Here is a 56428-nt window from a genome sequence, read left to right as displayed (position 1 = left end):
CCAGTCGAGCAATCTCTCGATAGTGGTGTCAATGATGTGCCATGCTTTAAACATTGGGGATCCTTTTGTAGTTCTTCGATGATTCGGATGGCTTGACCTACGCTCAGGCCGTTAAGAGAAGGGAGTATTCTTTCAAACTTCATTTTGTCTCCTTTTTTTAAGCTCTCTACGTGACCCAGTGAACCGCAAAGGGAACCTGTGCCTCGTAGAAAGCTCTTGCGCAAATTGGGCCTTATTTATTCAGCTACAATCATGGGTCGGGTGTCAATTTATCTTTGGGGAAAGGGGGTGATATCATGGCAACAAATACAGGAAAAGACTATCGGATCGGAAGCGTTAAAGATCGAACACAGGCCTACAACCCCCAAAACGATACATATGTTAAAAGAGGACCTGACGGTCGTTTTATGGACGTAAAATCTGATGGTTCACCTTTTAAAGGTGTAGCAAAAGAACCGGACGGGCGTCGCTAATGGTTTAGTGATACCGTTTTATAATCCCAAAGGGCACCTGACCCCAAAATAATGGTTTTTTCCAAGCTGAACCGCTTTGCTATAATGTTAGTTCTCACACAAACAAACTAAAGGGCTTCATGATGGAACTCAATAACGAACAATTCGGATTTGTATTAGCAATGCTAAAGGATATGATGCAGCGTATTTCTTTTGAATCAGCGAAAGCAACACTCGAAGCCGCTGGGCATAAGCTGACAGATGATCAGCTTAATACGCTTGGGCAAACAATAGAGTCAAAGTCTAATGAGGTTTTTGACAAGGTGACTAAAGAGGCTGCTTTAATTGCTTACAGTAAAGCTCATTAGTTTGAGGTGCTGATAGAAGCGCTTTAGCAAGGCGCTTCCATGCTTTTTTGTTTTTGCATTTCATAATATCTCCATTGAGTGTTTTGTAAACCACCTCGAAAGATGATTTATTAAGCACTCGCTTCGTCCCTGACTTCGTTTTACACGGGGACTATCGGAAAGAGGTGATTGCCGTAGCTTCACCACTCGCCGCCTGCTGATCGATCGCACAGCCTCCACACCAACTCGGCGTTTCCTCAGAGATAAATCTCCGTTTTGTAGCTCGTTTTTTAACTCGCTTGAAGAATATTACTAATATAGTAATTAAATGAAGCTTAATAAGTTTCTATTTTAGTAATATTTGATATGATTTGAAATGAAATGAATATTGGCATGAGGTTTAATATATGATTATTGGGTGGTATAATAGAATGAAAAATAACTATTTTGGATGGTTTGATATGAATGATTTACGTATCGATATACGGTTTAAACATGATAAACCTGTAGATTTGGTAGATATGGCGAATTCATTGATCGCTCTGAATAATCTGGCCAGAACACGTATCGCAAAAGAACATGGGTTGCAAGATACCAAGATCATGCTCAAAGGTGTAAAAGAGGGGAGCGATCTATATCAGCTTGTATTTGCATTTGGGTCAGTGCTTCCAATAATGGAAAATTTTAATACTGTTGCATCATTTACCGGATATATAAAAAAGTACATCGAACTCGGCAACGTGACAATCGACGATATCAGCTCAGACAACTCTCTGACACCTGAATCAGCTAAATTAATGACAACCCTGATTAATCCTATCGAGATTGGGAATGATAAATCTTCTATGAGTATCGAAGTAAAAGGTGATAATAATCACGTTAATATTTTCAATATTACGGCTAAAGATGCCGAAGAGATCATTAAAAATGCTGAAGTAGTGCAGCGGATCAAAAGCTCATCCAGTGATGAGAAAACTCAAAATAAGTCACATTATGAAAAAGTGCTGATCAGTATGCATAAAACGACAAATAGTGATAAAGTAGTAAAAGACCGTGCATACTGTGATGATATTGTCAAAGATAAATCGATTGCTACAATCGTCGAAAACATCGAGGATAGAAAAGTAATTTTGAATGATCCGTACAATAATTATTTTTTAGTGGATATTGAAGTGAATAGGGCAGGGGATGATGTGAAGCTCTATCGGGTTACTCGGCTGCATAAAGTGATACCAATTGAATAATTAGAATAGGAGAAAAAATGAATAATCCAGATCCATGGTACAAAATTTTACAATCTGTTGCCACATCATTATCTTTGATATTAATTCCAATCATAATAGCAATAATTGCCAACTCATATCAATCTGAAATGACGCAACAAAAAATTAATAGCGATTATATAGGTATTGCAATAGGGATTTTAAAAGAAGAGCCATCAGCGAAAAATAAAGAAATTCGTACATGGGCTGTTGATATTATCAATCATTATTCTGAAGTAAAAATTGGGCAGAAAGCTCAAAATTCATTAATAAAAGATACAACTTTACAAGTTGGAGATTTACTTTTTTATAGATCAAGTAAAAATGATCCATCCCATATAGCTATATATGCCGGAGATGGCCAGATTATACATGCATCATATAAGAATAATGGCATAAGTCATGAAGATTTAAATAGATCAAAAATTCTAAAACAGATCTATGAATATAATAGGAGATGAAATAAGCTCTATGGGATCATATGTTTAAACAATGTGGTCCAAATAGAGTAGGGTGTAATAATTATAGAACTTTATTATGGCCGCCATATGTATTATCCATGTGGCGGTCTACAGCTAGAGCAGCATTATCACCATATTCTGTCGGGGATAGAAGTCTGTTATTTTCATCAAATACAAAATATATCGATGCTTCTACTCTTGTAACAATCCCGCCATCGCCTTGTTTCAAAGCTACGGCACGTTCCCCATAAATAATATCCATATTATTTTCATGTATTCTTTTGGTTTCAAACTGTTTTGTAGCGATCTCGCCTTTTTCTTCACGTTGAATGCTTTGGGCGATACTATTGATTAAGAAATCAAAGTGTACTTTATCACTCTCATGTAACTGTACAAGTTCAGCTGGTGTCATAGTATGCCCCCTTTGAATAAAGTGTGAAGAATCCCATCCATCTTAGCAGATAGATCGTGAAAGTATACAATACTATCATCTTCCATTAGTATACCGTGATCAAATAGTATTCTAATAGTATCACTTGTCGCATAAGTTGCAGATAATGTATCGAGCGTTTTATCCTCTTGATTGCTCTCTTTTAATACAGCATGGGTATCGCGTACATTTTGAACGATATATTTTAAATCCTGCTCGCTTGCTTTATAGTCTTTATAATAATCAAGTATTGGTAGCAGATATTTATCGTTTCCGATAATTTCTTTATATGTCATTTCTTTTTTCGTATAAAATCTTAGATAGAAAATTTTAGCGACTCCTCTTTCGATAACAACAAGATGTTTTTTGCAGGAATGATTTATCGTTTTTATATTTTTATCACAATAGAATTTCATCTGTTTTCTCCACAAACTATTTTATTAAAATCCGGTAGCCTTCCTGCATGCCTGAATTCGTTATAGTGTAGTAAAAAGCACCGTTTTACTTTTGTACCAGTTTCTATATCAAACTCCAATTCAATATTCATATCAAAATCATTCCCTATGTTTTCAGCTGTTTGAAGAGAAATATATGTGATATTATCAGAAGTATATGTGTCAATAATTACCATATTATTTGAAAGAACAGCAACATTTATTCCATCAACTTCATTGGATGTATTTTTAATATTGATTTCAATGAAATCATCTATACGATTAAACTCAAACTTATCGAGTTTAAATTTTGGGAAGTATTTATCCATAATTAGCAAATCAATCTGTTGCTTCATGCTTGATGCTTGGTCAACTTGTGCGGCAACTGAGCTTTTAAGTTCCTCATGTTGTAATCTCAACATTTCATTATTGATAGATAACTCTTCTCCCTGCTGTTTATACCCAAGGACAAGCCATAAAAAAGCAATAGGTGCAGCAACACCTGAAAGATAATCTCCTATATTATTAAGTGGAATATCTTTGATATCACTCATACTTTTATCATTTAGCCAAAAAAATAATCCTGGTACTAGCAATAGCCAAAGGATTAGCCATGCGAAAGATATGACTTCAGGAGAGCTACTTTTTTTTATTTTTGCGATGCATAGATCAAAATAGTCATTATGATTATTATTTGCAGTAGTTACATTCTCTTCTTCGGTTGTCACATATTCTCTTGTAGATATACCCATTGTGTTACGATCTACCGATCAGCTTCAGACGTGCCGATTTATTGTTAAATTTGAGTTTATTTACCGCTACCACTTTTATGATCTTAAGCTCTGCGGCTTCTTCATCATCCAACCGAATTGTACGTGTTTTAAACGTATCAGATGAGTTATACGGTACGAATTGAGCGATATGGGCATCATTATCAACGACATAGACTTTTACTGCACTCTCCCCGTGGATCATATAGTGAACTAGATCTCCATGTGTCGGCTGAACTCTCGGATCACATACGATCTCATCACCATCTTCGATCTCCGGAGCCATACTATCACCGGATGCAATAACACAGTAGAGATCAGGGTGAAAGAAGTCGCCCCGATAGTAGCAGGTACGTCCAGCGTCTTGGAAAGATGATCCGATTGCTTCTCCACATGATGTTTCTCCAATAACCGGTACAGTCATAACTGGCTTTAGACTATCATCAAGTAGTGATCCTCTCGGTTTTCCAAAAAAATCTTCTATCGCTACCAAGTATTCAGTTTGTATTTTATATGCGGGGTCATTAACCCATTTATTTACTGCAACGGTGGTTGTATTTAAAAATTTGGCGAGTTTGGTTTGAGTTCCTCTACCACCATCTTCTACCCATTGCTTCAATCTATCTTCTGGTTTCATCATAAATTACCTAAACGATTTTATTACTAATATAGTAACTGTTATTAATTACTAAATTAGAAATATTTTAAGCTTTAAATTATTTCTATAATAGTAATATTGTCTCATGAAAACTATTGAAAACAAGTCAAACATTGAAATAGCTACAGAAATTGGGCTGCATCCTGCTGAAATTAGCCTTGCTCTTAACGGTAAAAGGCTTTTAAATCGAAATAAACTCATCAAGATTGATAAAGCAGGATATGACATTAAACCCTTTGTGTTTGGTAAATCATATGTAAGTATGACAGATGAAACCGTGCACGTTCAAGAAGAATCCGAAAATCAATTACACCAAAAGGAGAGTGCGTGAAACATAATGCCGTATTAGATGAAATCTTCGGGGGTGATCCGCTCCCGTTTCGTACCGTTTATGAATCGGCTCAATTGGTCGTTCGTGATTGGATGGATGCAAATAACTGCAAGATCGGGAAAGTTGCTGAACTGCTCGGAACGACGGATGGGCATTTATACAGCGTACTCGATCCGAAGCAGACGCATAAACCGCTATCCGTTGACCGTGTTATTGAACTGACTGCTCTCACCGGAGATCACCGTATCATCGATGCAATCCGAGAAGCGTCAAAAGTATCGGATGGAGATCGAGAATATAGCGTAACCGAAATCATGATGGCAACGCTCAAAATCCAAGCGCATACCGGATCGCTTAGCGAGACTCTTTTTGATGCTGTTTCAGACGGTGAAGTCGATGAAAAAGAGCGTGAGCGTATCCGACGTATGGCGATGGATGAGATTAGTGCGCTTTATACGATCATCGGTTTAACGAAGTAGGGGGATGAGATGGCGACGATAACCTTTAAACCAAACTCAACACCGTATACGCTTCATGTGCATTTTATGAGTGGCGGATCGTTGACTTATGACGAAGCATACGCAAAAGGGATTCGTCATCTTACCCAGCGGATATCCGACCTGAAAGCCAAGTTCGAGGATGCGAATGCACTAAGTCCTCTGATGGTGATCTATGAGCCGAATGATCGAGGCGGAACTCATGCACGATATTTCTATCGTGACACCGGATGCGAGTATCAGCATCGAGAGGGCGCGAAAGCGTATTAGGTTATGTCATGCAAGTCCAATTCAACCGCATTGATAAGTATCAGCTGCGTCAGTTCGATATCGCTTTCACCTGCATAATGCGCTTATCCAGCGTATACGATCACAAAAGAGAGATTGATATGTTTTCCATACGCTCAGGGGATGAAGCATTACCTAGTGTTTATGGGAGGCTTATCGCTACGTTGGGCGGGTTAGGCAATGTCGTGGCTAAGTTCTGCCCGCTTTATCGTAAAGAGGCCACTGAGTGGCTTATACGGTGGTGCTATGACAATAAGGTTCCACCTCACGCATTTGCATTGCCAGGCACGCTCGGAATAGGGCAAAAAAGAGCATATACGGTTCACTATGAAGTTAAAGATAAGGATGTTGCATGAGCATAAAACTGATTCAACAGGCGTGGGAATCGGATCTAAAAGGTAATGATTTGTTGGTTTTGATAGCACTTGCCGACAATGCATCTGATGAAGGGTATTGCTGGCCGTCGTGGAAATCGATTATTTCAAAAACAAAAGTATCAAGAGGAACACTTTCGAGCGTTTTAAACCGATTGGAAGAGGGTGGATATATTGCTAGAGAATCACGAAAAAGAGATTCAGGAAGTGATGCATCAAATGGATATTTCATTCTCCAAAACAAGCAGAGTTCAAGATTTGAACACCATCAAAATAATGGGCGGAGTTCAGAAATTGAACACCATAGCGAAGAGGGGCGGAGTTCAGAAATTGAACTGGGCGGAGTTCAGAATTTGAACCCCCAAAGTTCAGAATCTGAACACCTATATGAACCGTCATGTAACCGTCAGTTAGAACCGTCATTTAAGACCCCTATATCCCCCGTTGAAAAAAGCGACACAAATCGATACTCAGAAATTATCTCATATCTGAACGAACAGACCGGATCAAACTATCGTGTATCCACTCCGAAAACCAAACAACTCATCGATGCTCGGATGAAAGAGGGATTCAGTGTCGATGATTTTAAAACGGTGATCGATAAGAAAACAGCAGTGTGGAAGAACGATACGAAGATGGTCGGGTTCTTGAGACCTGAGACGTTATTTGGGACTAAATTCGAGGGGTATCTAAACGAACATGTCAGCATGGTTCGTGCAATGGCAGCGAGTGGTTCGATCAGCGACACGACGGCGCACAATATCCAAGTAGCTCAACGATGGGAGCCGAAACATGCTTAACCCCGATTTATTCAGAGCACACATAACCATGCTCGGTGAAATGTATGACCGCAAAGTGAGTGAAGCATTGTTCGATGGGTATTGGATGGTGCTCTGTGATATGAGCGACGATGAGTTTGTAGGATCAATCAAGGCGATCCTATCAGGTCGGAAGTTTGCATCGTTCCCGAAGCCTGCTGAGATCCTCGACTTTGCCAAGCCTGACATTGAATCAATAGCGACACTCGCGTGGGGTGACGTTGAGCGTGCGATCTATAAAGCTGGTAAGTATGCATCCCTAACTTTCCAAGATCCAGTCGTTAACTCTGTAATCGATGCGCTCGGTGGTTGGGTATGGCTATGTTCTCAGGATGTAAGCGAAATGAAATGGGTACGCAAAGAGTTCCCGAAATTGTATGGAATACATTCAAAGCTCGAAACACACCCGACGCACTTGATCGGGTTATCTGAGCGTGAGAATGGATACACAAAAGAGATAGCCCAAGTCCGTGCCTCGTATGTGCTTCAAACTCATATCACAGTACCGGCACTCAACCCATCTCCTGCACGATCAGTGAATGAGATGATGATCGGATTATCAAAGCAAGTGAGGGTGTCATGAACGAAAATAGAATGATCGATATCGTGGAAAGAATTAAAGATGTGATTAGTCACGACTATCCAGACAAGAAGATCAAAGACAAACATGTTGCCTTTGTTTTAGAGATGAGACCTGATTGTCTTAAGAGTATAAAGTCTCGCGGGTTGATTCCATATGAGACAGTGATGATGTTCTGTATCAAGCGTCGAGTAAGCGCCAACTGGATGTTGTTCGGTATTGGAAGTATGAGGTTGGATGATGCCGTCAAAAGTTTGTAATCAAGCGGGGTGTCATGTATTGGTTCCAATGAGTGAACGATACTGTGAAGCACATCGCCGTGATATGATCAAGCATAAAAACGAAGTGTACGATCATAACCATCGCAATCGAGAACATGATCGGTTCTATCACTCGAAAGAATGGAAGTCAGTACGCGATCAGGTGATGAAAGATCACGGAGGATTGTGTGTGCAGTGTGACATGATGGGGATTGTGAATAAGGCTGACGTAGTGGACCATATCATCCCTATCGAAGTAGATTATACAAAACGTCTCGATATTACCAACCTCCAACCACTTTGCCATCAACATCACGCGGTAAAAACTGCCGATGATCTCAGACGAAACCGCAGGGGGTAGGGGGGTGAAATCTCTACAGACCGACCGGCGCTACACCGCCCGTTCTCTCATCTTTTTACAAAAACTGAATCTCAGGGGGTAGGGTTTGGCAACTAGAACTATTGATTGGGATAACATCAAAATAGACTGGCTCGGTAGGAAGTTTGCCTCTGTAAGCGCACTCGCTTCACACTATGGATTGAGCCGTCAAGCGATCTCAAAAAAAGCCAAAAAAGAAGAATGGGGCGATTTCGTGCCTCTATCGAAAAAAGCTCCAGTTGCAACTACGCCAGACAGTGTAACCGACCCACACGATAAGATTTTAGGGCCAATAGCCATGCGGAAGATTGAAGAGCTGAAAAAGGAACTTGGTGAAAATTACAGCCACGTCGATGAGCCTCTGATTGTATGTTATGCAAAGGCATACGAGCGATACATTGACTTGGAAGTACAGATGTCAACTCAGAATGTTGTATCCACGAGTACCAAGGGGGGAAAATATCTTAACCCTCTTTTCAATGCGATTCAAATGACTCAGAAAACACTTGTCACGATAGGTGGACAACTTGGGCTTTCGATTTATAGCCGTAAAAAAATGGGGATTAAACTCGGCGAAGAGACAGAGAAGGGCGGGGGATTGTTTGATTTTGCCGATGACATTAACAAACTGGTCGGGACGGTAAATGCTTAAAAAGCCGTATTACGAGAAGACATTCGACAGACATGAACGTGATTTGGCTGATGTCGCATCCGGTAAGCGCGATGATATCCGTTTCGTCAAAGAGCTAGGGCTTGCCTATGTTGTTATCATCGAGCGGCTTCACCATTTCGAGGGGGAGCTTGCAGGGCAAAAAATCGTTTTAGAGGATTGGCAGCGCAGAGCATTGACGATCTGTTTCGGTTGGCAGCGGAAGCGGTTAGGTGCTGATGGTAAACCGATGATGCGCGACGGTAACCCTGTATGGGTTCGCCGGTTTAATACTGCACTTTGGTATCTCGCTCGTAAAAACGGGAAATCGATCTTGGCCTCCGGTGTGGCTCTCGCAGAATCGATACTCACAGTCGAAAAAGGGAATCAAATCGTAACATTCGCAACCAAACGGGACCAGGCAAAAATCGTATGGAGCGGATGCGAGAAAATGATCGGGTATAACAAAGATTTGAGAGATAATGCCTCGGTAGCATACTCTACGATCACCGTCAATAAAACCGATACGACGATACGGCCGCTTGGGCGTGACAGCAAAACAGAGGACGGTCTTAATATTGGGTTCGGGGTAGGTGACGAGATCCACGCTCACCCTGATAGATCACTCATTGAGGTCGTTCAATCATCTCAGGGGTCAAGGGTTCAGCCGATGATGTTCTATATCACTACCGCTGGGTTTAACCTGGCATCGCCCGGATATGATGAATACGAGTATGCCAAAAAGGTGATGGACGGTGTTATCGATGACGATGGGTATTTTGCATTCATCGCAGAGCTCGATAAAGACGATGATCCGTTCGATGAGTCGGTATGGTACAAAGCAAACCCGAATCTCGGGATATCAAAGACGTATGATCATATGAGGAATATGGCTAATAGTGCCAAAGAGCGACCGAGTGCGCTGAACAACTTCCTCGTCAAAGAGTTGAACCGATGGGTTAACGCAGTCGAGAACTTCATCCCATTCGCAAAATGGAAAGAGTGTGCCGCTCCGGAAACCGATGTAAGTGAAGCATATGGGATACTTTTAGGCGTTGACCTGTCACGTACTGACGATTTCACCGCAAAAGCAAAGACGTATCTACTCCCAAATGGCAAAAAGCACATAAAAACGCACTTTTATATCCCTGCAGACACTGTAAAAGAGCGCGAAAGAGAGCTTAGAGCACCGCTTACCACATGGATTTTACAAGGATTCATCACTGCAACACCAGGGAATACGATCGATTTGGAATACATCGAGCGCGATATACTCAATGATATTGAGCAAAACGGGGTAAATGAAATATGTTATGACCCGTATCGTGCGGCCACTTTGGTCTCAAATATCGAAAAAAATATCGGATTTGAGGGGTGTGTACAGATCCGGCAGGGATTTTTGACTATTTCGGAGCCTACATCAAATTTTAAAGACGATATCAAAAAGGGGACCGTAACACACGATGGTAATCCGGTAATGAACTGGATGGTATCGAATCTCACCGTACTCACCGATGCAAGCGGGAATATCAAACCCGATAAATCGCACCAAACGCGCAAAATTGATGGATGTGCGGCCGTGATCAATACGTATGCTCGTGCTATCGTTTTTGAACCACCTGAAATCAGCGTGTATGAAAGCCGTGGATTGAGGAGTTTGTGATGTAAAGAAAAAAGCACCCTTAAATTTTTACAGTTTCGATAAAATAACACTATTAAAGGAAAACATGATGAGTAATAAAATTTATAAAGGTATCAAAACTAATGAGATTAAGCCTACCGTTACATGCAACGGTGAGCTGTTAGACCCGCATTATGAGATCGAAGGTAAGAGTTGGCCCGGAACATTCGAATGGGGGTACGGCGGAGGCGGACCGCGTAGATTGGCAATCGCTATTTTGTTTGATGCAACAGGCAATGAAAACACGGCTATCAATTATGCTCAACCATTTGTCGAAGATGTTATTTCAAAGTTAGGCAATGAATGGGAACTTTCCGATTTTGATGTCATGCTATGGCATGATAATCGTACTATGAATATCGTCAAAAGAGTATGCAAAGAGCTTGGGATCACCCAAAAGGAGCTTGGTGATATGCTTGATGTGCAACAGAGTACATTATCTGGATGGGCTACAAATAAAATTCCAAAGATGGCCCAATTAGCTTTAGAACTTTTGCTTGAAAATAAATCATTAAAATCTGACATAGAAATCATCAAGAAAGCCCATGAAATCCTGCATCGTTAATGTGCCCAAATTATGGGCACATCTATTTTTAGAAAAATATAGTTAAATTTGTTCGTAAAATAGATATAAAGTATTGACAATAATCTAAAATATGAATAAAATGTCCTCGTTAATTCGTAAATACGAATTTTTTAATACGGGGAGAACTATGAAATCCATCACCTTCCAAAATATTAATCTCAATGTTGTCGAATCGACAGAACACACTTTTCTGATGTCGTCACGTGATGTGGCTGCTGGATATGGTATTGAAGAAAAAACGATTCGTAACCATAAACGAATACAATCAGACGAACTAATCGAGGGTAAGCACTTCATCATGACCCGAACAGCGAATAATGCTGCGAAAACCATGTGGACGCTCGAAGGGGTTCATATGCTTGGGTTCTTCATCAAGAGTGAACGGGCAAAAGAGTTCCGTAAATGGACGGCAAAACTGCTTACTGAAATTCGGAAGGGTAATGCAACTGTTATCGGACAAGAGCAGTATGATTTATTGCAAGATACCGTATTTCGTCAAAATGCACAAATTGTACAGCTCAATAAAGAACTTGATAACAGATCTAAACGACTACCAGTTAAGCCAACCGATGAAAATCTAAAACGGGTACTGATCAGAGTACATGACGGATATCACCGCATACTTACTACATGCAGTCCCCTAGATATGATCGACGAACTGCGAAGAATGACGAATCTATTTCAGTGTATCGGAAGTATCAAGAAGAATGGAAATAATCTCAACACCGATACCGTTGCGGGGCATTTGTATTGGATATAAATTAAAAAAGTCTATAAAAAAACTTATTTAGGGTTCTCTGTTCTAACTATCAATTTCCATTTGATATGACCTTGGATAGCTAGATGTTGATGATGATTCTGTGGAGGGAATGGATCACCTTTATTTGATGCAATTTCATCTCCACATCCTAAACATTTGTAGATTCCAGATATTGGAACCTTTGTCCCTGGGCTATATGTGTTTTGCCACCATTCTTTTGTGCCTTCAACTTTACGTATATTAGAAGAATCTGTGTATGCTGCCATTTTGTATCCTTAATTTTTAATATTAATGATTATAGGCATTAAAAAAATATAATGCAAATTGTCAGTTTAGAATATTATTGGAACTTAATTTGCATATAGGTCAGTTAACAGTTACTGTCGTAGTAGTCAATAGCTGTTATAAAAGTTTAAGGGGATTTCCCCTAATATGTTTACGTTAAAAATTTCCTGAAAGGTGGGTGTTTGAATATGCACATCATCGTACAAGGTGAAGGCGGTATCTAACCGCTTTCTTATTCAGTTTCAAGCTTTGAGGCTTTTGGATTCAAAAGCCTCCATTTCTCTCCAGTATAGAATATATTGTCTATATCGATTCCTTCAATCTCTCTACCTGCTTGTTTAATTACAGGAAGATACTTATGACTATTATGCCTTTGTTTATCTACTTTTGAAGTGAATTCAAAAATACCATATATCGGTTCTATGTTTAAACCATCATAAGTATTGTTTCTATCAAATTCTCTTGGTACTGTAATACAAACAAAAAATTCAAATGATTGGAAGCGTTTTAATTTTGGATATTTGATATAGTAATCCAATCTTTTTTCTGTTTTCTTTATGATGTCGGCAACAAATTTAGATCCTCTATAGTGCCCATCAATCAAAGATGCAACGATAAGGTGCTCTTTGAATCTATTTTCTTTTACATTATGATCAAGTTTTTCATAAACTTGTTGGTATTGGCTCATATCAACTTTTCTTTTGCCGTCTTTTTCTTCTTCGTCATTGTCACTGATATAGTATTTTTCAGTATAAAATGTACCATTATCAAGCATAGTAATCGAGTATCTGGTAAAAGTTATTAACGTTCCATCTTGCAATATTGTATGATCAGTATTCCTTTTATTTACGACAAAGTTTTGTGACTTATTTTTTTTGATGTAATACTCTTTTACCCAATAGAGTGTATTCATTGATGTAGCACATGTTTCTTGTGGATGTGCTGCACATTTTACGATACCTTTTATCGTTTTCCATACTAACATTAATGGAATATGGATATCCGCCAATTTATTTCCTTTTTTTATTTTAATTATAGCACTTGTGACGGCACTTCCATATTAGAAAACAAAAAATCAATATCCGTAACTTTTTTTTCTGCTTGTTTACAGTTTATATTTCAAGTGGAATAAAAAAAAGTTTTCTACCAAAAAGGTTGTTAATCCGCAACCTTTTTGAGGGTGTGATTTTTTTCATGTTTTAATAGCGACATGGAAAAAGTTACACCAATCATATTTGTTTATCTCTTATCTCTAACTCTCATTATGGGGTTCGCGTTTGGGGTATATCTCGTATTTACGCTCACTGCATCGAGCGTATTTGGTGTGGCGTGGATCGTACACTCTCTTTTGATGGTGTGGCAGGTATTTGGTTCATTTAGTGAGGTCAATAAATGAACCTCATAAGAGCACTTTCACAGCGTGAAACATCGACGCTATCCTCTCCGAAACGTTGGCTTTTGGATATGTTCGGCGGGAATATCACTACATCAGGGGTAAACGTTACAAGCGAACGGGCTATTGCTCATACTGCCGTGTATGATTGTGTCAATGTCCTCTCTCAATCAATCGCTTCTTTGCCGTTTTCTGTCTATAAACGAGAGGTTTTAAAAGATAAATCCCTCAATAACAAAGCATTCAACCATCCGTTATACCAAATTTTACATGATGAGCCTAACAATGAAATGACATCGTACACTTGGCGTGTTGTAGTAATGGTTCATTTGGCACTTCGCGGGAACCACTTCTCTCAGATCATCCGAAACAATGCCGGTAAGGTAACGGGGATCTATCCTCTTAACCCCGATAAAATGCAGATCGTTCGTCTAGAAAACAAAGAGCTTCGATATATATATCAATCGGATAATTACGGTCAAGTGCCACTCTACCCAAACGAGGTTCTTCATTTTATCGGTATGACTATGGATGGTATTATCGGAATGAGCCCAATCGAGTATAACCGACATGCGATAGGTATGTCGATCGCGATGGAAGAATTCGGAGGGACGTATTTCAAAAACGGAGCCAATGGTGGAGGAATACTACATACTGATAAATCACTAAGTAATGATGCATTCAACCGAATTAAAAAAGATTGGGATTCAAAAATAGGACTTGTAAACGCTAATAAACCGATCATTTTAGAAGAGGGATTGAAGTGGGAAAAATTGGCGATCAGTAATGAAGATAGCCAATTTCTACAATCTCGTAAGTTCCAAAAATCTGAAATAGCATCAATCTATCGAATCCCACCACATATGATTAATGAAATGGACAAAGCGACATTCTCAAATATCGAGCACCAATCCATCCAGTTTGTAACTGATGCAATTCGTCCGTGGGCGGTAAATATCGAGCAGGAGTGCAGACGAAAACTCTTGTCTAATAGTGAAAAAAGTGATCACTACGTGAAGTTTAATCTCGCTGCGCTTTTACGCGGTGATACTACCTCACGATATACCGCGTATGGTATGGCGATAAAAGATGGGTGGTTAGTACGTAATGAGGCACGTGAGATGGAGGATTTAAACCCTCTTGATGGGTTAGATGAACCGCTCTATCCACTCAATATGGCAAAGGAGGGCAACAATGCCGCGAAGTAAAAAAGAAATTATTGCCCGTATGAATGAGATCGGGGTGGTCCATCGTTCGTGCGGGTTGGGTGTGTGTCCAAGAGCCAAAACCGATCCGGCACAGATCGATACCGAAAAACGGATGATTCCATTTATCCTTGTAAGCCGTGATAACGCAGGCGAACGGTATGACTGGTGGAATGACGAAGTGTATATCGAAGAACTCGATCCAAACGGGGCGAGACTCGAAGAGCTGATGACTTTTTTCAAAGATCATGCCCCAAGTGTAGACACGGCAATAGGTCGTATCGATAACAAGCGTGTCGAAGATGGGATGATCAAATCGGATGTTTATTTCGGTACCGATGAAGATGCCTCAAAAGTGTTTCAAAAATACCGTGATCAGGTTCTCACCGATGTGAGCATCGGATATTACGTCCATGACGTCACAATCACTTCACGCCAAGGAGAGCCTGATCACGTACTCGTTACCGATTACACGATTGTCGAACTCTCTGCGGTTTGGAAGGGGTTTGATCGGGGGGCGACTATCGGGCGTTCATTCGGTGGGAAACGCGGTGAAGCGGAAACGCTTTTAAACACGGACGTACTCCGTAGAAAACTTAATCTTAAACAAAAGGGGATAAACCTATGAATCTTGTACAACTGCGTGCCTTTTTGGCAGAACTTGACGGAAAAATGCGTGCAATGTTGGATGCTAATCCAAGCGGACTGAATGAAGCTCAAGCAAAAGAGTATGATGAACTTGAAAAAAGTTTTGATGAAACACAGCGAAAAATTGAAGATGCCGTTTCTCGAGCTGAAAAAGCTGAAAAACGTCAGTCGTTTTTGCAATCTGAGCAACGTGCTCCTTTGGTCGGCGGTAGTCCGGCAGGTACTCAATCAAGCACCAATGATAAAGCCGAAACTTATCGTGCTGCGTTTTGGACTGCACAAAGTCGTAAACCATTGGATGAAGCACAAACTCGTGCGCTCAATGAGGGGACAGCCGATAAAGGCGGGTATCTCGTTCCAACTACATTCGCAGAAACGATCATCACTAAACTCGGTGAAAAATCACCAATGCGTGCTATTGCAACTGTAAGTATCTCTACATCAACCGAAAACATTCCGGTAGAGGGAGATGATGGAGCGAACGGTTGGATCGATGAAACGGGCGCATATCCTGAATCTGATCCTACTATCGGTCAAGTAATTATGAAAGCGTACAAAACAGGGCGCATCATTAAAGTCACTGAAGAGCTATTGCAAGATAGTTTTTCAAGCATCGAAGCGTACATCGCGATGAAGTTCACAAAATCTACTACCAAAGCGGAAGAGGCTGCATTCGTCAGCGGTGATGGCATCGGTAAACCGACAGGATTCCTTGTAGATGCTCAAATCGGTAAAACAGCCGCTTCGGCTACTGCATTTACTGCAGACGAGATTATCGATCTTTGGGGATCACTCGATGAAGACTATGCGGCGGAAGCGACATGGAAAATGAATCGTAACACTCTCGTAAAACTTATGAAGCTCAAAGATAGCAATGGAGATTATCTGGTTAATAAAGGGCTAAACGGGGCTCCGTCAACATTGCTCGCACGTCCTATCGTGTTGAACAAAAATATGCCTGATATTGCCGCCGGTACAACTCCAATTTCATTTGGTGATATGAGCTACTACTTCATCAAAGACCGTAAATCTATGTCTATGAAGCGTATGGATGAGCTGTATGCTACTACCGGACATGTCGGGTTCCGTATCGATAAGCGTGTTGATGGGAAACTGGTACTTCCTGAAGCGGTAAAAGTTCTAAAAATGGCTGCGGTATAAGGGTAAATTATGAAAATTAACCTAAAACTTCTCACCGGACGATCCGGTGATGATGGCAGTTATTCCCCAGGTGATAAGATTAATCTTCCTATCAAAGAGGCAATCGCTTTGGTTAACTCAGATCAGGCCGTACCGACCAATAAAAAAGAGTATGAAAAAGCTTTAGCTATGATCGATCAAACCAATCGTGAAAATGCTGAAAAAGAGGCTCAGGTTACAGCTATCCTCGAAAAAGAAGCTTTAGTACTAGATCTGATGGATTTATATCGTCAGGTAGCTCGAAAAGCGGCTCAGATCGAAGGTATTGTTATTACCGATGAAGAGGTTGAAGCATTTGTCGAAAAATCGATGAACGGTGAAGACCCTGCAGTGGATGATAATTTTCCCGCGGGAAAACAAAAAGATGAAAACAGTTTGGAAAACGGTACTGAAAAACCAAAAGATGAAAGCGGTACAGAAAACAGTACCGGTACATCAGAGGAATAACCAATGGGCTTAGTTCTCAAAACAGCTCCGCTGACTGCTCCGGTGACGGTTGAGGAAGCAAAAGCGCATCTCAATATTTTGTCTGCAGAAGATGACTTACTGATCGAATTTTTGATCGGTGTCGCTACGGAGCAGGCCGAAGAGATCACCAACCGTCAGCTCATGCGTGCAACGTATGAAATGACAATGGAGATTTTGCCAGATCGTTTTGAGATTAAAAAGCCACCGCTTAATGCTGTGGAGAAAATCGAGTATATCCCGGATGGGATGAGCAGTTATGCACTTCTTGACCCATCCGCGTATATGGTAGATACTACAGTAGAACCCGGAGTTATTATCCGTCGTAATGACGCTACCTATCCGTCGATTAGTTGGATGGTGAATGCTGTCCGGGTGACATTTATAGCGGGGTATGCAGATGCTGCATCCGTTCCAAAGTCGATCAAACAATGGATGCTGATCCGTATTGCAACACTGTTCGAACATCGTGAGGAGATTGTAGTCGGGGTATCGGTTACGCCAATACAAAACAACTACAACGATTATCTCATCAGTAAATATCGGGTAATTTCGTTATGAGATCAGGGAGTATGCGCCACAAAATCGAGTTTGTCACTATCGGTGAGATTCGTGGTGCTATGGGCGGTGTTTCAGAGGGTGAAACGCATTTTGGTTATGCTCGGGCTGAAATCAAGCCGATCAGCGGAGGGGAACGCTTTATGAGCAATCAACTCTTCGCTGAGGCAACGTCTCAGATTCGATGCCGATTCGTAGCGGGGATCACGCGAAAGCATAAGATCAAATTCGGAACACGGACGTTCGATATCCTCGATGTACAGAACAAAGAGGAAAAGAGTGTCGAGTTGTTTATTGTGGCAAAGGAGATTTTATGAGTGGGGAAATCAAAGGGCTTGAAGAATTGATCAAAAACCTCACTGATCTGCCGGATAAGCTCGAAAAAAAGGTCATCCGTCGCTCTGTACGTAAGGGGGCGAATATCATCAAGACTAAAGCACAGGGTTATGTGCCAGTACGTGAAGGTAAATTAAAAAAATCGATCAAAGTTAGTGGTGTAAAAGCAAAGCCCGGAGTGATCGCTTTTAAAATACGACCAACTGGAAATAAAAAAAGGGGAGTCAGCGTTTTTTATGACCGTTTTGTGGAGAATGGAACGTCAAAAATGGCAGCACAACCATATATGAGACCTGCATACGATGAAGCAGGAGAAGATGTTCTTAATGCTGTGATTGATGATATTAAATTACAACTCCCTGAGGTAATGAAATGATCGCCATCGGTCTTTTTGACATCCTCAAAACCATCCCTCAGGTAGGCGATAGAGTATTCCCACTCGTAGCACCTCAGGGGACTGACGCACCATATATCACGTTTCAACGGATCAGCTCTCTCGACACGGGTACGATGGATGGAACCGAAAGCCTCGATATGGGTCGGTTCCAAATCAAGGTCTTCGCAAAAACGTATGAAGAGTCTGTTTTTATTGCTCTATCTGATGATGACAATACCAAATCAGTCAAAACAGTTATGAGTGGATACGGAAATAAGGTTATGAGTATGGATGATTATGAGCCTGATGCCAAACTCTTCGTTCAACAGATAGATTACATCCTCTCTGATGATGTGGTCGGAGCGGTTTAAAAGTCAAGTGGAATCTAAAAAAGTTTTCTACCAAAAAGGTTGTTAATTCGCAACCTTTTGAGGGTGTGGTTTTAGATTGGCATAGAATATAAAATTATTAAAATAGGAGACTCAAATGTCAAAGGCAAAGAACTCACTTGGTGCCAAAGTATATATTGAAACGGCAACACCTGATACATATCAGTTAGTCGGAGAATTAACGGATATCCCAGGTGTTCTTGGGGACAAAGTCGGAAAAATCGACGTTACTAGCTTCGATTCTGATGCATATAAAGAGTTCATCAGTGACGGGCTTAAAGATGCTCCGGAATTCTCATTCAAGTGTAACTATGTTGCAGATGATGCAGGTCAAATGCGTGTTTTTACACTCGGTGGGACAAATGCAAATACGAAAATCAAGATCGAGTTTAACGATCAAATCACACCGGCAACAGGTAATCCTACAAGCATTATCCGCTCCGGATATGTTTCTGGTATTCCTAATATTGTTCCTGGGAAAAGCGCTCAACTCGTTTTTGAATTCCCGTTCCAAGCAAGCGGCGCACCTACTGTAGTATTGGCGGCATAAGATGGCACTAAATAAAGATGCGATCATCAATGCAAGTGATATCAAAATGGCTACGATCAACGTCCCTGAGTGGGGCGGTGAAGTAAGTGTAAAACGTCCATCAATCCGTGAGCGTGATGCTCTAGGGGTATATTCAAGAAAGTTTTTAAAAGTCAAACCTGCTAAAGAGGGTGAAGAACTAAAAACTGAAATGATTAAAGGTGAAGAGGCTGAAAAAGCATTCGCTGATTTCCGTTTGCATACAGTCGGATTCGCACTTTGTGATGAAAAAGGTAATCGTCTATTTAATGATGATGAGATCGAAACCGCTCTCGGTAAAAAATCACCTGATATTATCGACCGAATTTTCAATGAATTGGGAAACGTTTTCAAAGACGCGGCGTAACCGAAGAGAGAAAATTTCGATTCCGTCTCGCATTGAAACTCGGGATGACCGTCGAACGTCTTGAAAATGAGATGAGTGCTAATGAATTGGATGATTGGATGGAATTCTATCATATGGAACCATTCGGCAATGAAGAAAAAATGAATGATATTCGGCATGGAGTTCTATGCTCAACGGCTGTCAATATGGTCGGTTCAAAAGTATCTCCGTCTGATTTTTTAATGTATCAACATGAAAGTAAGCAAAAAGTCAAAGTAGAAGAAATGAGTGAAGAGCAGATAAAAGCTGCTCAATCGGCAATATTTTTGATGTTAACTACAAAATAGGATACGTAATGGCACTTGGAGCACTCGACATTATCATTGCTGCTGATACCGCACAACTCCGAAAGGGTATGGATGAAGCGGTAGGGATAATGAAATCGTCTACTAAGACGATGGAAACTGTTGCTAAAACTGCTGCGGGTGCTATTGCCGGTTATTTTGCGTTTGACTCAATACGGGACAATATTAAGCATACGTTAGATCAAGCAGATGCCATCAGTAAAATGTCCCAAAAGATAGGGGTGTCTGTTGATTCTCTCTACGCTATGCAGGCAGCGGGTCAACTTGCAGATGTTGAACTCCAATCAATTGAAAAATCACTATTAAAATTTAATAAAGGGATTGGTGATGCAGAGCGTGGAACCGGAAATACATCCAATGCTCTTAAAAATCTTAATATTTCGCTCAAGGACTCATCCGGGCATCTAAAAACGTCCGATCAGTATTTGTTCGAGGTAGCAGATAAATTCAAAGCCATGCCTGATGGAATAGCTAAATCTACATTAGCTATGGATCTATTCGGAAAAACCGGAGCAGATATGATACCGCTTTTAAATAGCGGGTCAGAAGCATTAAAAGAGTACTCAGGAATTATTAATACTGAAACTGCTCAGGCAGCAGAGCGATTTAATGACTCTATGACAAAGATAGGTCTATCTGCTGAAACTAGTTCAACGAGAATATTGACAGGCATGTTGCCTACAATCGAATCATTATCCGGTAAGTTTGAGGATATGGCTGACTGGGTACTCAAAAATCAAAGCACAATCGATGAGTTCACAGCTCAGGCGGGTAACGATTTAACTGCACTCGGAATGGTTGGGGCTGATGCTTTTAGCCTGATATCTGATACATCAGGAGATATGCTTAAAGTTGTTACATCAGTATTTAATGAAATACCTGGGTTAATGGGTAGATCATCCGATGAAGCGATAGATAATTTCGGGTTTTTCGAGTATTTCATCTTAGGGATGAGCACCGCTACAAATGGGATAGGCCAGTTTGTTGCTAATGCTAAAATGGCTTATGCAACACTAGCTGAAGTTCATGCTAAATACGGGTCTGTTACTGGAATTATTACGAATGGTGGATATGATGCCGCAAAAGCACGTATGGATTACCATGCGGCAAGTTTAGAGGCTCAAAAATACACTAAAAATGTATCAGAAACCTACAATACTCTTATCAGTATGAAAAAAGAGTTTAAGAAAAAATCAGACGGTAATGATCCGTATGTTCCACCTGTTGATTTAGAAGATTTTGCTAAAAAAGAATCCGAAAGATTAGCCGCACAGAAAAAGGCAGATGCCGACACTGCTAAAGCTGCCAAAGAAAAAGCAGATATGATCCAAGCATTGAATGATGAAGGGTTCCAATTTGCTCAGGAAAATATCGCAAAGCAAGAAGCTTTAGAAAAGAAAGCAACCGAAGATACACTAAAACGCTGGGAGGATAGCAAATCGGCTTTACTCGAATACTACTCTGCGATGGGTGACACTGCAAGCGCATTTGAGATCACCGAATCTGATCGTATGCAAAAACTCGCAGAGTCAGGTATTTTATCCAATGAACAGATGCTCGCAATCTGGGAAAAAGATAATGAAGCTCATCGTAAATCTGAATGGGAGAAAAATAACGCTTTTTGGGTTGATCTATTCGATAATGTAGATAAAGCAATGGAGTCACAATTCTTCGATGCTATGACTGGAAAATTCACTTCCTTTGGAAATTGGTTAAAAGACTTTTGGAGCTCAATTACTCAATCGATGGCTAGAGGGTTGTCCAAATCACTTGCTGACTCTATACTTGGAACCGGAGGTAATCAAGGCGGACTTGTAAATATGTTCCGATCTTACGGGGGGATGGGTTCAGTATTCGGTTCCGCCGCCACTCCCGCATCTCTTATCGGAGCAACTACAAATTCATCAGGATTTATGACTACATCTGGGGGAACAGTCCTGGATGCTATGGGCCAGATTACAAAATCAGGGTCAGATGCTGCATCGGTTTTGAATGATCTTTCTAGTGCAAGATCACTTTATAGCATCGCTACAGATGGATTAACCAGTGCAATTTATGCCCCATCTGCATTTATGGGGAACCTAGCCGGTACCGCTTACGGGGCAGGATGGACGGGTACTGGATCATTTTTAGCCGGCAGTTCCAATGTTCTTGCAGGAGGAGGTGTTAATGGGCTGAGCGGTGCAGCGTATGGCGGTGGTATCGCGACAGCAGGTATTGCCGGAGGCATTGGCGGATATGCGCTCGGTTCACTTGGGGATGCCTTATTCGGTAAAAGTACAAAAGCGGGAGAGTATGGGGCGATAGGAGGCACAATCGGAGCAATCGCAGGATCTATCATCCCTGGGCTTGGTACTCTTGTCGGAGGTGCAATCGGTGCCGCTCTTGGCTCTGTTATCGGTGGTATATTTGGCGGTTCATCGCATTATGCAGGGAGCGGTGTAAATATCCAAAACGGAGCTACTGCTAATAATGTTGTCGGTAATGACTATACGATCACCCATGTTGATGGCGGTTGGTTTAGCGGTAGTCGTGACGATTATTCGTATAAACCGTTTAGTGATGCTCAAAAAGAAGCAATCAAAGGCACCATTAAATCATATGAATACCTTCTTACTCAGATCGGTATTGTTAAAGAGTTATCAGTTAAAGGCGGTAATTTTGCAACTTTTCAAAACTTTCTTGATACATCAGTAACAAAAAGCTTTATCGAGGCAATAGATAGTCTAAATACTGATGCGATCTATAAGACATGGGTTGACTATGCTAAATCAGTAGATAAGTCTCTCAATGAGGCAATAGCGGCCTCAATAGGTGGATATGTAAATACTACCCGATCATTTACGGAATGGAATCTCGGAAAAGGAACAGCGGATCAGCTCAAATTCACCGCCGATTATCTCACCAAAGATTTTAACCTATTGGCTGACTCACTAGGTGCTTCTGGTATTACAGCTGAGAACTATCTCCAAAAATATGATGAAGCAATTAAAAAAAGTTTTACCCAAGAGACCATTACATCATGGAAAAATCTTGGTGATGCGCTTATGTCCGCGACTGATGCTAATAATGCATATGTAGATAGCTTGAAAGCCACAACAACAACCCCATATGACATGATGCTATCAAAAGTAGGGGTCAGTTCAACCCCTATTGACCTAAAGCTATTAGTTGATAAGCAGGGGGAACAAAATGCCCAAACTTCACAAATGGTTGCACAGCTTTATGAGGTTATTAAGGTGTTAAAAGCTCAGTTTACATTGTCACAAATGGGCAATAATCAAGGGATCCCGGCATGAAGATAATGTTTCCAATCAATATTGTTGTTGATAGCTCAAATGTTGCTGCATCTCTATATGACACATATGATATCGCAACCCCATATACAACAGGGCAAAAGGTTTATTTATCTACAAACTATGGTGAATATGAAGCCCGTACAAATAATACCGGTATGGATCCATCTTTAAGCCCTACTGATTGGAAGTTTTTAGGAACTGCAAATAGATTCAAAATGTTTGACCAATTTTTAAATACGCAGACAAGTAATACAGGGACTATTGAGGTTTCTATTTCAGCATACGGAGCGAATGCCATATACCTTGGGAATATAGATGCTATATCTGTACTTATTGAGGTAATTGATAATGATACTTTAACCGTAATTGAAACAATGTCTTATTCAACATATAACGATGTAACGGATTGGTTAGATTATTTCTATGGTGATTGGCTCACTGATACAAAGGACTCGATCCTCTATGAGCGTGTCACACTTACTCAAAATATCTCATTTCATATCATTATTGACAATGGAGCCAATAATGCCCTTTGCGGGATATCTATGTTTGGAAAGGTACGAGAGATAGGTTTTACTCAATGGAAGGTAAATGTAGGTGCTCTTGATTATTCAACTGTGGCCATTGATACATCAACCGGTGCTACCTATCTGCAAAAAGGAAATTATGCCAAGACACTTTCCGTTGATATTTTTACACAAACTGAATTAGCAAACTCAGTCTATAAAGTGCTTACTGCGGCTCGAGGTACCCCAGTAGTATTTATTGGTGGAGGATATGACCTCTTAAACATGTATGGGTATATCCAGAAGTTTGAAGAGCTTGTTAACGGCCCGGTTGAAACGGCAATAACCTGCCAGGCGATAGGTTTAGTTTAAGATGAAAAGGAAGTTTAGATGATAGATCAAGTAATAACCACCCCTCCAACGGCACCATCATCAAGCGATGCAACGACATTTAGAACACGGGCTGATGCGTTTATCGCATGGATAGTTGTTTTTGTTTCACAGATTATCGGGTTTATTAATCAGGTAAACACTCTTGAAACCAATGTCAATGCCAAAGAAGCGAGTGCCGTTGCTGCATCAAATATCGCAGTTGCATTGGCAAACTATAAGGGAATATTTGTGCAGGGGGTATCAAGTGCATTAGTTGGTGAATCATGGTCATATAGCGGAGTGAATTACCGATGCGCTGTTGATACAGCAAATAACCCCATAACCGAACCGGCATCATGGGTTTCATTGGCTATAGATGCAACAATCCATGCAGCACCTGCAGAAACTCCAGGCGATACAGATGAGTTTGGGTTTTGGGATAGTTTTTCTCTGCAGCTTCGTAAAGTTACATTTGCAAATTTTAGAGCAGCATTAAGAACCTCTTTTGATACTGTGTATGCCGTATTAAATTCCCCTGCATTTACAGGTAATCCAACTGCTACTACTCAGGCTTCTACAGATAATAGCACGCGATTAGCTACTACTGCCTGGGCTAAACTTGGGCTTGTATATAGTTTAGGGGTAAACGGATATATCAAATTCCCTACATGGATGGGAGGATTAATTATTCAATGGGGGCAGACAGCTGTTATAACTAATAATACCTATCTAAATGTAACTTTACCCATCACCCTACCTACAGCGGTACTAACTACCCAAACATCCCCCTATATTACTACTGGGGCAGATACAGTTGGAGATGCTATGTGTAAGACAATCTCTTGTTCTACTACTACGTTACGAGTAGAAATGGATGATACAACTGGTATCTCAGGGTGTAGATTTTTGGTAATTGGATATTAAGGAGAAGTAATGAAATTTGCAGTATTAGATGTTTTAGGGTTACCAGTAGCATTTTATGATAATTCTATTCATAAAGAAATTCCAATCGGTGCTATTGAAATTACAGAAGCGCAATGGCTCGAATGTATCAATAATCAAGGCACACGAAAGTTTGTTGATCGGGTATTGGTTGAGTATGTACCTCAAAAAACACAAGTTCAACTTGATAATGAAATGGCACAGGTTCGTGATGATGCTATGCTTCAAGGATTTATCTATGGTACTAATATTGACGGAACAGATCGATATATCTCTGTAACTAAAGATGACGGGGATGGGATGGTACAGGTAAAGATGGGATTTGATCTTGATCCATCTCCTACAGTGATCCATTTTAAAAACGGTAGCAATTTGCCTATGACAATCGAAGAGTTCGCCACCTTCGCACCGCTTTTTGTAGCAGAGCGGAAGAAGTTCTTTGTATGAAATCATTCCTTTTAATGCTTATCGCCATTCTGATTATATCTATTGTATCAATTCCGGCCATCATCCTCAACATGATCCGGAAAGTATATCGCCGTGAGAGCATCAGCAAATATCTACTTACTATCGCTATCGGATTTGATCAAGCGGGAGGTTCAATCCTATATGGGCAAGAAGATTGGACGGTCAGCTCATGGACGTATTACCTAGAGCAATGCGGGAATAAACACGCACAATATTTCAGGGTAATTATCGACCTTATTTTTGGTAAAAATCACTGTAAAGAGAGCTATTTTGCGGAAGCGGAGAGATTAAAATTTAATGCGGAGTGGATGTGATGGATAAAGAAGTAGTTATGTGGCTTTTAGGCGGTCTTATCCTGATTATCGGATGGTTTGCAAATAAAAAGATAGTTGACCTTGAAAAAGCAGATGAAGGGCATAGGGTAGAGATTGCCGCACTTAAAGAGTCAAAAGCAGAAATGAAGCTCCACATCGCAGAAAATTATATCAAGCGCTCAGAGATCAAAGACTTCATGGAGCGTATCGATACAAATATAAGAGAAATATACAATGAACTCAAATTAAAGGCTGATAAATAAATGGGGGAAGAATACAAAGCTATAAATCGAGAAAAGTTCCCCGGATGGCAGGGGTGGAAGATTATCGATGATTATTTAAAAATCGACGTATCCGATGATCTACGAAATAGGATGTGCGAAAACAATGCAGAGCTGCAGGAGTTAGTCGCTCAATTTCATCAAGGAGGTAAAGAGTGAAAAAAGAGTTTAAACGTATGTGGTTTGTCATGGTAGTGACGGTAATTTTGGTAAGCGTATTTATCAGCGGTGTATATGAGAGTTTGCCCCCGGTTATTCAGCTCGTATTATCTAAGTTTCTGCTTGTTACGGCGGGGGTAATCGTGGCGCATATTTTACGTAAGTTTTTATTTCCTGCTATCGATTGGGGCAATGATAAAAACTGGCAGCTTACTATTGCCGTAGTCGCTTTTTATATGATCATTATCTACTGCTTCGCTATGGGCGGATGATATGAAGCTGATCGTACTTTTAGCACTTACTTTGTCATTGTTCGGGGGTTCTGTCCAACGGTGCCAATCATACGAACAAGAGGTACGAAAAGCACATTGGGCACAGTTTGGGGTTGATTACCCATATCAGTATGGAGTCGGTCAGCTTGTCCAAGAGAGCGGATGCCGAAATATCCTATCTCTCGATGGAGTAGGATCAGAGGGGTTGCCTCAGATCACGTACCGGCTTTGGCAAAAACCGCTCAAAGCTAAAGGGATATCAAGCATTAAAGGTATCCCCGATCAACTCAAAGCTCAGGCGATAATTATGAAATCAGTCTATCAACCGAAGTATGGGCTATGGGTAACGTACCAGGTATATAACGGGGGAGGACTGGTTCTAAAAGAGATCAACCGTGCCGGGGGTGAAAATTGGGAATTATCCAAGGGTCAATGTCGACGCGGACAGAGCTGTTTCACATGGAAAGGTCAGCGGTCATGTCGATCGAACTGCGATATCAATTATGAGTACTCGGTGCTCGTCTATAAATACGGAGAAAAATATGCGTCTATCAGAAGTAGCAAGTTTCGGTACTGGTAAGGTGCTGATCGGAATTATTATCATTTTATCCGGAGCATTAATCGCTCTTGGATTCCATGATCTATCCGTGTCCGGAGAGCGTAACGTTCTCGAGCAAAAAGTTAAGACTGCAGAAGTAGAAACAGAACGGCAAAAAGATCGTGTTTCTTTTATGAAAGCGTGGATGGCACGTGATAGGGTGGAAGCTCAGGAAAAAGAAGCCGATTACAACCGAACGATGGCCGCAAAGCCGAAATACATCACATCGATCAAGTATGTACCTATCGGGGAAAAATGTACCGACCTAAGTGCAATCGCTGAGGAAGCGCGAAAAAATGCTGAGGGAGGCAAGCTATGAAAACACTCTATTTGATGGTCTTAACTACGGTTTTAATATTCTCTGGTTGTGCCGGTAAAGAAGTGGTCCCAAGTGAACCGATCACGATAACAAAAAAATGCGAAACAAAAAAACCAAAATGTGAAGATCCTACTCCTGAAGTAGGCGATATCGTTCAGTGGACTAAAGCACGGTTGGAAAACTATCCGAAGTTGCAGAGTTGTCTTTATGATTTTAAAGCGGCTTTGGAGAAGTGTTTGTAAAAGAGATCCGCGACTCACGTCGGACAAGGCATAGCTTCAAAACACCGAGCGATCATAGATCGACGGAAAGACCTCTTTATCCCGGTCAGTTAAATAACTTGACTGATGGAACAAAAGAATTATACCATTAATCAAGTCCCACAGCGAACCCGAGAAGAACGCTGCAGTATCGGCATTATTGTCGATATCTTTTTCTAGCCGTGAAAATATGTCACGGTGCAAAGGAATTATATGCAGCGACTTCAAGCCCCTTTCGGGTGGATAGGCGGTAAATCCCAACTGGCAGACGATATCGTTTCTATGATGCCTGAACATCGTCTCTATGTAGAAGTGTTCGGCGGTGCTCTCAATGTACTCTATCGGAAACGTGCTCCGATATCTACCAAAAAAGCGGAAGTAGTAAACGACGTAAACGGTGAGCTCGTCAATCTTCACCGATCGATCAGAACCAACCCGCAATCACTATCGATGTATTTGCGCCGGCTATTGGTTAGCCGTGAGGTTTTCGATGATATCGTCCATAAGCGGATCAAACCGACGAACAACATCGAGCGTGCCGCATTTTATTATTACTCTCTCACTCAGAGCTTCGGGTCAAAAGGGACGAATTTCGCAATGTCGGCAAAGAACGGTCGACCGAAAGATTTGCACAAAAATTTCAATGTATGGTCTCGTCGCCTCCGATATGTGACGATCGAGAACATGAGCTTCGATAAGCTGATATTGACATATGATAACCCGGATACATTTTTTTATTGCGATCCTCCGTATGTTGACACGGAAAGCTACTATCAGAATACGGGTGGATTCGGTGAGACAGAGCACAGATTACTCGCTGATATGCTGCACAATATCAAAGGGAAGTTTTTACTGAGTTACAATGACTGTGACCTGGTGCGAGAGTTATATTCGGATATGGTGATACGATCAAGTAGGGAGATTGATTATACATTAGGTGGAGGACATCAGAAAAAAGCAGTACGGGAAGTGTTCATATCGAACTATACAGATGAAAGCGTGAGGGGGGTATTATTTTGAAATAAATAACTGTGTCAAAAATGTGTCATAGAAACGTCTATTTCATGGTGTTTCTGTCACACATTTAATCTAAATCCCTATATTGCGATACATATTGAACCGATATACGGTACAATAATCCCACAGATTATAACAATGAGGTCTTCTGATGTTTGATACGGTCAAATCTAAAATTATTTTTACAACCTTACTTTTCAGTTTCCTGGGACTTGGTACTATCTACTGGTATTTAACGTCAACTTTTAATGATTTTTCCAATGATACGGCGAAGCGATCACTGACGATGCTAAGCGAGTCTATTTTTCAAACTTTGACCCAAAGTATGCTGGCGGGAGATCCTGCCGTTGTGGCTGAAACGATCGCTAATGCTCAAAAGATCGATGGAATAGAGGCGCTTAAGGTCGAAAAATCGCAAGCCGTTATCGATTTGTTGGCTCCGGATGCGAAGTTTAGCGATGAGCCGATGATCCGTGAAGTCTTTAAAACCAAAAAACCTCAGGTTATCGAAAATACGGACGGGAAGCATACCATCCGACTGCTGCAGCCGTTGATTGCCCAAGAGCGATGTTTAGCCTGTCATACTAATATAGAAGCAGGGCATGTTCTCGGAGTGATGGACTTGGTGATATCGTTAGAAAAGAATGATGCCGAGATCAGTAAAACCCAAACGATTTTGCTGATTGCATTGAGTGTCGTCGTCATAGTGTTTGTCTCGGTGTTAAACCTCTTTTTCGGCAAAGAGGTTCTTTCCCCGTTAGAAGAACTGCGCAATCGTATCGGTGCATTGGTCAGCGGAGATAAAGATTTAACGAAACGTCTCGAAGTCGTAAAAAAAGATGAGTTTTCTCAAGCGGCACTGGCGGTTAACCGCTTTGTCGAAATGGTGCAGGAAACAGTTAATGAAGTCAAAGATCTCGGAAAACAAAACTCTACGATCGCCACGACAATTACCGATGCAACACGAATCATTTCAGCAGGGGTAGAACAAGAACGTCAAATTGTTGAAGCGACAACGCAAAAGAGCCATTCGATCAAACAAATTTTGTCAGGAGCTATTGCCGTATCTGAGCAGACACAACGAAATGTTGCCAATGCAAACGGCGAGCTTGTGACCGCTAAAGATGCGTTGTATCGACTCGTGGAAGAAGTAGAGGGTTATATTGAAATGGAACACGAGATGTCTTCCCAATTAATCTCGTTACGGAATGATGCCGATCAAGTCAAAAGTGTTTTGGGTGTGATTAAAGATATTGCGGATCAAACCAACCTGCTAGCACTCAATGCCGCCATCGAAGCGGCACGGGCCGGAGAACACGGAAGAGGATTCGCCGTTGTTGCCGATGAGGTACGGAAATTGGCGGAACGCACCCAAAAAAGTTTGACTGAAATTGAAATCAGTGTCGGAACCATTGTCCAGGCCATTAACGATGTCAGCGATAAGATGGGGGATAATGCTAAAAACATGAATGAACTGACTGTGATTTCGAATGAAGTCGAAGAAAAGATTTCGGCAACATCTTCGGAGATGGAGCGTTCAGTCGAAGTTGCCCAGCACTCATACAACGACTCGGTCGAGGTGGTCGGGCATATTGAATGGATTATCGACAAAATTTCCCAGATCAATGACGTTTCCGAATCCAACCGCCGCAGTGTTGAACAAATAGAAAGCGATTCGAAGCATTTGCTCGAAGTCGCCAATTCTCTATCGGCACGTATTAACGAGTTTAAGAGCTAAATACCCCCAGCCAAAGGGCATTCTGCGATGTTGACAATACTCGGTGAGGAGTATGTCTGGGGATGAAAAGATAATCCCCGGGCTTAAGACTTATCTCGAGTGTTTCGATTTCTAGTTGTGCCTCTCCCGAAAGTAATAAAACCCACTCGTCCTGGACCTGATTATAGATTTCTCCCGGTGTTTTAAGCCATGATCGGATGGCTTCAATTTTGAGTGAATCATTTTGAAATAGAGTCGAAAATATTTCTGAATTTTCACGAGGATTCTGTTCACGGTAGAGGTTGTTTATCGAGATCAAGAAGCACTCCTAAGTTAACGCATGATATGATTGCGTCATTATAAACTAACAGCAGAGAATTTATGAAAAACATTATTTTAATCGGTTTTATGGGAGTCGGAAAAGGCTCGGTGGCTCGGGAGATAGTTAAACAGTCTGATTTGGTTGCGCTGGATACGGATGATATTATCGAGAGCATGGAAAATCGCAGTATCAAGAAAATCTTTGCCGAATCGGGTGAAGAATACTTTCGTGCATTGGAACGTAAAGTGGCCCTGTGGCTGCAAAAAGAGGTGGATGGGACATTGATTTCGACGGGCGGCGGTTTTTTTAAAGTTCCCAATCTTTCGAAAATCGGAACAGTTGTCTATCTGTCGGCACCCTTCGAGACGATCCATAACCGAATCCTTGCCCATCCGGATGCGGCTAAGAAATTACGCAAACGTCCATTATTCCAAGATATTGAGAAAGCACGAAAACTTCATGAAGAGCGTGCTGCCCATTATAAAAAAGTAGCCGACATCACTATCGATGTGAGCGGTAAAGAGATTAGTGAAATCGCTAAAGAAATTCTCAAAAAGGTAAAATGACATGGTAAAGATAGTTTTTATATTGATGTTCTCGGTATTCGCTTTATTCGGAGCCGATATTAAATGGGAAAAAGATTATGCGAGTGCTCTCAAGCGCTCGAAAGCTCTTCATAAACCTATGATGTTTATCATCTCGAACCATCATTGCCATTTTTGTGTCCAATTTGAAACTACAACGCTGAAAGACCCGAAAGTTGTACAAAAACTGAATGCCGATTATGTCAGTGCCATCGTATTTATTGATGAAAATCCTCTTTTTCCACGAGAATTGGCGGTCGGGGGAACTCCGGGAACATGGTTTCTCAAAAGTAACGGCGAACCGATGTTTGAGCCGGTTATGGGTGCGATTGATGCCGAGAATTTTTTAAATGCGCTGGATATCGTTAAAAAAGAGTACTCTAAAAGTACTCCAAAAAGCAATTGAAGGAAAACAATGACCCTCATACACAGTAACGAAAGTAATTTTCAAAAAGTTTTTGACGAACTCCTCGGACGCGGAAAAATGGATATGGAGCATGTCTCCACAATTGTCAAAGGACTGATCGATGAGATACGTGCAGACAAAGATAATGCGCTGATCCGGCACATTGAAAAATTTGACCGCTGGACACCTAAAAGCGGAAGCGATTTACGTATTGATACGGCATCAATGAAGAAGGCGTATGATGAGCTGGAACCCAATCTTAAATCATCTCTTCATTTGGCATATGACCGTATCCGCGCGTATCATGAAAAACAGCTTCCTAAAAGCTGGTTTGACACCGAGGCGAACGGAACGATTTTAGGGCAAAAAGTGACTCCGGTTGATCGTGCCGGGCTTTATATCCCGGGAGGGAAAGCTGCTTATCCGAGTTCTCTTTTAATGAATGTGATTCCGGCGCAGGTAGCAGGGGTAGAACATATCGTCGTGACAACACCGACCCCTGACAATGAGCCGAATGCCCTTTTGTTGGCGGCATGCCATTTGTGCGGTGTGAGTGAAGTCTTTAAAGTCGGAGGAGCGAGTGCGATTGCGGCTATGGCTTATGGGACCGAAACCATTCCGAAAGTCGACGTTATCACGGGACCGGGAAATATTTTTGTGGCAACAGCCAAAAAAATGGTGTTTGGAGAAGTGAATATCGACATGATAGCCGGTCCAAGCGAGATCGGTGTATTGGCGGATGATTCGGCAAATCCTGTTCATATCGCAATCGATTTGCTTTCTCAAGCGGAACATGATGAAATGGCGAGTTCTATTTTGATTACCCCGTCTCAAAAATTTGCCGATGCGTGTGCGATCGAGATAGAAATTTGGTTGAAAAAACTTCCGCGTGAAGCAATCGCCCGTAAATCGATTGAGGAACGTGCCGCGATCATTGTGACGGACTCGATGAGTGAAGCCGTCCGTCTTATGAATGAGATTGCTCCGGAACATTTGGAAGTTGCAACGGACAACCCTTTTGCCCTTCTCCCATCGATCAAGCATGCCGGAGCGATTTTCCTGGGTCATTATACCCCTGAAGCAATCGGAGATTATGTAGCAGGACCGAACCATACCCTTCCGACCGGCGGAACGGCAAAATTCTACTCTCCGCTGGGCGTCGAGAACTTTATGAAAAAGTCATCGATCATCTCTTTTTCGCGTCAGGCGATCAATGAGATCGGAGAAGCATGCGCATTGATTGCACATACCGAAGGTCTCGGTGCCCATGAAGCATCGGTTCGCTGCCGATTAGATTCTTAATATCCTTCTCTTTTCTTCTTCTTTTACTCCTCTTCTGAGGAAGTTACCAAACGGTTACATATCAAAAAGTTATAGCAAAAAGGGTGTCCGTTTTAGTTTCGGTTAACCAAATTTTAGTTACTATCGACCCAGCAGAAATGCCGTTAAACGCCTGTAATCACGGCATCAAATAAAGGTTATTCGTATCTGTTATGATAAGTTGGACCAATCGTGAATCAGGAATCAAGGAGAATATATGCAATTGGGTTTCTTGGTAGACCTTCACCTATGTATGGGGTGCAAGGGCTGTGAGATTGCCTGTAAAGTGGAAAATGAAGTCCCACTTTCTACATGGCGTCTTAGAGTAAAATATATTGATGTTGGGAGCTTCCCTGAAACTAAGCGGACATTTACACCGCTTCGCTGTAATCACTGTGCGAATGCACCGTGTGAGCGTATCTGTCCGGTTAGTGCGTTGCATTATCTTGAGAACGGTATTGTTAATATCGATAAAGAGCGCTGTATCGGTTGTGCCGGTTGTATTATGGCATGCCCATACGGTGCGATCTATATTGACCCGCAAACGCAGACAGCGGATAAATGTACCTACTGTGCTCACCGTATCGCTAGTGCTATGATGCCATCATGTGTCGTTGCGTGCCCTGTAGAAGCGAATATTTTCGGTGATTTGGATGATCCGATGTCAAGTATCAGCAAATATATTCAGCAGCATGAGGGGAATGTCCAAGTCCGTAAACCGGAAAAAGGGACAGATCCGCACCACTACTACGTAGGCGGCGGCAATGTAACACTGAACCCGTTGGCATCGTTCCGCGGCGAAGGACACAACCTTTTCAATGATCTTAAACATCTCCCAATTGGAGGGCACTAATGGTACACGAAACAATAGCGGCAACAAACGCGGTTGTAACTCTTGACGTTGCTCTTCCGGGAATCGTATGGGGTTGGATTATCACAATGAATATGTGGGCAAAAAGTATCGGAACCGGTATTATCTTCCTCGCATTTTTCTTGTTGAAAAAATATCCGGAGCAAACGGGCTTTATCCGTTTACCGGTAGTAGCAATTTCGATTGTATTTATCCATGTGTTCTTATTTTTTACCGTCATTGACTTGCACCAGATGTTTCGTTTCTGGCATATCTTTTTCTATCCTCACCTAACATCGGCGATTACGATCGGTGCATGGATGGCAACAGGCTTTGTAGGACTTCTTTTTGCGATGGCGTATGCGATCTATCTGAAAAAAGACGAAGCAATGTATGACAAGTTTTTGGGTTGGACAACATTGCTTGCAATCCCGGTTACCTTGTATACGGCTGGGTTGATGGCAGAATCAACCGCACGTGAATTGTGGCAAATGCCGACAGAATCGGCACAAATGATTTTGGCGGCATTGTTAGCGGGTTCAGCGACAATGATTTTGCTTGGCGGAAATAAATTTTCAGATCCTATCAAAAAAGATCTCGGAATTATTTTGGGATTGAGCGCATTCGCGGCGTTTATCCTTTATATGTCTGAATATATTTTCGGTGCGATGAAAGCCGAAGAAGTTGCGGCGACATTGGAATTTGTCAAAGGCGGCGAATACACTGCGATGTTCTGGATCGGTCAAGTAATGGCCTTTTTGGCACCGATGGTGTTGGTATGCCTGAGCTTGAAAAACAAATCGTACTATTTGTTGAAAATCGCTGCCGTTTCGGCGTTAGTCGGTTTGTGGGTAAGCAAACACGTTTGGCTTGTGATTCCCCAATTGTTAAATATGAGCTAAGAGGTAGACTATGATGTATTTAGAAAGCAGAAGAACATTTTTAAAAGGTACCGCTCTTACTGTAGCGGGTGCCGCTATTGCAAAAGGTGTATTTTCGACCGATGCGATAGCCGAATCAATTGAAAAAAGTAAATTTACCAATACTCCCGATACTCTCTCATTCTATCCTCCGATGGATCAGTGGGACGGTTTCCAAGAACTTGACGGTACCGATTGGAAGCGTGGCGGTATCGATCGTCACGGCGTACAAAGTGAAGAAAACCCTGATGGTATTTTAGTTCGTGATTATATGCTTATTCCTACGGCGTGTTCAAACTGTGAAGCGTCATGCGGATTGACGGCTTGGGTTGATAAAAAAACTTTTACAGTCAAAAAATACATGGGGAACCCGCTCCACGCAGGTTCACGCGGACGTAACTGTGCAAAAGGTTATGCTACACAATCGCAAATGTATGATCCGGATCGTATTCCGTTCCCATTGAAACGTGCACCTGGTTCAAAACGCGGAGAAGGTAAATGGATCCGTACGACTTGGGATGAAGCGATGACGACCATCGGTAAAAAGATGGGAGACACTCTTCGAAAAGGGGATGAACTCTCTAAAAAATCGGTTATGTACCATGTCGGACGCCCAAATGAAAACGGTTTTGTTCCTCAAGTATGGGAAACATTAGGACTTGATTCATACAATTCACACACCAACATTTGTTCGTCAAACGGACGTACACCGACAATCTGGACGGCAAATGATGACCGTACCAGCCCGGACTGGGGAAATGCAAAACTTGTTTTCCTCAATTCATCTCATGCAGCTGATGCGGGGCACTATTTCCAGCAAGCAGCCGGATATATTGCCGATGCCCGTAAAAAGGGTGCAAAAATGGTTGTTATGGACCCTCGTATGTCCAACTCCGCCGGTATGGCCGATTTATGGATCGCTCCATGGCCAGGTACGGAAGCAGCTATCTATCTGTATCTTGCCAACCGTATTCTCAATGAAAACATGACAGACAAGAAATTTGTCAAAAAATGGTTCAACTGGGAAACATTGATGAATGACAGTGATCATCTCAACTTCATGGTGGAGAAAGGGTACATTAGTAAACTTCCTGCCGGACGTGATTTTGAGAGTTATCTTGAAGTTCTTAAAGAGATGTATTCAGCATACACTCTTGATTTTGCCGTTAAAGAGACTCACGTTCCTGCTTATAAGCTTGAGCAGCTTTATGATATGTTTATCTGGGCAGGAGATGCGATTTCTACCTATATCTGGCGTGCAGCTGCCGCAGGTAACCGTGGTGCATGGATGGGCGGACGTACAGCGTACTTCGCAATAGGTCTTCGCGGTGCCATCGGTACAGTTGGGGGGACATTCTTTCACCACTGGCATGTTATCTCAGTAGGAGGCAAAGGGGGAAGTTCAACTGTCGGTCAAGGTATGGCCGGTGCAGATGTACCAAAAGTTAAAGTCTGGAATGAACTGACTTGGCCGCCTGAATGGCCATTATCGACCTATGAGCTTTCGTATCTTTTGCCGCATTTGCTAACGGATAAAGAATGGCAGAAAAAATGGAACGATCGCGGATTAAACGTTCCGAGCAAACTTGCGGTATATATCCCTCGTATGTATAATCCGGTATGGATCAATCCGGATGGATTCCGATGGTTGGAAGTGCTTAAAAATGAAGAGATTATGGAATTGACGTTAAACCTTTCTCCTGTCTGGTCTGAAACAAACTGGTACATGGACTATGTCCTTCCGGTAGGACTTGCAGGTGAGCGTCATGACCAGCACTCGGAAGCAACACTCCCTGCGCGTTGGACCAGTTTCCGTCAGCCGGTATTGCGTGTAGCCCTTGAAAAATCGGGATGGAAACCAAAAAATCCAAACCGTGCAACATTGGAAGCGCACATCAAAGCCGGTCTCGGTGAAGTTTGGGAAGAGAATGAGTTCATGTTTGACCTTTGTGTCAACTATATCGACCCGGACGGAAGTCTCGGTGTTAAGAAAATGTGGGAATCCAAGCGTCATCCGGGCAAACCGGTTACCATTTCCGAATGGTATGATGCAGCATTTGGGGATAACCTTCCTAAACTTAAAGAGACTGCAACGAACGACCCGCGCTACATGAACGAAGAGTTCCCGGTTTATTCGTACATGCGTGATCACGGTACATGGCTGGAAGAAGATAAGATCTATCATGCGATGGAACGTGAACTTAAATTTGAAGACGGTGAAGTGATTTCACACGGGCACAAATTTGCAGCTTCTACGATGAGTGTCGGTGCCCATGGTATTATCAGTGCTAAAGATCACGCAGGCAAAGAGAAAAAGATCGGTATTGAAATCGACGGTAAGAAAATGGAAGGGTTCGCTACCCTTACCAAAAAATTGGAATTCTTTACCCAGTGGGCTGTTGATTGGAAATGGAAAGAGTATGCGCTTCCTTTCTATCCGCGTAGTGATGCGGAAAAAGTTCAAATGCCTCACATCGTATCGCATGTCAATCACATGTATATGAAAGAGGGGAATGAATTCGCACTCAATACGGTATTCCGTTTACCGTATAACATTCATACCCGTTCAGCGAACTCCAAACATTTGATGGAGATCAGCCAAAATCACGATCCGATCTGGATCAGTACACCGGATGCTAAACGTCTCGGATTCAAACGCGGTGATGCTATCCGTGTGCGAATTGTCGATACGGTATCCGGCTTGGAAAGCGGATATTTTGTTGCTATGGCTGTACCTACAGAGGGTGTTCTTCCGGGAACGCTTGCTTGTTCACACCATGGCGGACGCTGGAAATTGACGAATGCTGTCACGATTCCAAATGGTGTCAGTGACGGTAAAGTCGGTTCAAGTGTATCTAAACCTGATCTGACCAGTAAAGAGTTCCTTGCTGAATCTCCTGCAAATGCAGGTCGTGAGGGCGGACAAATCAAAATTGACGATTACAGCGGTACTACTGGAATCAACAGCTTCGGTGTCCCGGTAGCTGAGATCCAAATGGATGGAAAAGAAGGTAAACTCAAATATGTTGAGGGTATCAAACCTTTCCATGCAGAGCGTTTTGCGGAATATAACCGTGACTCCGGCAATATCTGGTGGGACGGCTTAAGCGGATCATGGCAAAATGCCGTTGCCGCTTGTCATCCTGACCCGGTTTCGGGAATGCACTGCTGGCACCAAAAAGTTATTCTTGAACCGATTCAAGCTGGAGATAAAATAGGTGATATCTATGTCAACTATGAAAACAATCTCGGAGTTTATAAAGCTTGGAGAGATCAATTAACACGCGGTTTGGATGAAAATTCAACCATTCGTCGTCCTCGTCATATTAAACGACCATGGGTTAGTCTCGATCCTTCGTCATATGATGTCAGTATCAAGTCGTAAGACTTGATACCCCCTAATAGTACACTCTCCTTATCCGCTTTTCAGCCTGATAAGCTACAATCTCTCTACATTATTAAAGGTCATTGGAATGGATGAAATTATCGCACGCAGTAATTTATATGCGTTATTATCACGTATATTACTCCAAGAATTGGATGTTGAACGCTTGGAAATACTTCGCAGTGACGCTACAGTTTTAGAATTTATGCCACATTGGCGTGATTGGGAACATCGAGAAGGTGTGGAAGCCCAAAAACTATTGGAAGAGTATCTGAATCCTGATTTTACCAATATCTCATTACTCCATCTGGTTCCTTATGAGACGTTTTATACCCGCAGTGATCAGATGATCGAGACCGGCGGAGCAAATCCGGTTACTGACATCTACAGCGCCTATGATTTTGTTGTTGATTATGCTGTGGCACGTGTCGTTTCATCGGATCATATCGGAATTGAAATGGAGTTTATGCACCATTTATGTGAAGCACAACTCAAAGCTTATGAGGAAAACGATACCGAAGCCGTCCATGAATTAATCCGTGTACAGCATAACTTTTTAAATACCCATTTGCTCCGTTGGGCACCGATGTATCTCATCAACATGAAATATGAATCGCGTACCCCTTTGTACTATGATACGGCAGAGATGGCGTTAGAATTTATCCTGTCCGATAACGAAACATTGAGTGCTTTGGTCCAGCCGTGAGTCTTTTACAGCTTTCCCCGGCACAATGTGTTCGCGCCTTGAGTGTCAATTCGCTATGTACTCATTGCAGTGACAGCTGTCCTACGGGTGCGATAACCTTATCCGGCCGTCTACCCTCTATCAATCAATCATTGTGTGTCGGGTGTGCCGGGTGTATCTCCGTCTGTCCGAGTGAGGCTTTGAGTCTGGATGATTTCAGCGCGACCGAGTTTTTCTTTTCGTTTGCTTCGGAAGAGGGGAACTTGGTTTCGTGTCAAAAAAATCTTCCCTGTATCGCTGCGCTCTCTACGGAACATCTGATTGCACTTGCCGCTCTTAAAAAAGGGCTGGTCCTTGATATCGGACATTGCTCTGGATGCGAGATCGGAGAAAAAACCCTTTTGTCGGTACAAGAGAGGGTTGAGAGTGCGAATTATCTTCTGGAGGCGATAGACTCCTCCGAGTCCATCGTTTGCAATGAAGTATCGTATTTCTCGGATGCATCGGCGGAAGTAAAAGACCGAAGAGATTTTTTCAAAACGTTTCATTTGAAAGAGATCGGAAAAGTACGCGGAAATTTTGAGAAAGAGATCCAAAGTACAACCGATGAATTTATCGAAGCGATGATTGACAGTTCGCATACCAAAGAGTTACGAACCAAAAAAATTACCGACCGCCGCAAACTCTTTTTTACGGCGTTAAAGCGTTTAGAAAAACCTTCCGTCTATCATGTGGTAGAGGGGGATAAAATCGGATTCACCTCCCAAAAGATAATGGATGAGGCAAAGTGCACCGCCTGTGAAATGTGTTATCGTGTATGCCCTACAGCGGCACTTACTTCCGATATACGCAATTCGAAAATTGATTTTGACCCATTTTTATGTGTCAAATGTCATCTATGCCATGATGTGTGCGAAAGTGATGCCATTACCCTTTCAACATCGTATAATTTGAAAGATTGGTTTGAACCGAAAGTACAAAATCTTGTCACTTTTTCAGTACGGCGGTGCGATGAATGTGATGCACTTTTTAGCTCAGTTACCGGTGAACGGATTTGTCGACGCTGTCGTTTGGAAGATGAAGAAGCGCGTGAATTATGGGGGATAGTGTAAATGATGAACAATGACAATGCCATAACCGTAGAGACAAAACTTTATGGCTATATAGCCCAAGAGGCGCACAGCAGCCGTTTTTCGGCTACGATCAATAAGCTCTTCAAAGAAAATGGGGTCAATGCCATGATGATTCCGATGAACATCAGGGAAGATGACGTAACATTTACGATTTCACAAATGCGCAGTTCCAAGCTCAACGGTGCAATTATCGCGAGCGAATATCAAGAAGAGGCTTTTGGATTGCTGGACCGTGCTTCTGCCCTGGCAAATCAGTCCGGATACTGTGACTGCATTTTTATCGAGAATCAAGAATTGATCGGCGATTTGATAGCTCCGAGAGCACTGGAAAAATATGCCGAAAACAATGAATTCGCAGATGAAATTGCCATGCGCTCAATGTGTCAATATCTATATGAAATAATTTTGGGAGAAAATGTATGAACAGCAGTGATTTAAATGATCTTAAGGCCGAATTTGACAAATTTATTCGGGATAAATGCGACACGGATGAGTGTGAAACAGATGTAAATGAGAATGATCCGGATAATGAACCGGTTCCGGCATTTGTCGATGAATTGGCGGATAAACTTCTGGCACCATTTCACAGCGGTGTCTATTTTTCACGGCTGGATATTAAACGGGTAGCCGAAGCGATCGATGAATCGATTCCTATCAAAGAGCGCAAGAGAATGATCAAAGCGCTGTTTCGCCATACGACTAAAAAAGAGTATTTGCGTCAGGCATTTGATGAATTCAATCGACATTTTGGCGGACGTGTTCTTATTTATCAAGAACTTTCCGAAGCATTTCCCGCCTCGAAAGGAATATTTGATGAAAATATTCTCAAAATAAAAAAGACACAAAAAATGTTAGATCAGATCGTGCTGGATTTTGAAGAGATTGAAGCGACTGATGAAGCAATGATGATTTAGTTAATTTCTGATAGTAGCCAGCTGTCAGAACTCTAAGCCGCAAGCGCTACTTACAGACGTTAAATGTAGTGCAGGCGAAATATTTTCTTCTCTTTTGCCTATTTTTCTCCTCACCGTACCTTGAATAAATAATAATATTGCTAGAATAGGAAAACATGAATTTTATTAAATCCAATTAAAAAAAACTCTCTCTTTAGAGTTGATTTTATTGTGACGAAGTACAGAATGAAAAAGCAGGGGTTCTATGACTTTTAAACGGCGTATTCAATTATTTATTACCTTGTTAATATTGGCTGTTTCAACTATTTTGACAACCTATTTTCTGTATCATGAAGAACAGATGGCAAAAGAAAAAGCGCTGACTTCTTCACAAAATATCAAAATGATTTATGATTCAATCCGGAAAGATTTAGAAGATTTTTACATTTATCGGGCATATGCCAATCTCCGTTCGCCTGGGATAGAAGAGGCGATGATTGCACGTGATTCGGATAAACTCTATCAGCTTGTATCTACGCGTTACAAAACACTCAGAGAAGAAAATCATCATCTTATTGTCATGCAGTTCCATGCTCCGGACGGAAAATCTATTCTCCGTATGCACCGAAAAGAGATACGCGGTGATGATATCGCATCCCGTCGGCCAATGTTAAAAAAATTGCACAGGATGCAAACGGTACAAGCCGGATTTGAAGGGGGGATAGAAGGGATTGCCTATCGAGTCGTGGTACCGCTGATCGATCATAATTCCTATATCGGGGCACTAGAATTTGGGTTTGATCCGGATGCCATCATCGATAAATTGATCCACGCTACCAAAATGGAGACGATGTTTCTGCTCCACGAAAGCCGCATGGCTGCGGCGGATGGTCAAAAATATCAGGCAGAATACAGCGGATACCATTTTTCTCATTTAACACCGTATCAGAAACCGCTGATTGAAAGTTTTGTAAAAAACAATCCTGCGTTGAATCAGCGGATCATCCATTATAAGGGGAAGGATTACGATGTTATTCCGATTCATCTGACCAGTAACGGCGGAAAACCGGTCGGTTTATTCTTATCCTTTAATGATGTAACGAGAGGGTATCAAGAGGCATATGAGATCATTTTAGAGAGTCTGATGGTCACGGTTGCCATTATCCTGATTCTTTTAGGGATTGTTGAATATGTGTTTACCCGAATGACGAAAAAGCTAGTTTACCAGGAAGCATATACAGCTACCATTTTAAATTCCCAAAAAAATATTATTGTGGTAATGGATAACGGAAAAATTATGTATGCCAATAACGCTTTTTTTGATTATTTTCATTATCGGTCATTAGAAGAATTTCGTCGTCATCATCAATGTGTCTGTGAATTTTTTGAAACGTCGGAAACGGAAAAGTACCTGCAGCCCGAAATGGAAGGAATGGCATGGACAGAATATATCTTAAAGTATAAAGAACGTGAGCACAGGGCCAAAATAACCATAGAGGGGAAAACTTCAACCTTTGTAATAGACGTGCAAATGCTGGAATATGAGAATGCACTTCGTTATGTGATTATATTTAATGACATAACAAATCTCAATAATTTAGCGACTTTGGATCGTCTTACCCAGATCGCAAACCGTTTTGAATTTGATAAAATATTGGGACATTCAATGGAAGTCGCCCGACGGTATGAACGGCCGCTGTCCGTACTTCTTCTGGACATAGATCATTTTAAAGCCGTCAATGACAACTATGGACATTTGATCGGGGATGAAGTGCTAAAAACATTTAGTGAACTTCTGCGCAGACAGATCCGTCAAAGTGATGTTGTTGCACGATGGGGAGGCGAAGAGTTTATTATCCTGCTTCCGGACACCTCTTTGCCCTCTGCGATTAAAATGGCAGATGCATTGCGTCAGAGAATCGAAGTGAATTCATTTGATACGGTTGGAAAATTGACCTGTTCCATCGGGATTGCGGAGTTTAACGGTATTGAAAGTGCCGATGATTTATTGCACCGTGCCGATGAGAAGCTCTATAATGCAAAAAATAATGGCAGAAATCGGATTATGGCTTAAACAAAGCTCGCTATTTTTAGAAAAGCCTGCCAAAGCAGTGCCGAGGTGATTCCGGCGGCAAATCCGGCGATGATATCATCTCCCATAACCCCGAGCCCACCCTTGGTCTCACGGTCGATTCGGCCGATAATCGAGGGTTTTCGGATGTCATAAATCCGGAAAAATACAAAGCTGAGCAAAATTTGTACGGCGATACCGTTTTCCCACTGAAAGAGTTCCGCCATATTAAATCCGATACCCGGAGCGATCGAGAGGGCGAACCACATCCCGGCCAGCTCATCGATGACAATACGGCTGTCATCATGGTTGTTGGATGTGCTTTCGTACTGATTGATACTTTTAATGGCGATAAGGGTGATTAAAAAGGCCGCTAAAAAAAGGGTTTGAGAACCGAAATACATCAAAATGGCAATACCGAGCGGGAGAGACGCGATAGTCCCCATTGTTCCCGGGGCTTTAGGGAAGAGACCGCTGTATCCGACAGTGAGAAAAAACCATTGAAATTTCATATTGTATCCTTTAGGTGAGAGAAGTCGTTTGATACAAACGCATCAGTTCGACATAAAAATCTTTTTCACTGTGTTCTTCGAGCAATCCGTTAACGGGCATAATATCGTAATAGAGTTTGGCCAAATTTTTAAATCGGTTAGGATATAAGGACGCAACGATCATCGAGGAAATCTCTTTGCGAACGAGTACGGCAGGAGGTAAGAGCCCTTGCTGCATAAGCTCTAAAATTGATTCGGAATGATACGAAATATGGTGATGATGGCCGTGCGGACAGGTTTGAACGCTGACGAGTGTTTTACATTGGTTGCAGTAGACGTATTCACTCGAAATGCCGACTTCGATATCAATGCCGATCAATCGGTCAAGAATCGACTTATTGGCATTATGGTCATAATACATCCCGATTCCGGCATGATTTTGACCGATGATAAGACGGTTGCATCCGTAGTTTTTGGCAACGATGGCATCCAGTATGACCTCATTGCTGCCGGCAAAAATATAGCTGCTTTCCAAGGGAACGATGACGACGCGGTTATGCGGAAGATAGTTTTCGACAAAAAACTTGAGCGTATCAAAACGGAGATCATATTTTAAATTGGCATTGTTGTAGGGTTTCAATAAGAAAATCACAATCAGGTCGGTGCGGTCCAGACTCTGTCGGATAAGGCGCTCATGCGCGCGATGGAGGGGATTGGCTGCCATAAACAAAGCCGTCGTATGTTGTGCGCCTATCTGTTCTTTTGCCTGATTGATTTTGTCTTGAATCGACTGCACGCTGCTGAGATCGATAGTATAATCACCGCATATCGCATATTTTCCCAGCCGTTTATGCGTAGCGCTGACTCCGGGATGGGAGAGATCTTCGGTTCCGTAGATTTGGTGGAGACGTTCACGCGGATCGATGGGATAAACTTCATCGACGCAAAGCTCACCCACGATTGCATTATCACAGATCAGGTTAAGAATTTCACCTTTGTGGGCACTGGTCAGGACGGTTTCGTTGACTTTTCCGCTTGGGGAAAGAATGAGAGGAAAAGGGAACGTCTTGCCCAAGAACATTCCGCTGCTCAGAACCTCTTTGCTTTGCTGCTCATTCATGAGTGCCGTAACAGGGCTCAGCATTCCGGATTTCAGTAACGTTAGGGCCGATACGGCCTCTTGGTCAATATAGAGAGCTCTATTTTTTCTTGACGATGCCATATTTCTTTCTCTTTTCCCATAAACTTTTGCGCGAGATACCGAGCTTTTTGGAGAGTTCCGTATCCGGAAAACGATTTTGGAAATGGACCATAATATATTTGACATACTCTTCGATCGGTAGAATCTCCCCTTGATCGAAGAGATGGTTTTCACTTTCGATTTCAATCAGCTTGAACGGAGGATTGTCAATGGGATCGGTGCTGGCCACGATACATTTCCGATTCGCGATGAGTTCATAGAAAGCTTTGTGCTCACTCTTTTTAAGGTTTTGGAAATCGGTGATAAAAAGAATCGAGTCATCATTGAGGGAGGCTATATCACTGAATGCTTTAGCGGATGAGAGGGAGATAAACTGGAGCGTTTTATCATGATGTGCCGCATAGCGGAAGGCAAATGCATCGGCATATTTTTGGTATCCGCTGCAAATAAAGAGAGGGAGTTCGGTTTTCTCCAGATCCTCATCGACATTGATCGAATTAAACGTATGGGCAAGATAGCGCTCATACGTTTGGTTTTGACGGCGCATGCGTTCATGATTTTGGAAATGTTGGATTTTACGGATCAACTCTTCGATCATAAACGGTTTGAGGATGTAATCTTTTGCTCCGGCGGCAAGCGGTTTGGAAACGGTATCATTGCTGACATAACTGACCATTAAGATAACAACGGCATTTTTATACGCATCGATGACCGGATAGATGTCTTGGCCGCTGATGTTCGTTGAGAGCAAAACGACATCATACGGTATTCCGCGAAGTCCTTCTTTTGTTGAGCTGGAGATATCGCAGTTGTGGCTTAGATCGCTAAGCTTAGACGCGATACTCTGAGCAAGATAGATTTCATTTTCGATAATGAGTATGTTCATCCGTGTTTCCAATCAAAATAGTGTACTGATGCGGTTGCGATTACCCCTAGACCTTCGCTGCGGCCGATAAACCCGAGATGCTCGGTCGTTGTCGCTTTGACATTGAGACGGGCAGGGGGGATATGCAGTAAAGAAGCAAGGGTACGTCGCATCTGATCTTTGTAGGGGGAGATTTTCGGTGTTTGCGCGATAATGGTGATATCCGCATGCAAGACAACAAATCCAAAACTATGGAGCTTTTCGATACATCGAGCCAAAAGCAGCTTAGAATCAATGTTTTTATAGAGATTATCGGTATCGGGAAACAACATTCCTATATCGCCTAAACACGCCGCACCCAATAGGGCATCGATGAGTGCATGTATCGCGACATCCCCGTCACTGTGGGCTCTGAATCCGACAGGACTCTCAATCGCCACTCCGCCGAGTACCATCGGCTTTCCTTCTTCGAAGGGATGAACGTCAAATCCGTTGCCGGTAAAGATAGCGGATGAGGGGGATTCGAGACATTCGAGTGAGGCTGTATCTGCTGTGTGCGTTATTTTGGCTGCGCGCGGATCACCGGGAATAAAATAGCGTGTTCCGCCGGACGCGACAACAGCGCTGCTCTCATCCGTATATTCCGTATCACTTTTAAGAGCACGGCGCAAGACCTCAGTTTTGGAAAGCTGCGGCGTCTGAATCCGTTTGACACGTTCGCGTTCAATCGTTTCATCTCCGTAAACAACCGTATCGTGAACATCGAGAGCCGGGACGATGGTATCCGCCAGATTTTTGTGGGCGATGAGACGCGCGATAAGGTCGGGATCGATACAGGCTCGGGCAATGTCCGAGACCATAACATAAGGGGTATTTACTTCTTTTAGGGCATTTTTTAATGACTGCTGTCGAGTCTCTCCGCCGGCAACCACGGTAAAATCGCATAAAGGGGTCATAAAAGGGATTTCATCTGCATGAGCGGATAGAATAATGGTGGCATCGGGGAGGGACTCTTTGATACGGTTTGTAACATAAAGCCATAAAGGATCATGGCCAATACGGAGCCATTGTTTTTTTACAGGTACTTTAAAACGTGATGAGTTACCTGCGGCAAGTAAAACAAGGGTTAAATCAGACAAAATGTATCCTATTTTGTAAACTGTTACGAAATTATACACTTAAAAAGCTTTTTTTTATCTTGTTTGCGATAAATTATAAAGTATATCAAGGGGAGGGAATGATTCATTTCCTAAATCCACTTGAAATTTTTTATCTACATTGAAACAAATACGACCCTTTTAGGGGGTCTTATTTATAAGTCCAATAAAGCTTTTGTAAACTATTAAGGAGTAAGTATGAGAACCGCATGGGTCGCCAACAGACAAAACGACACCGTTCGTACTCAGATGTATTATGCCAAGCAGGGTATTATTACCGAAGAGATGGCGTATGTCGCCAAAGTAGAAGAACTCGATCCTGAGTTGGTTCGTTCCGAAGTAGCACGGGGGCGATTGATCATCCCTGCCAATATCAATCACAAAAATTTGGAACCGATGGCGATCGGGATTGCCGCACGCTGTAAAATCAATGCCAATATCGGTTCATCCGCTATTGCATCTGATGTTCAGGGAGAGATTGAAAAGATTCAGGTTTCTCAGCACTACAAAGCCGATACGGCAATGGACCTTTCAACCGGAGGAGATTTGGACGAGATTCGCCGTGCGGTGATCGCCAATTCCAAAATTCCGATCGGAACCGTACCTATCTATCAGATTTTGCATGATGTACATAACAAAATCGAAGATTTGAGTATTGAGGTCATGTTGGAAGTTTTAGAGCGTCAAGCACAGCAAGGGGTGAGTTATTTTACGATTCATGCCGGCTTTTTGCTGGAAACGATGCCCAAAGTTGCCAAGCGTAAAATGGGAATCGTCAGCCGCGGCGGATCGTTGATGGCGGCGTGGATGATGCATTATCATCGCGAGAATCCTTTTTACACAGCCTATGATGACATTTTGGATATTTGTGCCCGTTACGATGTATCACTCTCATTGGGGGATTCGCTCCGTCCGGGATGTTTGGCCGATGCAAGTGATGAAGCGCAGCTCGGCGAGCTCAAAGTCCTCGGTGAATTGACGCTTCGTGCTTGGGAGAAAAACGTTCAGGTAATGATCGAAGGGCCGGGACACGTTCCTTTAAATCAAATCGAACGCAATATGAAGATTCAGCGTGAATATTGCCATGAAGCGCCGTTCTACATTCTAGGACCGCTGGTTACCGATATTGCAGCAGGATATGATCATATCAGTTCGGCTATCGGTGCGGCTGTCGGTGGATGGCACGGTGCATCAATGCTGTGTTACGTTACCCCGAAAGAGCATTTGGGTCTTCCGAATGCAGAAGATGTCCGTGCAGGGATTATCGCGTATAAAATCGCAGCTCATGCAGCGGATATCGCCCGTGGCCGTAAGGGTGCCCGCGATATCGATGATGCTATGAGCGATGCTCGATATGCGTTCGACTGGAACCGTCAGTTTGAATTGGCGCTTGACCCTGAACGTGCGCGCGAATATCATGATGAGACATTGCCGCAGGATGTATTTAAAGAGGCGGAATTTTGTTCCATGTGCGGACCGAAATTTTGCAGCTACAAAATTACGCAGCAAATTATGGAAAATCCGGAATCAATGGCATGGATAACGGAAGAGGCAAAAACACAAAACGTTGGCTAAGAACGCCATGAGAGCAAAGCCTCTTTGGGCTGCGCTGGCCGTTAAGACATTCAAACTTGCCTTTAACGAGGCAAAAAAAAATCTACAAGGAGATATATTAACATGACAGAAGAAATTGTAAAATCAGCATTATCAAAAGTTACCTATCCGGGTTTCACGAAAGATATCGTGACATTCGGATTTATTAAAGAGATTAAAATTGAGGGGTCAAACGTTCAAGTAACGATAGACATTACCTCCAGTGCTCCGGAAGTAGCTCACCAGATCACAACCGAAGCAACGGATGAGTTGAAATTAGCAGGTGCCGCAGACGTCGTTATAAACGTACAAGCGCCTAAGATGCCTCGTGAGAGTTCTTCTAAAGGTAAAAACATTGCCCCACAAGTGAAAAACTTCATTATGGTCAGCTCAGGGAAGGGGGGCGTCGGTAAATCGACGACTTCTGTCAATCTTGCGATTGCTTTGGCGATGCAAGGGAAAAAAGTGGGTCTTTTGGATGCCGATATTTATGGACCGAATATCCCTCGTATGATGGGGATTGACGGAATCAAGCCTGAAGTGGTCGGAAACAAAGTTCTTCCGATCAAAGCGTACGGGGTAGAAGTGATGTCAATGGGTTCATTGATGGAAGAGGGGCAATCGCTTATCTGGCGCGGTGCGATGATCATGAAAGCGATCGAGCAGTTCTTGCGCGATATCGTGTGGTCAGATCTGGATTGTCTCGTTATCGATATGCCTCCGGGTACTGGGGACGCTCAGCTTACTTTGGCGCAAAGTGTTCCGGTTACTGTCGGTGTAACGGTTACGACTCCTCAAATGGTATCCCTTGATGATTCACGCAGAAGTCTTGATATGTTCAAAAAACTTCATATCCCGATCGCGGGTGTTGTAGAGAACATGAGCGGATTCATTGCGCCGGATACCGGTGTCGAATATGATATCTTCGGCAAAGGAACGTCTGAAGCGATGGCGAAACAATTTGATACCCATATTTTGGCACAAATTCCGATTGAACCTTCTATCCGTACAGGCGGAGATGAAGGTAAGCCGGTTACTTATTGTGTTCCAACCTCAGAAACGGCAAAACGCTATATGAAAGCGGCTGAAGATTTATGGGCAAGTATCGAAAAAATCAATGCAGAGGGCGGCGTTGATAATCAAGCGATCCAGCCTAATACTCCTCCGGGCGTTTCAGCGTGTTCTACGGCTGCAGCACCGAAGCAGGAAGCTCCTGCCGGCGGAAGCTGCGGCACAGGCTGCGGCTGTCACTAAACCCTGCCTTTCCTCCGATTTCCGGAGGAAAATCCCCCTTTTTTTAAATTCTAATCTTTTTTTCAGTATAATCGATCTATTTATGTAATAAGTCAGGAATAATGAAAAAAGAAAAAACATTTTTTACCCTTGCTCTCAGTATTCTCGCCGTTATGGCTCTTTTTGTCGCGGTTTTGCTGGCAACATTTCGATATATGGGATTGCAGTCCGCAGAGAGCAGGGCGCAGTTAGCCGGTAATATCGTTCGTGAATCGCTGACTTCTCATATGATTACCGGAAGCAGCGAGTATCAAGAGAGATTACTTCAGCAAATTGATGCTCTGGAAGGAATCAAAAGTACATGGATCGTACGTTCTGAGGCATTAAGCCGACAGTACGGGCAGGGGATCCATCCTCAAGAACCCCGCGATGATATCGATCGTGCCGTTTTACGAGAAGGGAAAAATATTGAAAATATATCAGGGACACTGTTTTCCGATACGCTTTATCGCCTCACCATTCCTTATGTCGCAACGGAAAAAGGAAAAATCGATTGCTTAAGCTGCCATGATGCCAAGGTGGGTGATGTATTAGGTGTTGTATCCATTGAAATGGATATTAATGATCTAAAAGTAACCGGACTGGTAGCAGCGATAGTCGCCATTTTCGTATTAATCACTTTAACCTTTTATCTTTTGAAAACAGTTCGCCGCTTTATTGCTTCGTATAAAGAGACGCTTGAAGCAGTTGCCGTGACTATGGAAAAGGCTGAAGGGGGCGATTATAGCTATCGAATAGAACAGCATGAAAGTGCTGATGGATACCATGCCGCGATGTGGACCAATGCTTTAATGGAAAAGCTGCACTCGACTCTTTTGGAAAGCAGTCAAAAAATGGGAGCGTTGATCCAGATTGACAAACCTAATAATGATCCGCTCTATACGCTTCAGATGGGTGTGCATCAACTCTACGAAGTAGAACGTTTCCGTACCGCCATCGAGAAAGACCAAAATATCGAAGAGGTATACGGACGGATCATTGCCTTGCTGCGGACGCGGTGGGAACTTAGTGATTTTAATATTCTGGAAGTCAATCCGATGAATAAATCAACCCGGATCGTCCATTCGGAAAAAACACTTTTGTGTGACGCTGTCAGCGGGTGCCGTGCCGATCATGCTACGGAAATGATCGATTCAACCCAGTGCGAAATTGCTTGTCCGAAAATGATCGATCCTGATGCCCATTATGTATGCCGAAGCTATCCGATTGTTGATGAACTCGATATTGTGATTTCGTTGGTAAGTTATAATGTGCGTGATATGGCGAAGAGCCGGTTGGCACTTGAACAGTTAGGAAACTATATTAATGCTTCACGACTTCAAATTATTAACAAAAAACTCCAGCATTCGGTTCGTATCGATCCGCTGACACAGCTCTATAATCGCGCATATCTGGAAGAATTGAGTAAACTGATCAATGCGCAGTCTACCCGTACAATGATCCCTTACGGGCTCTTAATGGTCGATATGGATCAATTCGGGGTCATCAATCAATCGTATGATGCACAGGTTGCCGATGAAGTGATTAAAGCGATGTCGCACAACATTCAAGAACATATCCGTCAAGGCGACATTACCATCCGTTACGGAGGAGATATGTTTGCAGTTGTATTATACGATTATGATCAGGATGAGGCCGTGGAAGTCGCTGAGGCAATCCGCCTCTCTTTCAAAAAGAAAATCCGCGTCAACACCTACGCTATTTTAAAAACGGTGAGTATCGGAATCTCATTCTTTCCGGCACAAACACAGGATATGGCTGAGGGGATAGAGTTTGCGAAGCGGGCATTATTGGAAGCAAAACATGCAGGCGGGAACTGTTCTCTTGCCTACAATGCGGAAACAATGCCGATCTAGAGACACATCTACACGATGAGAGTCTATCAAGAAGATTGCGCTTGATTGTATGAGGTCGAAAGATGCAGGTTTCTGTCGCCATGTGAGTGGTATATAAAGAGAGGTTTTAAGTGGGGGTGAAGAGAGCCTCTCGGGAGCACTCTCTCTAACGCGGTATACGGATTAAAACTGCTCTCCGCCCGTAAACATCCGTTCTTCAAACTCAATAACACGGTTGCGTCCGGTATGTTTTCCTTCATAGAGGGCAATATCTGCAAACTTAATAACTTTCCAAATAGAGTCGGCTTGAGACGGAAAATGGGCGATACCGATACTGAGGGTTTTCTCAACGGTATTATTGCCGAATTGGAATTTTTTCTCATTAAAGCGCATCCGGATTTTTTCGGCGACTTGTGCTGCACCTTCGGGTGTCGTATTGTACAGGAGAACTAAGAACTCTTCTCCTCCGTAACGGATTGCAAGATCGGCTTTACGGATATTCTCTTGGAGGATTTCGGCTAAGGCTTTAATAACAACATCTCCGGAATCATGCCCGTACGTATCATTGACCATTTTGAAAAAGTCGATATCAATCATTAAAATAGCATAGGAGATATTGGAACGCAGCGCCTGCTCCGAACTTTTATCGATAAACTCTTCCAAAAAGCGACGGTTATAAAGACGTGTCGCGCCATCGCGGAGTGAAGAATCCCGCAGTTTATCCATCAATGTACGGCTTTCGATGACCGCTTTTGCCGCTTCAAAATAGTTTTTGATACTCGGCAAAGAGAGGTTCATCGTCTCGATATCATGTGCATCTTTTGCCGAATAAGAGAGAATCAGCGCCAAATCGTCATTGATATTGAAGGGGATACACGAATATTCTATCGCCTCGGCACAATTGCTGCAGATATTTGGAAAGTCCGTTGAATAAACATCACTGGCAGTACGGTAAGCACGGCATTCCAATGCATCTTTATCCGCGACAGGAAGACAAAAACTTTTACCGTCGGTAATATGAATCAGTTTACGTTCTTTCGAATTTTTATCCACTTCATAAAGGGCAAAGTGGGTAATGCCGAATTTTTCTTTCAAAACATAAACGAAGCGATCATAAATAGCTTCTTTATTGCTGTCAAGCTCGATTGTTTTTTTGAATTTATAGACATCGGAGAGCTCTTGAATAATTATACTTGCGGTACTGAGGGGGTCAGAACATGAGATATTCGAACGGGAAGCAAAGGTGTTAAGATTGTGCTTGATCCCTCCGAACGTCTCTTCCATTTTTTGAAACAGCGTATTCATTTGCTCGGCGACTTCACTTCCGGCATCTTTAAGGGTTGTTGTAAATCGGAAAGTGAAATCTCCGGTTCGGGCACGTTTGATCCCTTGTTGAAGATTTTCAAAAAGTTTCATATAAGGTTTGAAATAGTGGTTGGTAACCCAAAGGGCGATGATAATAAAAATGACATTGATGGCAAAGATCTTGGCTATGGTCATAGCACCGGTTTGGCGAATGTCATTAATATTGAACTCCATACTGATGGCCCCTAAGACATCCCCTTCTTTGGCATTGTGACATGCAAGACAGTTCGGGGTACCATAGGCAGTGGCAATATAGGGAATCGTTACACGTAAAATAGCATTTTGTGAATCTTCACGGATTTCACGGACGATAATCCCTTCTTGGAGGACTTTATTGTCCATGGCATCTCTGGGATGCTCGTTTTCCATCCCCTCACCATGCTGTTTAACGACATTTTCAGACCGTACAATCCAGAGTTTTTGGACATCTTTGATGTTGGCAATATTGGAGAGAAAAAATGCCCGTTTATCCATCATACCGTTGACCATATGGGCCGTTAACCCGTCCCGTACAATTTCAGCCGTCATTTTCGATTTTTCGATCGCGTTGTTATAGCCGTAATCACGGAAGTTAAGGGCAACGTTGGTAATGGTGGCTACAGCAAGTCCGATGAGCATCAAAGCAACAATCAGTAAAATTCTACGATTAGTATTCATGGATAAAAGCCTTATGGTTTAGTGAAGGTAAAAATTTTATTTAGTGACAATAACTAAATAAGTTTTAAATATAGATGAAAGTAAAAGAAAAGCTACGGTCTATTCGACCGTAACGCTTTTTGCGAGGTTTCGAGGCATATCCACATCATTTCCTAAACGGATTGCAATTTCCATTGATAAGAGTTGCAAAACAACCATCATCTCAAAAAATTCCAGCATGTAGTCATCGGCATGGTGGGTACGTATATGATCATCGGCTTTGTCAAAATCAAGCGGACTGATCGAACAGATGGTTGAATCCCTGGCACTTAACTCTTCGATATTGCTTTTGGTTTTTTCGTACAGCATATGTTGCGGCAGCAAAGCAATCGTAAAAAGCTCCGGATCGGCGAGGGCAATAGGACCATGCTTCATTTCTCCGCTCGGATATCCTTCCGCATGGAGATAACTGATCTCTTTGAGTTTGAGTGCCCCCTCCAGTGCAAGAGGGAAAAACACATCCCGTCCGATAAAAAAGAAACCGTGTCCGTGCAGGTAACGTTTCGAGAGACGGCGCAGTTGTTCGTGAAGGGCTGTTTCAACACTGACGGCAGAGGGAAGGGCGCGTAAGAGAGCAATTTGACGTTTTATCTCAGAAACTTCGAGTGTTTTTCGCATTTCACCCAGCGTCAGGCTGAGCATCCAGAGTACACATACCTGAGTAGCGAATGCTTTGGTCGATGCGACCCCTTTTTCAATTCCGGCACGGGTAAGGATGCTGGCATCCGCCAGACGAACCATGGAAGAGTTGTCAACATTACAGATAACCATCGTTTTGAGGCCATTGCGTTTGGCCATTTTGAGACTCTCCAGCGTATCTGCTGTTTCGCCGCTTTGGCTGATAACGACAAAAAGGGTATCGGAGGTCAGAAATGGTTCCCGGTAGCGAAATTCACTGGCAATTTCGACCGATGTTCGGATTTTAGCATGCCGTTCGAGCAGATATCCGGCAACCAATGCAGCATGATAGCTGGTACCGCAGGCGCAAAGTTTGATTTCATTGATCCCTTCAAAAAGGGTACTGTCCAATTCTTCAAAATAGATGCTTTCATCGCGTAGCCGTCCTAAAAGGGTATCGGACAAAACACTGCTTTGTTCATAGATCTCTTTTTCCATGAAAAAGCGATAGCCCTCTTTTTGGGCGGAAAGCTTGTTTTCAGAGAGAGCGGTAAAACGCAGAGGTACGCTATGGTGATGCTCGTCATACAGAGCGATTCCCTCAGATGAAGCGTATCCGTAGTGACCGTCTTCAAGATAGATCACTTCGTGGCATTTACCGATGAGTGCGGCATCGGAAGAACCAAACAAGGTCTCATTGTCACGGTTGCGCCCGATAATCATCGGAGAACCGTGCTTTGCAAAGAAAATAGTCCCTTCCGCATCTGCGTTTACAAGCAGTATGGCATAGGCACCTTTGAGTTGGGAAAGAGTTTGTTTAAACGCATCAAACGGAGCAGCCCCTTTTTTAAGTTCATGTTCAAAAAGATGGACAATGACTTCGGTATCCGTCTGGCTGAGAAAGGATATCCCCTCTGCGCTCAGCATGGTTTTAAGCTCTTGATAATTTTCGATAATACCATTGTGGACGACGTAAGAATTCTGTCCCAAGTGGGGATGGGCATTCAATTCTGTCGGTTTTCCGTGGGTTGCCCAACGTGTATGCCCGATACCAACGGAAAAACCGCTGCTCTCGTAATCTTTTGCTTTTTCTTCGAGATTGACAAGTTTTCCGACTGCTTTAAAAAGAGAGAAGTTCCCCGCTTGTAATACGGCGATTCCTGCGGAGTCATAGCCTCGGTATTCGAGTTCACGAAGCCCGTCGATCAATATTTGCTTAACCGGCTTAACTCCGATGTACCCTACAATACCGCACATGTTTACTCTCCTACTAATTTATCTATTATTTCGCGCGCATTATCGCACATCCTGTTTTGTTTTTCAATTAAGAAATGGTCACGTGCGATATTTTTGTTGGTATGGATTTTTGCTGTAGCGATATTGATGTTCGCTTCATCGAAACATTGTACGAAATACGCTAAAAGTCCCCGTTGATTTGCCGTCGTGAGATTAAGCTGTGCGTAATTGATCGAGTGGTCACATTCAAGCGTAATTTCGTTTGGTTTGATAATAGGTTTGGGGAGGACGAGCTTTTTGGACATATCAAATGCTTCTTCGACAATCATTTCAATTTGTTCCATTGTTCCTTCCAGGGGACGCTGTAAAAATTCAATTTTAAAGTATTTGATCCCATCGAAAAGGGTGAAAATATCCATGGAAGCAACATCCAGATAACTGAGTTTACCGAGAAGATATCCCAAGTTGAGAGGAATTTTACGGAAAATATGGATAATCAGCCCCCCTTCCATGTCCAGTTGGTAGGTAAATGTCTGACATTGAAAAGCCTCTTTTGAAATATTGATAATTTCGCTTGGGGTATGTTTGAAGAAAAAAAGATTTGATTCGATGGAAAGAACTTTTTTCTGCTCGATTTTACTGAGATGGGTAAACTCAGGATCGTTTGTAAGCCGTTTTTCTTTATTGACCCGTTTGATGGCATCGGTGATACGGTCGTTTTGGGATGCAATTTCAAGGGAAGCTTGATAAAGTTCTTGGAGCAAATTGGCACCGAAACTCGTATAGGTCCCCGGTCCGACACCGTTGATATCGGCATAGGTCACAATATAGAGA

Annotated in this window: 68 protein-coding genes and 1 pseudogene (1 of these 69 cut by a window edge); 54 read left to right on the top strand and 15 right to left on the bottom strand. The window is 42.4% G+C overall.

Annotation, left to right across the window (positions count from 1 at the left end):
* Nucleotides 1–143, bottom strand: the 5' portion of a protein-coding gene (locus WAO38_RS01675; protein ID WP_422233724.1) for a hypothetical protein. It extends 34 nt beyond the left edge of the window; only the first 143 of its 177 coding nucleotides appear in the window; it begins with the start codon at nucleotides 141–143; its stop codon lies beyond the left edge, outside the window.
* A 153-nt stretch (nucleotides 144–296) separates the two neighbouring features.
* Between WAO38_RS01675 and WAO38_RS01670 the strand changes: the two genes are divergently transcribed.
* From WAO38_RS01670 to WAO38_RS01655, 4 genes are all read left to right on the top strand, one after another.
* Entirely contained in the window at nucleotides 297–473 is a 177-nt protein-coding gene (locus tag WAO38_RS01670) for a hypothetical protein (protein ID WP_422233722.1), read from the top strand.
* 119 nt (nucleotides 474–592) lie between these two features.
* On the top strand, nucleotides 593–820 hold the full coding sequence (locus tag WAO38_RS01665) for a hypothetical protein (protein WP_422233720.1): 228 nt from the start codon (nucleotides 593–595) through the stop codon (nucleotides 818–820).
* Nucleotides 821–1230: 410 nt separating this feature from the next.
* A complete protein-coding gene (locus WAO38_RS01660) occupies nucleotides 1231–2043 on the top strand; it encodes a hypothetical protein (protein ID WP_422233718.1) in 813 nt (270 codons plus the stop codon).
* A 17-nt stretch (nucleotides 2044–2060) separates the two neighbouring features.
* Nucleotides 2061–2522 carry an NlpC/P60 family protein gene (locus WAO38_RS01655; RefSeq protein ID WP_422233716.1) on the top strand — a complete coding sequence of 154 codons (462 nt, stop codon included), beginning with the start codon at nucleotides 2061–2063 and terminating at the stop codon, nucleotides 2520–2522.
* A 61-nt stretch (nucleotides 2523–2583) separates the two neighbouring features.
* Here WAO38_RS01655 and WAO38_RS01650 read toward each other — a convergent pair whose 3' ends face one another.
* Genes WAO38_RS01650 through WAO38_RS01635 form a run of 4 tightly spaced genes read right to left on the bottom strand, consistent with a single transcriptional unit; the run spans nucleotide 2584 to nucleotide 4580 of the window.
* Nucleotides 2584–2934 carry a hypothetical protein gene (locus WAO38_RS01650; protein ID WP_422233714.1) on the bottom strand — a complete coding sequence of 117 codons (351 nt, stop codon included), beginning with the start codon at nucleotides 2932–2934 and terminating at the stop codon, nucleotides 2584–2586.
* Nucleotides 2931–3368: a hypothetical protein gene (locus WAO38_RS01645; RefSeq protein WP_422233712.1), complete on the bottom strand. Its 438-nt coding sequence runs from the start codon at nucleotides 3366–3368 to the stop codon at nucleotides 2931–2933. Before WAO38_RS01645 ends, WAO38_RS01650 begins: the two co-directional genes overlap by 4 nt.
* Complete coding sequence (locus tag WAO38_RS01640) at nucleotides 3365–4114, bottom strand: hypothetical protein (RefSeq protein ID WP_422233710.1); 750 nt, start codon at nucleotides 4112–4114, stop codon at nucleotides 3365–3367. The genes WAO38_RS01645 and WAO38_RS01640 overlap by 4 nt, the downstream gene beginning before the upstream one ends.
* A gap of 28 nt (nucleotides 4115–4142) precedes the next feature.
* On the bottom strand, nucleotides 4143–4580 hold the full coding sequence (locus tag WAO38_RS01635) for a S24 family peptidase (protein ID WP_422233709.1): 438 nt from the start codon (nucleotides 4578–4580) through the stop codon (nucleotides 4143–4145).
* A 319-nt stretch (nucleotides 4581–4899) separates the two neighbouring features.
* Here WAO38_RS01635 and WAO38_RS01630 point away from each other — a divergent pair, with 319 nt between their 5' ends.
* From WAO38_RS01630 to WAO38_RS01575, 12 genes are all read left to right on the top strand, one after another.
* Nucleotides 4900–5145: a hypothetical protein gene (locus WAO38_RS01630; RefSeq protein WP_422233707.1), complete on the top strand. Its 246-nt coding sequence runs from the start codon at nucleotides 4900–4902 to the stop codon at nucleotides 5143–5145.
* Nucleotides 5142–5624, top strand: a complete 483-nt coding sequence (locus WAO38_RS01625; RefSeq protein ID WP_422233705.1) for a phage regulatory CII family protein — start codon at nucleotides 5142–5144, stop codon at nucleotides 5622–5624. Before WAO38_RS01630 ends, WAO38_RS01625 begins: the two co-directional genes overlap by 4 nt.
* A 9-nt stretch (nucleotides 5625–5633) precedes the next feature.
* A complete protein-coding gene (locus WAO38_RS01620; protein WP_422233703.1) occupies nucleotides 5634–5912 on the top strand; it encodes a hypothetical protein in 279 nt (92 codons plus the stop codon).
* Nucleotides 5913–5920: 8 nt separating this feature from the next.
* The gene (locus WAO38_RS01615) at nucleotides 5921–6286 is read left to right on the top strand and encodes a hypothetical protein (RefSeq protein WP_422233701.1); all 366 of its coding nucleotides are present in this window, start codon (nucleotides 5921–5923) and stop codon (nucleotides 6284–6286) included.
* Complete coding sequence (locus WAO38_RS01610) at nucleotides 6283–7104, top strand: conserved phage C-terminal domain-containing protein (RefSeq protein ID WP_422233699.1); 822 nt, start codon at nucleotides 6283–6285, stop codon at nucleotides 7102–7104. Before WAO38_RS01615 ends, WAO38_RS01610 begins: the two co-directional genes overlap by 4 nt.
* A complete protein-coding gene (locus tag WAO38_RS01605) occupies nucleotides 7097–7705 on the top strand; it encodes a DUF6475 domain-containing protein (protein WP_422233697.1) in 609 nt (202 codons plus the stop codon). The genes WAO38_RS01610 and WAO38_RS01605 overlap by 8 nt, the downstream gene beginning before the upstream one ends.
* An 11-nt stretch (nucleotides 7706–7716) precedes the next feature.
* Nucleotides 7717–7962, top strand: a complete 246-nt coding sequence (locus WAO38_RS01600) for a hypothetical protein (protein WP_422233695.1) — start codon at nucleotides 7717–7719, stop codon at nucleotides 7960–7962.
* Entirely contained in the window at nucleotides 7943–8323 is a 381-nt protein-coding gene (locus WAO38_RS01595) for an HNH endonuclease (RefSeq protein ID WP_422233693.1), read from the top strand. The genes WAO38_RS01600 and WAO38_RS01595 overlap by 20 nt, the downstream gene beginning before the upstream one ends.
* Nucleotides 8324–8408: 85 nt before the next feature.
* A complete protein-coding gene (locus tag WAO38_RS01590; protein ID WP_422233691.1) occupies nucleotides 8409–8993 on the top strand; it encodes a P27 family phage terminase small subunit in 585 nt (194 codons plus the stop codon).
* A complete protein-coding gene (locus tag WAO38_RS01585; RefSeq protein ID WP_422233689.1) occupies nucleotides 8986–10653 on the top strand; it encodes a terminase large subunit in 1668 nt (555 codons plus the stop codon). Before WAO38_RS01590 ends, WAO38_RS01585 begins: the two co-directional genes overlap by 8 nt.
* A gap of 67 nt (nucleotides 10654–10720) precedes the next feature.
* Nucleotides 10721–11236 (top strand): DUF6166 domain-containing protein, encoded by a 516-nt coding sequence (locus WAO38_RS01580; protein ID WP_422233687.1) that lies wholly within the window; start codon nucleotides 10721–10723, stop codon nucleotides 11234–11236.
* A 148-nt stretch (nucleotides 11237–11384) separates the two neighbouring features.
* On the top strand, nucleotides 11385–12017 hold the full coding sequence (locus WAO38_RS01575; RefSeq protein WP_422233685.1) for a hypothetical protein: 633 nt from the start codon (nucleotides 11385–11387) through the stop codon (nucleotides 12015–12017).
* A 23-nt stretch (nucleotides 12018–12040) separates the two neighbouring features.
* Here the strand turns inward: WAO38_RS01575 and WAO38_RS01570 are convergent, their stop codons facing one another.
* Nucleotides 12041–12283, bottom strand: a complete 243-nt coding sequence (locus WAO38_RS01570) for a hypothetical protein (RefSeq protein ID WP_422233684.1) — start codon at nucleotides 12281–12283, stop codon at nucleotides 12041–12043.
* Nucleotides 12284–12534: 251 nt separating this feature from the next.
* Nucleotides 12535–13311 carry a hypothetical protein gene (locus WAO38_RS01565; RefSeq protein WP_422233682.1) on the bottom strand — a complete coding sequence of 259 codons (777 nt, stop codon included), beginning with the start codon at nucleotides 13309–13311 and terminating at the stop codon, nucleotides 12535–12537.
* A gap of 383 nt (nucleotides 13312–13694) precedes the next feature.
* Here WAO38_RS01565 and WAO38_RS01560 point away from each other — a divergent pair, with 383 nt between their 5' ends.
* From WAO38_RS01560 to WAO38_RS01445, 24 genes are all read left to right on the top strand, one after another.
* Nucleotides 13695–14903, top strand: a complete 1209-nt coding sequence (locus WAO38_RS01560; RefSeq protein ID WP_422233680.1) for a phage portal protein — start codon at nucleotides 13695–13697, stop codon at nucleotides 14901–14903.
* Nucleotides 14890–15528, top strand: coding sequence for a peptidase (locus WAO38_RS01555; RefSeq protein ID WP_422233678.1), 639 nt, complete (start codon nucleotides 14890–14892; stop codon nucleotides 15526–15528). Before WAO38_RS01560 ends, WAO38_RS01555 begins: the two co-directional genes overlap by 14 nt.
* A complete protein-coding gene (locus WAO38_RS01550) occupies nucleotides 15525–16709 on the top strand; it encodes a phage major capsid protein (RefSeq protein ID WP_422233676.1) in 1185 nt (394 codons plus the stop codon). Before WAO38_RS01555 ends, WAO38_RS01550 begins: the two co-directional genes overlap by 4 nt.
* A gap of 9 nt (nucleotides 16710–16718) precedes the next feature.
* Nucleotides 16719–17195: a hypothetical protein gene (locus WAO38_RS01545; RefSeq protein ID WP_422233674.1), complete on the top strand. Its 477-nt coding sequence runs from the start codon at nucleotides 16719–16721 to the stop codon at nucleotides 17193–17195.
* 3 nt (nucleotides 17196–17198) lie between these two features.
* A complete protein-coding gene (locus WAO38_RS01540) occupies nucleotides 17199–17774 on the top strand; it encodes a head-tail connector protein (protein WP_422233673.1) in 576 nt (191 codons plus the stop codon).
* An 11-nt stretch (nucleotides 17775–17785) separates the two neighbouring features.
* Nucleotides 17786–18088 carry a head-tail adaptor protein gene (locus WAO38_RS01535; RefSeq protein ID WP_422233671.1) on the top strand — a complete coding sequence of 101 codons (303 nt, stop codon included), beginning with the start codon at nucleotides 17786–17788 and terminating at the stop codon, nucleotides 18086–18088.
* A complete protein-coding gene (locus tag WAO38_RS01530) occupies nucleotides 18085–18483 on the top strand; it encodes an HK97-gp10 family putative phage morphogenesis protein (protein ID WP_422233669.1) in 399 nt (132 codons plus the stop codon). The genes WAO38_RS01535 and WAO38_RS01530 overlap by 4 nt, the downstream gene beginning before the upstream one ends.
* Nucleotides 18480–18854 carry a tail completion protein gp17 gene (gp17, locus tag WAO38_RS01525; protein ID WP_422233667.1) on the top strand — a complete coding sequence of 125 codons (375 nt, stop codon included), beginning with the start codon at nucleotides 18480–18482 and terminating at the stop codon, nucleotides 18852–18854. Before WAO38_RS01530 ends, gp17 begins: the two co-directional genes overlap by 4 nt.
* Before the next feature lie 115 nt (nucleotides 18855–18969).
* Nucleotides 18970–19422, top strand: a complete 453-nt coding sequence (locus tag WAO38_RS01520) for a hypothetical protein (RefSeq protein WP_422233665.1) — start codon at nucleotides 18970–18972, stop codon at nucleotides 19420–19422.
* 1 nt (nucleotide 19423) lies between these two features.
* On the top strand, nucleotides 19424–19807 hold the full coding sequence (locus WAO38_RS01515) for a hypothetical protein (RefSeq protein ID WP_422233663.1): 384 nt from the start codon (nucleotides 19424–19426) through the stop codon (nucleotides 19805–19807).
* A 44-nt stretch (nucleotides 19808–19851) separates the two neighbouring features.
* On the top strand, nucleotides 19852–20133 hold the full coding sequence (locus tag WAO38_RS01510; protein WP_422233661.1) for a phage tail assembly protein T: 282 nt from the start codon (nucleotides 19852–19854) through the stop codon (nucleotides 20131–20133).
* Between the two features lie 8 nt (nucleotides 20134–20141).
* Nucleotides 20142–23450, top strand: a complete 3309-nt coding sequence (locus tag WAO38_RS01505) for a hypothetical protein (protein ID WP_422233659.1) — start codon at nucleotides 20142–20144, stop codon at nucleotides 23448–23450.
* Nucleotides 23447–24328, top strand: a complete 882-nt coding sequence (locus WAO38_RS01500; RefSeq protein ID WP_422233658.1) for a hypothetical protein — start codon at nucleotides 23447–23449, stop codon at nucleotides 24326–24328. Before WAO38_RS01505 ends, WAO38_RS01500 begins: the two co-directional genes overlap by 4 nt.
* An 18-nt stretch (nucleotides 24329–24346) precedes the next feature.
* Nucleotides 24347–25252, top strand: a complete 906-nt coding sequence (locus tag WAO38_RS01495; protein ID WP_422233657.1) for a gp53-like domain-containing protein — start codon at nucleotides 24347–24349, stop codon at nucleotides 25250–25252.
* A 9-nt stretch (nucleotides 25253–25261) separates the two neighbouring features.
* Complete coding sequence (locus WAO38_RS01490) at nucleotides 25262–25717, top strand: hypothetical protein (protein WP_422233655.1); 456 nt, start codon at nucleotides 25262–25264, stop codon at nucleotides 25715–25717.
* Nucleotides 25714–26052: a hypothetical protein gene (locus WAO38_RS01485; RefSeq protein ID WP_422233653.1), complete on the top strand. Its 339-nt coding sequence runs from the start codon at nucleotides 25714–25716 to the stop codon at nucleotides 26050–26052. The genes WAO38_RS01490 and WAO38_RS01485 overlap by 4 nt, the downstream gene beginning before the upstream one ends.
* Nucleotides 26049–26315, top strand: coding sequence for a hypothetical protein (locus tag WAO38_RS01480; RefSeq protein WP_422233652.1), 267 nt, complete (start codon nucleotides 26049–26051; stop codon nucleotides 26313–26315). Before WAO38_RS01485 ends, WAO38_RS01480 begins: the two co-directional genes overlap by 4 nt.
* Nucleotides 26316–26492: a hypothetical protein gene (locus tag WAO38_RS01475; protein WP_422233650.1), complete on the top strand. Its 177-nt coding sequence runs from the start codon at nucleotides 26316–26318 to the stop codon at nucleotides 26490–26492.
* Nucleotides 26489–26764 (top strand): hypothetical protein, encoded by a 276-nt coding sequence (locus tag WAO38_RS01470; protein ID WP_422233648.1) that lies wholly within the window; start codon nucleotides 26489–26491, stop codon nucleotides 26762–26764. Before WAO38_RS01475 ends, WAO38_RS01470 begins: the two co-directional genes overlap by 4 nt.
* A gap of 1 nt (nucleotide 26765) precedes the next feature.
* Nucleotides 26766–27344: a hypothetical protein gene (locus WAO38_RS01465; protein ID WP_422233646.1), complete on the top strand. Its 579-nt coding sequence runs from the start codon at nucleotides 26766–26768 to the stop codon at nucleotides 27342–27344.
* On the top strand, nucleotides 27307–27681 hold the full coding sequence (locus tag WAO38_RS01460; RefSeq protein ID WP_422233645.1) for a hypothetical protein: 375 nt from the start codon (nucleotides 27307–27309) through the stop codon (nucleotides 27679–27681). Before WAO38_RS01465 ends, WAO38_RS01460 begins: the two co-directional genes overlap by 38 nt.
* Entirely contained in the window at nucleotides 27678–27923 is a 246-nt protein-coding gene (locus WAO38_RS01455; protein ID WP_422233643.1) for a hypothetical protein, read from the top strand. The genes WAO38_RS01460 and WAO38_RS01455 overlap by 4 nt, the downstream gene beginning before the upstream one ends.
* A gap of 231 nt (nucleotides 27924–28154) precedes the next feature.
* Complete coding sequence (locus WAO38_RS01450; protein ID WP_422233641.1) at nucleotides 28155–28961, top strand: DNA adenine methylase; 807 nt, start codon at nucleotides 28155–28157, stop codon at nucleotides 28959–28961.
* A 148-nt stretch (nucleotides 28962–29109) separates the two neighbouring features.
* Nucleotides 29110–30696, top strand: a complete 1587-nt coding sequence (locus tag WAO38_RS01445) for a methyl-accepting chemotaxis protein (protein WP_422233639.1) — start codon at nucleotides 29110–29112, stop codon at nucleotides 30694–30696.
* On the opposite strand, the gene WAO38_RS01440 is transcribed toward WAO38_RS01445, so the two are convergent.
* Entirely contained in the window at nucleotides 30686–30994 is a 309-nt protein-coding gene (locus tag WAO38_RS01440; protein WP_422233637.1) for a cupin domain-containing protein, read from the bottom strand. The genes WAO38_RS01445 and WAO38_RS01440 overlap by 11 nt on opposite strands.
* Nucleotides 30995–31056: 62 nt before the next feature.
* Here WAO38_RS01440 and WAO38_RS01435 point away from each other — a divergent pair, with 62 nt between their 5' ends.
* The 11 genes from WAO38_RS01435 (at nucleotide 31057) to WAO38_RS01385 (ending at nucleotide 43247) form a co-directional block, all read left to right on the top strand.
* Complete coding sequence (locus tag WAO38_RS01435) at nucleotides 31057–31563, top strand: shikimate kinase (RefSeq protein ID WP_422233635.1); 507 nt, start codon at nucleotides 31057–31059, stop codon at nucleotides 31561–31563.
* Between the two features lies 1 nt (nucleotide 31564).
* Complete coding sequence (locus WAO38_RS01430) at nucleotides 31565–31987, top strand: thioredoxin family protein (protein ID WP_422233633.1); 423 nt, start codon at nucleotides 31565–31567, stop codon at nucleotides 31985–31987.
* A 9-nt stretch (nucleotides 31988–31996) separates the two neighbouring features.
* On the top strand, nucleotides 31997–33289 hold the full coding sequence (gene hisD, locus WAO38_RS01425) for a histidinol dehydrogenase (protein ID WP_422233631.1): 1293 nt from the start codon (nucleotides 31997–31999) through the stop codon (nucleotides 33287–33289).
* A gap of 235 nt (nucleotides 33290–33524) precedes the next feature.
* The gene (locus WAO38_RS01420) at nucleotides 33525–34160 is read left to right on the top strand and encodes a 4Fe-4S dicluster domain-containing protein (RefSeq protein WP_422233629.1); all 636 of its coding nucleotides are present in this window, start codon (nucleotides 33525–33527) and stop codon (nucleotides 34158–34160) included.
* A complete protein-coding gene (gene nrfD, locus WAO38_RS01415; protein ID WP_422233627.1) occupies nucleotides 34160–35059 on the top strand; it encodes an NrfD/PsrC family molybdoenzyme membrane anchor subunit in 900 nt (299 codons plus the stop codon). The genes WAO38_RS01420 and nrfD overlap by 1 nt, the downstream gene beginning before the upstream one ends.
* Before the next feature lie 13 nt (nucleotides 35060–35072).
* Nucleotides 35073–38462 carry a molybdopterin-dependent oxidoreductase gene (locus WAO38_RS01410; RefSeq protein ID WP_422233863.1) on the top strand — a complete coding sequence of 1130 codons (3390 nt, stop codon included), beginning with the start codon at nucleotides 35073–35075 and terminating at the stop codon, nucleotides 38460–38462.
* Between the two features lie 88 nt (nucleotides 38463–38550).
* Entirely contained in the window at nucleotides 38551–39168 is a 618-nt protein-coding gene (locus tag WAO38_RS01405) for a TorD/DmsD family molecular chaperone (protein ID WP_422233625.1), read from the top strand.
* On the top strand, nucleotides 39165–40259 hold the full coding sequence (locus WAO38_RS01400) for a 4Fe-4S binding protein (protein WP_422233623.1): 1095 nt from the start codon (nucleotides 39165–39167) through the stop codon (nucleotides 40257–40259). Before WAO38_RS01405 ends, WAO38_RS01400 begins: the two co-directional genes overlap by 4 nt.
* On the top strand, nucleotides 40260–40703 hold the full coding sequence (locus WAO38_RS01395) for a hypothetical protein (protein WP_422233621.1): 444 nt from the start codon (nucleotides 40260–40262) through the stop codon (nucleotides 40701–40703).
* Nucleotides 40700–41194 (top strand): hypothetical protein, encoded by a 495-nt coding sequence (locus WAO38_RS01390; RefSeq protein WP_422233619.1) that lies wholly within the window; start codon nucleotides 40700–40702, stop codon nucleotides 41192–41194. Before WAO38_RS01395 ends, WAO38_RS01390 begins: the two co-directional genes overlap by 4 nt.
* A gap of 244 nt (nucleotides 41195–41438) precedes the next feature.
* Nucleotides 41439–43247, top strand: coding sequence for a diguanylate cyclase (locus WAO38_RS01385; protein WP_422233617.1), 1809 nt, complete (start codon nucleotides 41439–41441; stop codon nucleotides 43245–43247).
* Here the strand turns inward: WAO38_RS01385 and WAO38_RS01380 are convergent.
* Genes WAO38_RS01380 through WAO38_RS01365 form a run of 4 tightly spaced genes read right to left on the bottom strand, consistent with a single transcriptional unit; the run spans nucleotide 43244 to nucleotide 46940 of the window.
* Nucleotides 43244–43756 (bottom strand): phosphatidylglycerophosphatase A, encoded by a 513-nt coding sequence (locus WAO38_RS01380; RefSeq protein ID WP_422233615.1) that lies wholly within the window; start codon nucleotides 43754–43756, stop codon nucleotides 43244–43246. The genes WAO38_RS01385 and WAO38_RS01380 overlap by 4 nt on opposite strands.
* A 10-nt stretch (nucleotides 43757–43766) precedes the next feature.
* A complete protein-coding gene (locus WAO38_RS01375) occupies nucleotides 43767–44957 on the bottom strand; it encodes a sulfate adenylyltransferase (RefSeq protein WP_422233613.1) in 1191 nt (396 codons plus the stop codon).
* Nucleotides 44935–45822, bottom strand: coding sequence for a hypothetical protein (locus WAO38_RS01370; RefSeq protein WP_422233611.1), 888 nt, complete (start codon nucleotides 45820–45822; stop codon nucleotides 44935–44937). The genes WAO38_RS01375 and WAO38_RS01370 overlap by 23 nt, the downstream gene beginning before the upstream one ends.
* Entirely contained in the window at nucleotides 45819–46940 is a 1122-nt protein-coding gene (locus tag WAO38_RS01365; protein ID WP_422233609.1) for a bifunctional 2-C-methyl-D-erythritol 4-phosphate cytidylyltransferase/2-C-methyl-D-erythritol 2,4-cyclodiphosphate synthase, read from the bottom strand. Before WAO38_RS01365 ends, WAO38_RS01370 begins: the two co-directional genes overlap by 4 nt.
* Nucleotides 46941–47156: 216 nt before the next feature.
* Here WAO38_RS01365 and thiC point away from each other — a divergent pair, with 216 nt between their 5' ends.
* The 3 genes from thiC to WAO38_RS01350 all read left to right on the top strand — a co-directional run bounded on the left by thiC (nucleotide 47157) and on the right by WAO38_RS01350 (nucleotide 51700).
* On the top strand, nucleotides 47157–48533 hold the full coding sequence (thiC, locus tag WAO38_RS01360) for a phosphomethylpyrimidine synthase ThiC (protein WP_422233607.1): 1377 nt from the start codon (nucleotides 47157–47159) through the stop codon (nucleotides 48531–48533).
* A gap of 102 nt (nucleotides 48534–48635) precedes the next feature.
* Entirely contained in the window at nucleotides 48636–49805 is a 1170-nt protein-coding gene (locus WAO38_RS01355; protein WP_422233605.1) for a P-loop NTPase, read from the top strand.
* Between the two features lie 101 nt (nucleotides 49806–49906).
* Entirely contained in the window at nucleotides 49907–51700 is a 1794-nt protein-coding gene (locus tag WAO38_RS01350; RefSeq protein WP_422233603.1) for a GGDEF domain-containing protein, read from the top strand.
* Between the two features lie 162 nt (nucleotides 51701–51862).
* On the opposite strand, the gene WAO38_RS01345 is transcribed toward WAO38_RS01350, so the two are convergent.
* The 3 genes and pseudogenes from WAO38_RS01345 to WAO38_RS01335 all read right to left on the bottom strand — a co-directional run.
* The gene (locus WAO38_RS01345) at nucleotides 51863–53701 is read right to left on the bottom strand and encodes a diguanylate cyclase (protein ID WP_422233601.1); all 1839 of its coding nucleotides are present in this window, start codon (nucleotides 53699–53701) and stop codon (nucleotides 51863–51865) included.
* A 99-nt stretch (nucleotides 53702–53800) separates the two neighbouring features.
* Nucleotides 53801–55615, bottom strand: coding sequence for a glutamine--fructose-6-phosphate transaminase (isomerizing) (gene glmS, locus WAO38_RS01340; RefSeq protein WP_422233599.1), 1815 nt, complete (start codon nucleotides 55613–55615; stop codon nucleotides 53801–53803).
* Nucleotides 55616–55617: 2 nt separating this feature from the next.
* Nucleotides 55618–56428: pseudogene (locus WAO38_RS01335) on the bottom strand (phosphohydrolase); the annotation flags it as partial.

This window comes from Sulfuricurvum sp. (assembly GCF_049277495.1).
Lineage (GTDB): Bacteria > Campylobacterota > Campylobacteria > Campylobacterales > Sulfurimonadaceae > Sulfuricurvum.
This window is presented reverse-complemented; position numbering and strand designations above follow the sequence as displayed.

Coding starts and splice junctions, on each gene's coding strand:
- WAO38_RS01410 (WP_422233863.1), top strand. CDS start 35,073: ATGTATTTAGAAAGCAGAAGAACATTTTTAAAAGGTACCGCTCTTACT.
- WAO38_RS01615 (WP_422233701.1), top strand. CDS start 5,921: ATGCAAGTCCAATTCAACCGCATTGATAAGTATCAGCTGCGTCAGTTC.
- WAO38_RS01505 (WP_422233659.1), top strand. CDS start 20,142: ATGGCACTTGGAGCACTCGACATTATCATTGCTGCTGATACCGCACAA.
- glmS (WP_422233599.1), bottom strand. CDS start 55,615: ATGTGCGGTATTGTAGGGTACATCGGAGTTAAGCCGGTTAAGCAAATA.
- WAO38_RS01665 (WP_422233720.1), top strand. CDS start 593: ATGATGGAACTCAATAACGAACAATTCGGATTTGTATTAGCAATGCTA.
- WAO38_RS01555 (WP_422233678.1), top strand. CDS start 14,890: ATGCCGCGAAGTAAAAAAGAAATTATTGCCCGTATGAATGAGATCGGG.
- WAO38_RS01405 (WP_422233625.1), top strand. CDS start 38,551: ATGGATGAAATTATCGCACGCAGTAATTTATATGCGTTATTATCACGT.
- WAO38_RS01550 (WP_422233676.1), top strand. CDS start 15,525: ATGAATCTTGTACAACTGCGTGCCTTTTTGGCAGAACTTGACGGAAAA.
- WAO38_RS01630 (WP_422233707.1), top strand. CDS start 4,900: ATGAAAACTATTGAAAACAAGTCAAACATTGAAATAGCTACAGAAATT.
- WAO38_RS01520 (WP_422233665.1), top strand. CDS start 18,970: ATGTCAAAGGCAAAGAACTCACTTGGTGCCAAAGTATATATTGAAACG.
- WAO38_RS01475 (WP_422233650.1), top strand. CDS start 26,316: ATGGGGGAAGAATACAAAGCTATAAATCGAGAAAAGTTCCCCGGATGG.
- WAO38_RS01450 (WP_422233641.1), top strand. CDS start 28,155: ATGCAGCGACTTCAAGCCCCTTTCGGGTGGATAGGCGGTAAATCCCAA.
- WAO38_RS01670 (WP_422233722.1), top strand. CDS start 297: ATGGCAACAAATACAGGAAAAGACTATCGGATCGGAAGCGTTAAAGAT.
- WAO38_RS01620 (WP_422233703.1), top strand. CDS start 5,634: ATGGCGACGATAACCTTTAAACCAAACTCAACACCGTATACGCTTCAT.
- WAO38_RS01600 (WP_422233695.1), top strand. CDS start 7,717: ATGATCGATATCGTGGAAAGAATTAAAGATGTGATTAGTCACGACTAT.
- WAO38_RS01345 (WP_422233601.1), bottom strand. CDS start 53,701: ATGAATACTAATCGTAGAATTTTACTGATTGTTGCTTTGATGCTCATC.
- WAO38_RS01445 (WP_422233639.1), top strand. CDS start 29,110: ATGTTTGATACGGTCAAATCTAAAATTATTTTTACAACCTTACTTTTC.
- WAO38_RS01435 (WP_422233635.1), top strand. CDS start 31,057: ATGAAAAACATTATTTTAATCGGTTTTATGGGAGTCGGAAAAGGCTCG.
- WAO38_RS01560 (WP_422233680.1), top strand. CDS start 13,695: ATGAACCTCATAAGAGCACTTTCACAGCGTGAAACATCGACGCTATCC.
- WAO38_RS01610 (WP_422233699.1), top strand. CDS start 6,283: ATGAGCATAAAACTGATTCAACAGGCGTGGGAATCGGATCTAAAAGGT.
- WAO38_RS01605 (WP_422233697.1), top strand. CDS start 7,097: ATGCTTAACCCCGATTTATTCAGAGCACACATAACCATGCTCGGTGAA.
- WAO38_RS01420 (WP_422233629.1), top strand. CDS start 33,525: ATGCAATTGGGTTTCTTGGTAGACCTTCACCTATGTATGGGGTGCAAG.
- WAO38_RS01530 (WP_422233669.1), top strand. CDS start 18,085: ATGAGTGGGGAAATCAAAGGGCTTGAAGAATTGATCAAAAACCTCACT.
- WAO38_RS01585 (WP_422233689.1), top strand. CDS start 8,986: ATGCTTAAAAAGCCGTATTACGAGAAGACATTCGACAGACATGAACGT.
- WAO38_RS01540 (WP_422233673.1), top strand. CDS start 17,199: ATGGGCTTAGTTCTCAAAACAGCTCCGCTGACTGCTCCGGTGACGGTT.
- WAO38_RS01545 (WP_422233674.1), top strand. CDS start 16,719: ATGAAAATTAACCTAAAACTTCTCACCGGACGATCCGGTGATGATGGC.
- gp17 (WP_422233667.1), top strand. CDS start 18,480: ATGATCGCCATCGGTCTTTTTGACATCCTCAAAACCATCCCTCAGGTA.
- hisD (WP_422233631.1), top strand. CDS start 31,997: ATGACCCTCATACACAGTAACGAAAGTAATTTTCAAAAAGTTTTTGAC.
- WAO38_RS01375 (WP_422233613.1), bottom strand. CDS start 44,957: ATGGCATCGTCAAGAAAAAATAGAGCTCTCTATATTGACCAAGAGGCC.
- WAO38_RS01510 (WP_422233661.1), top strand. CDS start 19,852: ATGACCGTCGAACGTCTTGAAAATGAGATGAGTGCTAATGAATTGGAT.
- WAO38_RS01500 (WP_422233658.1), top strand. CDS start 23,447: ATGAAGATAATGTTTCCAATCAATATTGTTGTTGATAGCTCAAATGTT.
- WAO38_RS01485 (WP_422233653.1), top strand. CDS start 25,714: ATGAAATCATTCCTTTTAATGCTTATCGCCATTCTGATTATATCTATT.
- WAO38_RS01460 (WP_422233645.1), top strand. CDS start 27,307: ATGCGTCTATCAGAAGTAGCAAGTTTCGGTACTGGTAAGGTGCTGATC.
- nrfD (WP_422233627.1), top strand. CDS start 34,160: ATGGTACACGAAACAATAGCGGCAACAAACGCGGTTGTAACTCTTGAC.
- WAO38_RS01465 (WP_422233646.1), top strand. CDS start 26,766: ATGAAGCTGATCGTACTTTTAGCACTTACTTTGTCATTGTTCGGGGGT.
- WAO38_RS01380 (WP_422233615.1), bottom strand. CDS start 43,756: ATGAAATTTCAATGGTTTTTTCTCACTGTCGGATACAGCGGTCTCTTC.
- WAO38_RS01580 (WP_422233687.1), top strand. CDS start 10,721: ATGAGTAATAAAATTTATAAAGGTATCAAAACTAATGAGATTAAGCCT.
- WAO38_RS01495 (WP_422233657.1), top strand. CDS start 24,347: ATGATAGATCAAGTAATAACCACCCCTCCAACGGCACCATCATCAAGC.
- WAO38_RS01390 (WP_422233619.1), top strand. CDS start 40,700: ATGAACAGCAGTGATTTAAATGATCTTAAGGCCGAATTTGACAAATTT.
- WAO38_RS01645 (WP_422233712.1), bottom strand. CDS start 3,368: ATGAAATTCTATTGTGATAAAAATATAAAAACGATAAATCATTCCTGC.
- WAO38_RS01575 (WP_422233685.1), top strand. CDS start 11,385: ATGAAATCCATCACCTTCCAAAATATTAATCTCAATGTTGTCGAATCG.
- WAO38_RS01535 (WP_422233671.1), top strand. CDS start 17,786: ATGCGCCACAAAATCGAGTTTGTCACTATCGGTGAGATTCGTGGTGCT.
- WAO38_RS01350 (WP_422233603.1), top strand. CDS start 49,907: ATGAAAAAAGAAAAAACATTTTTTACCCTTGCTCTCAGTATTCTCGCC.
- WAO38_RS01595 (WP_422233693.1), top strand. CDS start 7,943: ATGCCGTCAAAAGTTTGTAATCAAGCGGGGTGTCATGTATTGGTTCCA.
- WAO38_RS01385 (WP_422233617.1), top strand. CDS start 41,439: ATGACTTTTAAACGGCGTATTCAATTATTTATTACCTTGTTAATATTG.
- WAO38_RS01370 (WP_422233611.1), bottom strand. CDS start 45,822: ATGAACATACTCATTATCGAAAATGAAATCTATCTTGCTCAGAGTATC.
- WAO38_RS01430 (WP_422233633.1), top strand. CDS start 31,565: ATGGTAAAGATAGTTTTTATATTGATGTTCTCGGTATTCGCTTTATTC.
- thiC (WP_422233607.1), top strand. CDS start 47,157: ATGAGAACCGCATGGGTCGCCAACAGACAAAACGACACCGTTCGTACT.
- WAO38_RS01515 (WP_422233663.1), top strand. CDS start 19,424: ATGGCACTAAATAAAGATGCGATCATCAATGCAAGTGATATCAAAATG.
- WAO38_RS01660 (WP_422233718.1), top strand. CDS start 1,231: ATGAAAAATAACTATTTTGGATGGTTTGATATGAATGATTTACGTATC.
- WAO38_RS01635 (WP_422233709.1), bottom strand. CDS start 4,580: ATGACTGTACCGGTTATTGGAGAAACATCATGTGGAGAAGCAATCGGA.
- WAO38_RS01490 (WP_422233655.1), top strand. CDS start 25,262: ATGAAATTTGCAGTATTAGATGTTTTAGGGTTACCAGTAGCATTTTAT.
- WAO38_RS01355 (WP_422233605.1), top strand. CDS start 48,636: ATGACAGAAGAAATTGTAAAATCAGCATTATCAAAAGTTACCTATCCG.
- WAO38_RS01395 (WP_422233621.1), top strand. CDS start 40,260: ATGATGAACAATGACAATGCCATAACCGTAGAGACAAAACTTTATGGC.
- WAO38_RS01455 (WP_422233643.1), top strand. CDS start 27,678: ATGAAAACACTCTATTTGATGGTCTTAACTACGGTTTTAATATTCTCT.
- WAO38_RS01570 (WP_422233684.1), bottom strand. CDS start 12,283: ATGGCAGCATACACAGATTCTTCTAATATACGTAAAGTTGAAGGCACA.
- WAO38_RS01655 (WP_422233716.1), top strand. CDS start 2,061: ATGAATAATCCAGATCCATGGTACAAAATTTTACAATCTGTTGCCACA.
- WAO38_RS01650 (WP_422233714.1), bottom strand. CDS start 2,934: ATGACACCAGCTGAACTTGTACAGTTACATGAGAGTGATAAAGTACAC.